This is a genomic window from Faecalicatena contorta (assembly GCF_003149105.1).
GTDB lineage: Bacteria > Bacillota > Clostridia > Lachnospirales > Lachnospiraceae > Muricomes > Muricomes contortus_C.
Genome location: NZ_QGDS01000023.1, coordinates 1 through 51,101, shown reverse-complemented (window position 1 = coordinate 51,101; position 51,101 = coordinate 1). Strand labels below are relative to the sequence as shown.

At 42.2% G+C, this 51,101-nt stretch carries 41 protein-coding genes, 2 tRNA genes, 1 rRNA gene and 1 pseudogene; 8 read left to right on the top strand and 37 right to left on the bottom strand.

The window, feature by feature from the left end:
• Window positions 1-191: pseudogene (locus A8805_RS20655) on the top strand (IS256 family transposase); the annotation flags it as partial.
• A 249-nt stretch (window positions 192-440) separates the two neighbouring features.
• On the opposite strand, the gene A8805_RS20650 reads toward A8805_RS20655, so the two are convergent.
• The 5 genes from A8805_RS20650 to A8805_RS20630 form a co-directional block, all read right to left on the bottom strand.
• Complete coding sequence (locus A8805_RS20650) at window positions 441-881, bottom strand: VOC family protein (protein WP_109714600.1); 441 nt, start codon at window positions 879-881, stop codon at window positions 441-443.
• A 30-nt stretch (window positions 882-911) separates the two neighbouring features.
• Window positions 912-1,835, bottom strand: coding sequence for a hypothetical protein (locus A8805_RS20645; protein ID WP_242992531.1), 924 nt, complete (start codon window positions 1,833-1,835; stop codon window positions 912-914).
• Between the two features lie 212 nt (window positions 1,836-2,047).
• On the bottom strand, window positions 2,048-3,262 hold the full coding sequence (locus tag A8805_RS20640) for a MalY/PatB family protein (RefSeq protein ID WP_109714599.1): 1,215 nt from the start codon (window positions 3,260-3,262) through the stop codon (window positions 2,048-2,050).
• 61 nt (window positions 3,263-3,323) lie between these two features.
• A complete protein-coding gene (locus A8805_RS20635) occupies window positions 3,324-4,625 on the bottom strand; it encodes an amidohydrolase family protein (protein WP_242992529.1) in 1,302 nt (433 codons plus the stop codon).
• 29 nt (window positions 4,626-4,654) lie between these two features.
• The gene (locus A8805_RS20630; RefSeq protein WP_109714598.1) at window positions 4,655-5,824 is read right to left on the bottom strand and encodes a DUF4317 domain-containing protein; all 1,170 of its coding nucleotides are present in this window, start codon (window positions 5,822-5,824) and stop codon (window positions 4,655-4,657) included.
• Window positions 5,825-6,163: 339 nt separating this feature from the next.
• Here A8805_RS20630 and A8805_RS20625 point away from each other — a divergent pair, with 339 nt between their 5' ends.
• Window positions 6,164-7,483, top strand: coding sequence for an MATE family efflux transporter (locus A8805_RS20625; protein ID WP_109714597.1), 1,320 nt, complete (start codon window positions 6,164-6,166; stop codon window positions 7,481-7,483).
• 56 nt (window positions 7,484-7,539) lie between these two features.
• Here A8805_RS20625 and A8805_RS20620 read toward each other — a convergent pair whose 3' ends face one another.
• The 10 genes from A8805_RS20620 to A8805_RS20575 all read right to left on the bottom strand — a co-directional run bounded on the left by A8805_RS20620 (window position 7,540) and on the right by A8805_RS20575 (window position 20,164).
• Window positions 7,540-8,832, bottom strand: coding sequence for an HD-GYP domain-containing protein (locus A8805_RS20620; RefSeq protein WP_109714596.1), 1,293 nt, complete (start codon window positions 8,830-8,832; stop codon window positions 7,540-7,542).
• A gap of 58 nt (window positions 8,833-8,890) precedes the next feature.
• Window positions 8,891-10,447 carry an ABC-F family ATP-binding cassette domain-containing protein gene (locus tag A8805_RS20615; protein WP_109714604.1) on the bottom strand — a complete coding sequence of 519 codons (1,557 nt, stop codon included), beginning with the start codon at window positions 10,445-10,447 and terminating at the stop codon, window positions 8,891-8,893.
• A 125-nt stretch (window positions 10,448-10,572) separates the two neighbouring features.
• Window positions 10,573-11,478 carry a tocopherol cyclase family protein gene (locus A8805_RS20610; RefSeq protein ID WP_109714595.1) on the bottom strand — a complete coding sequence of 302 codons (906 nt, stop codon included), beginning with the start codon at window positions 11,476-11,478 and terminating at the stop codon, window positions 10,573-10,575.
• Between the two features lies 1 nt (window position 11,479).
• The gene (locus tag A8805_RS20605; RefSeq protein ID WP_242992528.1) at window positions 11,480-12,988 is read right to left on the bottom strand and encodes an FAD-dependent oxidoreductase; all 1,509 of its coding nucleotides are present in this window, start codon (window positions 12,986-12,988) and stop codon (window positions 11,480-11,482) included.
• On the bottom strand, window positions 12,988-14,166 hold the full coding sequence (locus A8805_RS20600; RefSeq protein ID WP_109714594.1) for an MFS transporter: 1,179 nt from the start codon (window positions 14,164-14,166) through the stop codon (window positions 12,988-12,990). The genes A8805_RS20605 and A8805_RS20600 overlap by 1 nt, the downstream gene beginning before the upstream one ends.
• A gap of 29 nt (window positions 14,167-14,195) precedes the next feature.
• Window positions 14,196-14,642: a MarR family winged helix-turn-helix transcriptional regulator gene (locus tag A8805_RS20595; protein ID WP_242992526.1), complete on the bottom strand. Its 447-nt coding sequence runs from the start codon at window positions 14,640-14,642 to the stop codon at window positions 14,196-14,198.
• Between the two features lie 334 nt (window positions 14,643-14,976).
• Window positions 14,977-15,357 carry a VOC family protein gene (locus A8805_RS20590; RefSeq protein WP_109714593.1) on the bottom strand — a complete coding sequence of 127 codons (381 nt, stop codon included), beginning with the start codon at window positions 15,355-15,357 and terminating at the stop codon, window positions 14,977-14,979.
• Window positions 15,358-15,380: 23 nt separating this feature from the next.
• Window positions 15,381-16,145: a pyruvate formate-lyase-activating protein gene (pflA, locus tag A8805_RS20585; RefSeq protein ID WP_109714592.1), complete on the bottom strand. Its 765-nt coding sequence runs from the start codon at window positions 16,143-16,145 to the stop codon at window positions 15,381-15,383.
• A 72-nt stretch (window positions 16,146-16,217) separates the two neighbouring features.
• Entirely contained in the window at window positions 16,218-18,470 is a 2,253-nt protein-coding gene (pflB, locus tag A8805_RS20580) for a formate C-acetyltransferase (RefSeq protein ID WP_109714591.1), read from the bottom strand.
• Window positions 18,471-18,766: 296 nt separating this feature from the next.
• Entirely contained in the window at window positions 18,767-20,164 is a 1,398-nt protein-coding gene (locus tag A8805_RS20575) for a L,D-transpeptidase family protein (RefSeq protein ID WP_109714590.1), read from the bottom strand.
• A gap of 255 nt (window positions 20,165-20,419) precedes the next feature.
• On the opposite strand from A8805_RS20575, the gene A8805_RS20570 reads away from it, so the two are divergent.
• The gene (locus A8805_RS20570) at window positions 20,420-20,905 is read left to right on the top strand and encodes a GNAT family N-acetyltransferase (RefSeq protein ID WP_109714589.1); all 486 of its coding nucleotides are present in this window, start codon (window positions 20,420-20,422) and stop codon (window positions 20,903-20,905) included.
• Here the strand turns inward: A8805_RS20570 and A8805_RS20565 are convergent.
• From A8805_RS20565 to A8805_RS20495, 15 genes are all read right to left on the bottom strand, one after another.
• Window positions 20,900-23,188 carry a xanthine dehydrogenase family protein molybdopterin-binding subunit gene (locus tag A8805_RS20565; protein WP_109714588.1) on the bottom strand — a complete coding sequence of 763 codons (2,289 nt, stop codon included), beginning with the start codon at window positions 23,186-23,188 and terminating at the stop codon, window positions 20,900-20,902. The two genes, A8805_RS20570 and A8805_RS20565, sit on opposite strands and share 6 nt — an antisense overlap.
• The gene (locus A8805_RS20560; RefSeq protein ID WP_109714587.1) at window positions 23,185-23,652 is read right to left on the bottom strand and encodes a (2Fe-2S)-binding protein; all 468 of its coding nucleotides are present in this window, start codon (window positions 23,650-23,652) and stop codon (window positions 23,185-23,187) included. Before A8805_RS20560 ends, A8805_RS20565 begins: the two co-directional genes overlap by 4 nt.
• A gap of 2 nt (window positions 23,653-23,654) precedes the next feature.
• On the bottom strand, window positions 23,655-24,455 hold the full coding sequence (locus tag A8805_RS20555; protein WP_109714586.1) for an FAD binding domain-containing protein: 801 nt from the start codon (window positions 24,453-24,455) through the stop codon (window positions 23,655-23,657).
• A 192-nt stretch (window positions 24,456-24,647) separates the two neighbouring features.
• Window positions 24,648-27,332, bottom strand: coding sequence for a translation factor GTPase family protein (locus A8805_RS20550; protein WP_242992524.1), 2,685 nt, complete (start codon window positions 27,330-27,332; stop codon window positions 24,648-24,650).
• Between the two features lie 103 nt (window positions 27,333-27,435).
• Window positions 27,436-27,981: a YcxB family protein gene (locus tag A8805_RS20545; RefSeq protein ID WP_109714585.1), complete on the bottom strand. Its 546-nt coding sequence runs from the start codon at window positions 27,979-27,981 to the stop codon at window positions 27,436-27,438.
• A gap of 316 nt (window positions 27,982-28,297) precedes the next feature.
• A complete protein-coding gene (locus tag A8805_RS20540) occupies window positions 28,298-29,824 on the bottom strand; it encodes a response regulator transcription factor (protein ID WP_109714584.1) in 1,527 nt (508 codons plus the stop codon).
• Window positions 29,817-31,604 carry a sensor histidine kinase gene (locus A8805_RS20535; protein WP_109714583.1) on the bottom strand — a complete coding sequence of 596 codons (1,788 nt, stop codon included), beginning with the start codon at window positions 31,602-31,604 and terminating at the stop codon, window positions 29,817-29,819. The genes A8805_RS20540 and A8805_RS20535 overlap by 8 nt, the downstream gene beginning before the upstream one ends.
• A 224-nt stretch (window positions 31,605-31,828) precedes the next feature.
• Entirely contained in the window at window positions 31,829-32,659 is an 831-nt protein-coding gene (locus tag A8805_RS20530) for a carbohydrate ABC transporter permease (RefSeq protein ID WP_109714582.1), read from the bottom strand.
• A gap of 2 nt (window positions 32,660-32,661) precedes the next feature.
• On the bottom strand, window positions 32,662-33,519 hold the full coding sequence (locus A8805_RS20525) for a carbohydrate ABC transporter permease (RefSeq protein WP_109714581.1): 858 nt from the start codon (window positions 33,517-33,519) through the stop codon (window positions 32,662-32,664).
• 7 nt (window positions 33,520-33,526) lie between these two features.
• A complete protein-coding gene (locus A8805_RS20520; RefSeq protein ID WP_109714580.1) occupies window positions 33,527-34,831 on the bottom strand; it encodes an ABC transporter substrate-binding protein in 1,305 nt (434 codons plus the stop codon).
• 92 nt (window positions 34,832-34,923) lie between these two features.
• Window positions 34,924-37,572, bottom strand: a complete 2,649-nt coding sequence (locus tag A8805_RS20515) for a glycoside hydrolase family 78 protein (RefSeq protein ID WP_109714579.1) — start codon at window positions 37,570-37,572, stop codon at window positions 34,924-34,926.
• Between the two features lie 129 nt (window positions 37,573-37,701).
• On the bottom strand, window positions 37,702-39,372 hold the full coding sequence (locus A8805_RS20510) for a PucR family transcriptional regulator (RefSeq protein WP_109714578.1): 1,671 nt from the start codon (window positions 39,370-39,372) through the stop codon (window positions 37,702-37,704).
• Between the two features lie 191 nt (window positions 39,373-39,563).
• Window positions 39,564-40,793, bottom strand: coding sequence for a pyridoxal-phosphate-dependent aminotransferase family protein (locus tag A8805_RS20505; protein WP_109714577.1), 1,230 nt, complete (start codon window positions 40,791-40,793; stop codon window positions 39,564-39,566).
• A 266-nt stretch (window positions 40,794-41,059) separates the two neighbouring features.
• Window positions 41,060-42,565 carry a catalase gene (locus A8805_RS20500; RefSeq protein WP_109714576.1) on the bottom strand — a complete coding sequence of 502 codons (1,506 nt, stop codon included), beginning with the start codon at window positions 42,563-42,565 and terminating at the stop codon, window positions 41,060-41,062.
• Between the two features lie 100 nt (window positions 42,566-42,665).
• Window positions 42,666-43,316 carry a hypothetical protein gene (locus A8805_RS20495; protein WP_109714601.1) on the bottom strand — a complete coding sequence of 217 codons (651 nt, stop codon included), beginning with the start codon at window positions 43,314-43,316 and terminating at the stop codon, window positions 42,666-42,668.
• A 223-nt stretch (window positions 43,317-43,539) separates the two neighbouring features.
• Here A8805_RS20495 and A8805_RS20490 point away from each other — a divergent pair.
• Window positions 43,540-43,625: transfer RNA gene (locus A8805_RS20490), tRNA-Ser, on the top strand.
• Window positions 43,626-43,651: 26 nt separating this feature from the next.
• Here the strand turns inward: A8805_RS20490 and A8805_RS20485 are convergent.
• Window positions 43,652-44,413 (bottom strand): SseB family protein, encoded by a 762-nt coding sequence (locus tag A8805_RS20485; RefSeq protein ID WP_242992522.1) that lies wholly within the window; start codon window positions 44,411-44,413, stop codon window positions 43,652-43,654.
• Window positions 44,414-44,603: 190 nt separating this feature from the next.
• Between A8805_RS20485 and tsaA the strand changes: the two genes are divergently transcribed.
• Together tsaA and A8805_RS20475 are read left to right on the top strand one after the other, a co-directional pair.
• Complete coding sequence (tsaA, locus tag A8805_RS20480) at window positions 44,604-45,290, top strand: tRNA (N6-threonylcarbamoyladenosine(37)-N6)-methyltransferase TrmO (protein WP_109714574.1); 687 nt, start codon at window positions 44,604-44,606, stop codon at window positions 45,288-45,290.
• A gap of 151 nt (window positions 45,291-45,441) precedes the next feature.
• Window positions 45,442-45,512, top strand: a tRNA-Trp gene (locus A8805_RS20475).
• A 131-nt stretch (window positions 45,513-45,643) separates the two neighbouring features.
• Here A8805_RS20475 and A8805_RS22700 read toward each other — a convergent pair.
• Complete coding sequence (locus A8805_RS22700) at window positions 45,644-46,204, bottom strand: hypothetical protein (RefSeq protein ID WP_242992521.1); 561 nt, start codon at window positions 46,202-46,204, stop codon at window positions 45,644-45,646.
• A 502-nt stretch (window positions 46,205-46,706) separates the two neighbouring features.
• Here A8805_RS22700 and A8805_RS20465 point away from each other — a divergent pair.
• Window positions 46,707-47,111, top strand: a complete 405-nt coding sequence (locus tag A8805_RS20465; RefSeq protein ID WP_109714573.1) for a VOC family protein — start codon at window positions 46,707-46,709, stop codon at window positions 47,109-47,111.
• A gap of 196 nt (window positions 47,112-47,307) precedes the next feature.
• Here A8805_RS20465 and A8805_RS20460 read toward each other — a convergent pair whose 3' ends face one another.
• The 3 genes from A8805_RS20460 to A8805_RS20455 form a co-directional block, all read right to left on the bottom strand.
• Window positions 47,308-48,471, bottom strand: a complete 1,164-nt coding sequence (locus A8805_RS20460; RefSeq protein ID WP_109714572.1) for an amidohydrolase — start codon at window positions 48,469-48,471, stop codon at window positions 47,308-47,310.
• Between the two features lie 236 nt (window positions 48,472-48,707).
• Entirely contained in the window at window positions 48,708-48,854 is a 147-nt protein-coding gene (locus tag A8805_RS22250) for a hypothetical protein (RefSeq protein ID WP_181392942.1), read from the bottom strand.
• A gap of 76 nt (window positions 48,855-48,930) precedes the next feature.
• On the bottom strand, window positions 48,931-49,434 hold the full coding sequence (locus tag A8805_RS20455) for a GNAT family N-acetyltransferase (RefSeq protein WP_109714571.1): 504 nt from the start codon (window positions 49,432-49,434) through the stop codon (window positions 48,931-48,933).
• Window positions 49,435-49,589: 155 nt separating this feature from the next.
• Between A8805_RS20455 and A8805_RS22245 the strand changes: the two genes are divergently transcribed.
• Window positions 49,590-49,754: a hypothetical protein gene (locus tag A8805_RS22245; RefSeq protein ID WP_181392941.1), complete on the top strand. Its 165-nt coding sequence runs from the start codon at window positions 49,590-49,592 to the stop codon at window positions 49,752-49,754.
• 48 nt (window positions 49,755-49,802) lie between these two features.
• On the opposite strand, the gene A8805_RS20450 is transcribed toward A8805_RS22245, so the two are convergent.
• Together A8805_RS20450 and A8805_RS20445 are read right to left on the bottom strand one after the other, a co-directional pair.
• On the bottom strand, window positions 49,803-50,462 hold the full coding sequence (locus tag A8805_RS20450; RefSeq protein ID WP_109714570.1) for a hypothetical protein: 660 nt from the start codon (window positions 50,460-50,462) through the stop codon (window positions 49,803-49,805).
• A 332-nt stretch (window positions 50,463-50,794) separates the two neighbouring features.
• Window positions 50,795-51,101: ribosomal RNA gene (locus tag A8805_RS20445) — 23S ribosomal RNA — on the bottom strand; the annotation flags it as partial.

Here is a 51,101-nt window from a genome sequence, read left to right as displayed (position 1 = left end):
GTTTCCGCAAGGTAACAAAACAGGGAGCATTTCCGAACGAGAACGCATTGCTAAAACTGCTGTATCTGCGAATAACAGAGCTATATAAGAAATGGGAAGGAGGTCATGTACATAGCTGGGCACTGGTGAGAAACCAGTTGGATGTAGATCCGAAAATCCAGCCAAGAATTCGAAAATATGAAAGAGTCTAAGAATCTAACAACCACCATCATATACGGATGGTCTGATTGTGGTACCCTAAAATGGGCCGCCCCCGTTGACGGGGAGAAAGCAAGGCTGAACTCATGAAAATACCGGTGCATGAACACCGGTATTATAAAAAATCAAAATTTACACATTTTACTTGACAAACCCCATTTTGAACTTACACACTCTATCTTACACTCCCCACATTTTACTTGACAAACCCTAAATATTTTTCTGTGTTCTCACGAAACTTTTTACTCTTTTCCCTCCTGCCTGTCTTCCCACATCTGTACCCGTTCTTCAAAGCTGACTTCCCTATGGATTTGGTGAAGCATCCACACATAGCCAAAAGAATCTTTGAACATAGCATTGCTGGCTCCGTAACTTTCCATTTCCGTAACAGGCTGTATTTCAGTACAGCCTGCCCCCAAAGCAGCTTCATACACCTGTTTAATATCGGGAACCAATATATTGAACCAAAATGATTGAGACGCATCCGCCTGCGGAGCTACCAGCCCGAATTCAGCGGTTTCATCCAACATATGGAAACGTGCTCCATAGATGCTAAATACAGCTTCATTTTGTCCTTTTGGAAAACTGGTAACTTCTATTCGTTCCACCTCAAAAATACGTTCATACAAATCCAGCGCCGCAAGACTATCCGTTACAATAAAATCAATTTCCACACCTGTCATTTTAGTCACCTCTTTATCCTCAATTTAAAATTAATGTTCCTGCTCTTCTATTAACTTTCTAATAACCTCTTCACTTTCCTCAAGTTCAGCGGCAATCGTCCCTATAGATTTCCCTTTTCCAAGTTTTTTATTAACTAGTTCCAGCATCTTACTTTTCGCACCTTCGGCCCGCCCTTCTTCTCTTCCTTCTTCTTTTACCTGCCGCATATGTTTTTCTTCATCATATTCATAAATGCTCACACTTTTCGCCTCCGCTCTGTTCTTTCTAAGAAACTCCGCCAATATGTCATCTTTGATACATTCTCCAATCGCCAATTCTACTGCTGCCTCTAAAGTCATTGTTTTCGCATATTCCCGCACTCTTGCAGTATACTCAGAGTAGTCCTTCAAAGTCTTACAGGAATCCAGCAATTTCTTATTATGTCCGGGATTAATATTAAGCATGATCGTTGTCAGCTCAAGAGAATATCCCTCTTCCTTCACCGTAAATGCATCAGATAGTCTCAACAATTCCATATCCTTTAATTCGCCTGCACCATTATAAAAAATCACAAACCTTGGTGTAGGAATTTCAACTATTTTTGTTCCGTATAAATTCCTGGATTGCATCATTGCAGAGTATAGGTCTGCCGTATACAGCAAACAGCGCAGAGGAAGGTTTGGATTATACGTGGACTGGTGTTCATATAATGTCAGGCGTGAATCAATAATAAACGATATATCATTATGCATTGACATAAATATGGCATTTTCCAAGGTATTGATCTCCAGAAGTTCAGGATTTTCATAATTAATTTCATTCATTGCATTATACAACTCCAATAACTCTGTCTTCTCGCTAAATATCATTTCAAACAGCCTGGATTTGTAAGTACGTTGTACATTCGTTCCATTCGTTTTTTCACATATTGTTTGATTTACCAGTGTCTCTTTGTTCTGTGTGCTATTCTGCATATAACTACCTCCTTTGTAAAAATGCAGGAGGTCCAAACGTCCTTATCCATATCTGAAACCTCTCTGCTGTTAAATGGGATACAAAGCATTGAGATTTCTCATATTGATATCTGTCATAAGAAATGAAATTAGATACGGGCATACCGTTCAGAAGTTTTTGGAAATATAATGCTTTTGAAGTATTTTATCATGTGGTAATTGCTAATACTAGTCTATTTTTGTATAGTCTCTTCAGCAAATACATACTTATCCAGTCTTTCCATTGCCTCTTTTACTAATTCATAAGAAAGTGCCAGATTGAGCCGGATAGAATATTCTCCATGAAATGGTCTGCCATCCTGCCAGATAACCCCAACCTCAATTCCGGCTCTAAGAAGTTCTTCTAGAGTCTTCTGATGTTCCACGCACCACTGCCGGCAATCTAAAAACAACATATAAGTTCCCTCCGGTTTTGCCAGAGATACACCTTCAAAATGGCTGGTAATGTAATTGTAGGCATATTCTATATTTTCATTGAGGACTTCCCTGAGTTCATCCACCCATTCCCTGCCCTCCGGCTTGTAGGCTCCAACCAGTGCATGCATGGAAAGAACGTTGCAGGAATTATAATGTGAAGCCCCGGACAATTTCTCAACCCGGTCGCGCAGATATGAATTATAAATTACATGGTAGGCCCCGGTCAGTCCCGCCAAATTGAATGTCTTGGATGGTGCGTACACACCGATTGTTCTGTTCCTTGCCTCTTCAGATATGGTCTGCAAAGGAATATGTGTATGTCCCGGCATAGTAAGGTCCGCCCATATCTCATCGGATATCACCACACAGTCATACTTCTTATACAATTCCATTGCTTTTTCAAGTTCTCCCCTTTTCCACACTCTTCCGGCAGGATTGTGGGGGGAGCAGAAAATGACGCAATGAATATGGTGCTTTCTAAGCTTTCTCTCCATATCTTCATAATCCATTCTCCATACACCGTCTGCATCCCGTTTCAAATCACTCAACACAATTTTTCTGCCGATATTCTCTATTGTCTTTGTGAATCCTATGTAAGTAGGGGAATGCAGCAGCACTGCTTCTCCTGGTGCGGTAAAAGCCTGAACAGATGATGAAACACAGCCAAGAACTCCATTTTCATAACCAATATCAGCGCGTCCCATTCCTGTTACATCAAACCGGTCCTTATGCCAGTTTATAATACTTTCATAATATTGATTTGACAGTCTGAAATAGCCAAAGTGTGGATGTTTCAGCCTGTCCTCTATTGCCTCCAAAATAGACGGCAATGTGGGAAAATTCATATCGGCAACCCACATGGGAATTCTGGAAAATCCATCCTTTACCTGCGCCCCCTTCATCGGAATATGTTCCACAGCCTCTGCATCATGCCCGGCCCGGTCCATAATTGTTGTAAAATCGTATTTCATACTGTTTCTCCTCCTTTGTCTGATTCGCGAAAGGCAGAGCTGTTAAACTCTGCCTTTCGGTTTACTTCCCTTGATTCGTATATACTAATTCACCGCTCATGTAAACATCCACCAAGTGATTCACCGCCTTGATATCTTCAGCCACATTTCCTTTTACTACAATCATATCAGCCTTCAGGCCTGGTTTCAACTGTCCCATCATATTCTCCAGTCCAAGCACCTTAGCTGGATTAGAGGTTGCAGTCTCAACGGCTTGAATCGGAGTGATTCCATATTCCACCATCAATTCCAGCTCACGGTTGATTGGAAGGGGCGGAGCCTCATACAATACCATGTCACTTCCGGTACAAACTGTTACGCCTGTATCATAAAACTTTTTAAAATTATTTTTATATGCATAATAAGCAGGCTCAAAAAAAGCCATATCCTTCAATGCTTTTGCTGCAATTCTGTCTCCTTTGTCAAATCCTGCTTCTAATTTTTCTTTACAAAATTCATAAAGCACTGTGTATGCCGTCATTGTGGGAACCCATGCCTGCCCATTTTCTGCCATTTGTTTTACCTGCTCATAAGTAAGAAAGGTTCCGTGCTCAATGGTATCGAATCCTGCATCTATAGACATTTGAAGAGCCGGCTGAAGTCCTGCATGTACCGCACACTTTACTCCTACACGGTGGGATTCATCCACTGCAGCATTTAATTCTTCTTGTGTAAACTCAGGTGTGCTGGTTCTTCCGCTTGTCAGTATCTTCACCCAATCCGCACCGTCACGTAATTGTTTTCGGATTTCCTTACGGATTTCCCACTCTCCGTCCACCTCTTCAATTCCATCATCATGCCCGTGTCCCCCGGTCATACACATCCCGGCGTCAGAATGAATAATCCTGGGCACTTTTACATACCCCTTTTCCCCTGCCAGACGCAATTGTTTGCATAAATTATGAGGGGAAGACAAATCACGTACCGTTGTAATCCCAAGACTCAGTGCAGTTTTCGCCTGTTCCTGTGCATAATAGGCAATCATATAGTCATCAAAGTTATACTGGTCCGGCTGACTGTAATAATAGCCGAAATGTACATGCATGTCACAAAGTCCCGGAAGAAGTGTCACGTCCCCATAGTCTTTCACTTCATCTTCGGGATATTTGCCTGCCATCTCATCTCTGTTCCCCACATCCTGAATGTTCCCGCTTTCATCTATTACCACTGCTGCGTCCATAAGATGTGTTTTTCCGTCTCCTGTAATCAAATGTTTCCCACAATAAATCATTAAAAATACCAACCTTTCCGGACATTCCTCATCTGACATTTCCCCATGTCCGCAGAACAGATACCGTGTCCTGCCGCCTTTCTTTGTCCACATTTTAACAATAACAGATTCTATGCAGATTTTCAATCTTCATCAGATAACAATGGTGCTTCCGTGCTCCCTGGTTTCTTCATGGTCCTTACATTCACTCCATTTACCTCTATATGGTCATCCACTGCAATTACCAGACACTGACGGCCGTCAACCAGGCGGGTCTCTATTAAATCCATTCTTTCCGGATTCACCTTAATGGTAATGTCCGGTGTCTCAATGTTAAACTTCTTTGTCTCAGTAATATTTGCCGCAAGAAGGGATGTTTTTTCTCCTGCTACCTCCTCAAAGTTCTTATCAAACTCTTCCATTTTATCTACCGGCACACCGCTTTTTTCAAAAACCTTCTTCACATCGGTCCGGTCCAGTGCCAAAGGTTCCGGTTCTTCCTTATGCTCCTCTATCAGCTCATTCAGCGTTTCATGTATATTGCGGACCGTCTCATAATCACCGTCCTCACCCAATGTATCTTCAATCAGCATCTGGAATGTCTCTTTCTGAGTATCCGCAGACATGGGCATCTTCGCTCCCAGAACCTGGTCAATCATATCCTCCTGCAAATCTTCCGACTTCTTGGTATAGTACAGTACACCGTGAATATCCATATTTCTGTCTGTAAATGCAGGGAACAAAAATCCTCTGTCAGGCCTGTCTACAATCCAGTCACGGATTCTGTCCTGAATCCGGTTATCTTCCGCATTATAACAAAGTCCGGGCTTGGATAATCCGACAGGGCAGATGCTGCACAATAAATACTCATACACGTTATCAGATGCGTCAAACATCTCAATACCGTCAGAAGATTTTCCCGGAATGTCATACATTGCGTGAATCAAAACAATGTAATAGTTCTCTTCATATATGTAGCTGTCTATAATTTTGTCATAAAACTCTTCCAGCAGCATGTCATCTTCCAACTTACTGTCTCTCAGCTTCAGCAGGAATTCCTGAGTCCCCCCCGGCATCTCTGAATCTAAAGGGAACTCCATATTCAGCAGATTTCTCCCCATTGTACCTGACAGCGTTTTTTTGAAAATATCAAAGTACTTAAACGCCTCCTCTTCTGGCAGAGAAAGAAATTCATCCTTTGATTCCACCTTTTTATTCTTCTCATAATCCACATAGCACCCACAAATACGGGTGATGGCACAGTTGGCCGGAGTGAATTGTTTTCTTATTTCCAATACTTCTTTCTTGTTCATACATCTTACCTCTTTCTTATCTGGTTTAAAGTCATTGATTTCTTTTTTTATTTATGTTAAACTACCATCAGATTTTAAATTAACAGCTTATTCCTGCCGCCGGGTAGGAATTCTTAAAGCATTCGTACGCCATACCGATAGGCCTTTGAAGGTATGGAAACGTATGCTTTTTTATATATTAGGAAACATAATTTCCTAATATATAAAACCAATCCGGGGGATGAGCACTACGCGCATAAGTAAAATGGCCGCTAAAGCGACCGCGCTTCGGCGCGAGAGTCTGGTTTGCCAGACTTTTTGTTTTGCAACAGTACAAAAACACTACGGAGGAACATTTTTATGAAAACAGATTCGATTCTTCATACCTTTATCAAATATGTCTCAACAAACATCCTGGGTATGATCGGACTTTCCTGCTATATTCTGGCAGACACCTTTTTTATCGCCCGGGGAGTCGGTCCTGACGGACTGACTGCTCTGAATCTTGCCATTCCAGTCTACAGCTTTATCAATGGACTGGGGCTCATGATTGGAATGGGGGGCGCCACACGTTATTCTATTTCAGAAGGAAACGGAGAAAAGAAGACCCGGAAAACCATCTTCACTCAGGCCCTTTTCTTTGTGCTGATTCTTGCAGCAGCCTTTTTCTTCATCGGACTCCTGCTGCCTTATCAGCTTGCGGCACTTTTGGGGGCAGATGCGGCAATCCTCCCTCTTTCAGGAGTTTACCTTCGTATCCTGCTTTTGTTTGCTCCGATGTTTATGCTAAACAATCTGCTTCTTTGTTTTGTACGGAATGATGGAAAACCACAGCTCTCCATGACGGCCATGCTGCTTGGCAGCCTTTCCAATGTCATACTGGATTATGTGTTCGTCTTCCCTCTGGGGCTTGGAATGGCTGGTGCCGCAGTTGCTACAGGCATTGCACCTATTGTTAGTATTCTGATTCTCTCCCGTCATTTCATTCGTAAGGAGAATCAATTCCATTTGCATCGTACACGAATAAGTTTCAAAAGAATGCTGGATATTTCTGCACTTGGTGTATCCTCTTTGATTGTAGAAGTATCCTCAGGTGTGGTAATAATTGTCTTTAATATACTGATTTTAAAAGACAGCGGAAACTTGGGCGTAGCTGCTTATGGTATTCTTGCTAATATTGCACTTGTACTGATATCCATTTTTACAGGCATCTCACAGGGTATTCAGCCGGTGCTGAGCAGTTGTTTCGGAAAAAGAGAAACTCAGAACATCAAAACGGTACTGCGTTATGCGCTGACCGCTTCCGTTCTATTTGCTCTTGTTTCCTATGGGGTTACATATATATTCTCCGACGGTATTGTAGAACTGTTCAACAAAGAGCATAATACTGAGCTTCGTGAAATAGCAGTAAAAGGAATGCATATTTATTTCACTGGATTTTTATTCATTGGAATTAATATTATTTCCGCCGTCTATTTCAGCTCCATCGACAAACCAAGACAGGCCTTCCTTATTTCCTGCCTGCGCGGATTTTTACTTGTGATTCCGCTTGCCTTTCTTTTGTCCTCTCTTTTGGGACTTACTGGCATCTGGCTGACAGTACCTGCGGCAGAAGGGCTTGTTATGCTGCTGTCTGTCGCGATGCTGCTTCGCTTCAGGAACTTTACGAAAGGCAGATAATCCTATCTGCTGGTGTGGTATGCCTTCCTGGAGATTAGCAGTTCAAGAAGTATGTATTACAGTATGCCCTTTGGACTTTGATACTTTACAAGCAGTTTCAGATACTCAGACTGTATCCCATAATAATTGTTCAAAATAGGCACACAGTTATCCTCAACCTCCACAATCATTTTATCAAAGTTTTCTCTAAGGGCCAATACAACATCAGAATTTATTTTTCCTTCATCCGCCATATTCTGTATGATAGACAGCGTCTTGTCTTTGGAATAAGCTTCTTTGTAGCTGCGTTTTCCAAGCAGGGCGCTGACAATATCCGCAACAGCAACAATCTGTTCCTCCAGCGTCATCTCCTCTCCTTTTAACCCCAGGGGATAACCACTCCCATCTATTTTTTCGTGATGTCTGAGTGCAATCTTTGTAATGTCAGGAGCAACAGCATTATCTAATATCCGCTCTGTAATCCTTACATGCGTCCGCATAATATCCATCTCATGGGCATCCAGCTTCCCGGGCGATTCCAATATTTCTACAGGAATCCCTATCTTCCCCAAATCGTGCAGTTTCGCTCCATAGTAAATACGCTGTATCCGCTCTTTGGAAATGCCCATATAGCGTGCCAGACAGCAGCTAATACTCGTTGTCTTAATCGTATGAGTCACGGTATGCTGGCTGCGGAAATCAATAGCATAAGCTAGGAGCTTTAAAAACCGGGCACACGCATCCTCTGTAAGTACAATCCCGGAAAACTTGTCTGCAAACCCGGCCCCCTCTTTTTGCAGCTCTTCAAATAAGGAAAACCTTTTTTCCGCTTCCTTGAATATGTCAATAATCCGTCCCTGAAACCGGCTGTCCCGCTGCTTTTCCAGAGAAGCAAATGTCTTGCTCCTTATGTCTTCTATCGTCTTGTCCTTGCTGAAATTTCTGCTTAACGTTTCCAGCCGGTCTGCCAAATTCAGAAACTGCGTTCCTTTCTCAATTTGGGGTGCCAGTTCAGGCAGCTCCTTAGCCGGAACATGATGGAATAAAATGATTTCGGCCCATTCTTTGAGAGGTGACAGGTAACTTAGGAAGAGATAACCATATATAGAATGTTCCCATATATCACCTGTCTCAAATTCAATCATGCGCTCAATTTCCTCGGTCTTATATGCTCCAATATCATGAAGCACCGAAAGTATATAGATATCTTGTTTATCTTTTTCAGAGTACCCACCCTCCACTTCCAGCATGCAGGATACGATATAAGCTACACGCACTCCATGCTCCACCAGTCTTGGGTCTACCTCATTTAATGTACGCTGGATCAAGCCTATGATGTTCTCACTGCTTATTAAAAAACCTGATTCCATCTCTGTTCCTCCCTGAGTGAAAAGTTTATTCAAAACTTCATCACTTTTATCCTATGTATTACACAACTTTCGTTGTCCACTTTGAACAGTCCCATACCTGCTGAACAACATCCTGATAGAATTCGGGTTCATGGCAAATCAAAAGAACTGCTCCCCGATATTCTAAAAGCGCCTGTTTCAAAGCCTCTTTTGCTTCTACATCCAGGTGATTGGTGGGCTCGTCCAGCATCAATACATTCGTTTCCCGGTTAATCAGCTTACACAGGCGTACTTTGGCTTGCTCTCCGCCGCTTAATACGCGGACCTGGCTCTCAATATGCTTTGTAGTCAGACCACATTTCGCCAATGCAGAGCGGACTTCATACTGGGTAAAGGAGGGGAACTCACCCCAGATTTCTTCGATGCAGGTTGTTTTATTATTGCCGTCTCCCTCCTGTTCGAAATATCCAATTGAAAGGTTTTCTCCCAGCTCACATGTCCCCCGGACTGGTTTTACCAGGCCCATAATACTTTTAATCAGAGTGGTCTTTCCGATTCCATTCGCTCCTGTCAGTGCAACCTTCTGACCTCTCTCCAAAAAGAGATTTAGAGGCTTGGACAGGGGTTCCTCATAACCAATCACAAAATCCTTTGTCTCAAATATATATTTTCCCGGTGTACGCCCCTGCTTAAAATGAAACTCCGGTTTGGGACGTTCTGCCGCCAGTTCAATAACCTCCATTTTATCCAGCTTCTTCTGACGGGACATTGCCATATTCCGTGTAGAAACCCTCGCTTTATTGCGCGCCACAAAATCCTTTAACTGACTGATTTCCTGCTGCTGCCTTTTGTATGCAGCTTCCTGCTGTGCCTTTTTCACCTCATAGATTCTGCGGAAATCTTCATAATTCCCAACATAACGGTCTAACTGCTGATTTTCCATATGGTAAATAATGTTTACAACTTCATCCAAAAACGGTATATCATGAGAAATCAGGATAAAGGCATTTTCATATTCTGTCAGATACCGTTTCAGCCAGGTTATATGCTCCTCATCCAGATAATTAGTAGGCTCATCAAGCAGCAGGATGTCCGGCTTTTCCAGCAGCAGTTTTCCCAGCAGAATACGGGTACGCTGCCCTCCGCTCAAATCTGTAACATCCCGCTCAAGGCCCAGATCCAATAATCCCAGCGCCCGGGCTACCTCTTCCACCTTTGCATCTATAATATAGAAGTCGTGAAGAGTCAGAGTATCCTGAATTGTCCCCAGCTCCTCCATCAACCGTTCCATCTCATCAGAATCCGCATCCCCCAGACCGTCACAGATTTCGTTCATCTTTTCTTCCAGCTCAAACAAATAGGAGAAGGCCGATTTCAGGACATCCTGCACTGTCATCCCTTTTTCCAGAACAGTGTGCTGGTCCAAATAGCCGACACGGACTCCTTTTGCCCACTCAACCTTCCCTTCATCGGGCATCAGCTTACCCGTCACTATATTTAAAAATGTGGATTTCCCCTCCCCATTGGCTCCTACTAAGCCAATATGCTCTCCGCGCAGGAGACGGAAAGAAACATCCCGAAAAATTCCGCGGTCCCCAAATCCATGAGAAAGGCGTTCGACATTTAAAATACTCATATAAAAATCCCCTTTTGTACTTTTCCTTTTCTGTTGCATAAAAAACCCATTTCTCCATTATATACGGAAAAACGGGTCAACTCAATACTATTTTTTAAACACGCTCTAGTTCAGCTATGCAAATTTTATTCTAATACCTGTTCAAATGATGCCTGCCCTGATATCAGATTAAATACCTGGTTTTTTCCTACCCGGAATTGATATTGAACACGGCATACCGGACTTTCTTTAATAATCCTCTCCATATTTCCCTTCTCAGGCCCCCGGAGTTTAAATGGTTTCTCTTTCAATCTTTTGACTTTCAGCATCATATTTCCCTGCCTGAGCGCCACGCACCCATCTCTATATTCTAAAATCCTGGCACCATAATAAGTTCCCATCCGGTATTCTTGTCCTTCATAATGAACGGCACAGATACAGCCTCTGAAACTAGTCCCCATGATTGGAATATCCGCAGCCGCCACCATAATACTATTTCTGCCTTTCATACCAAATCCGCATTGTGTCCAGAGATAATGCTTCGGAAAAGACTGTCCCCAGTCTGTTTCCGCATAGCCGTTCCCGTTTGTAAACTCAATCGTTTTTCCATTCACATTTAAGTTTCCCTCTAATCTGTGAGTCATGCTTAGAACACCATGATTGCACTGTAAAAATGGTAGAAACCTGAAGAACCCCATGACATCTCCCTTAACTTTCTGAAAACCGGAATAACCAATCTTTCCTTTTATAGTAAGTTTCTCCGTTTTTATATCCACAGATATTCCTTTTTCTGAAAATAAGTTCTCTCCTATTTTTACCCTGAATCTATCTTTTGATATTTTACAGGCTTCTATCGGCCAGGTAAAATACCAGGATCCGTCATTCACTCCGTCACTGACTACTACCTGCAGGGAAGCACTCCACTGCCCCTTTTTATCTGCATGTACCGCAGGAATAAATGCAATCGTTTTTCCCCTATTTTGGTGTTTCAGATACCAGCCTTCAAAATATGGATACCATTTGTCCTCTCCATGAAAATATTCGCTCTTCATCTCAATTCCCCTTCCCGATATGACATTCTATATCTTCCTGGGCAGGTTCGTCCAACCTCTTGCCTCTGTAGTCGAACCGGGAACCATGGCATGGGCAGTCCCAGCTTTTTTCGACCTTATTCCACTGGAGCTGACAGCCCATATGAGGGCACCGGGCAGATACTGCATAGGTGACTCCCAGCTCATCCTTGTATACTCCATATTTGCTGCCTTCGTATTCTACAATACCTCCATGTCCCGGACGCAGACCTTCCAGTTTTTCCTTTGGTATTCCCACCAACTGTTTTAGCAGGCCGGTTACCGCATGACCGCTCTCATTCAGAAGAGGCGCCATGGAGGTCTGCATACGGAATCTCTGAGGAGAAAATACCTCAGCATACTCACTTTTCCGCTTACAGATCAGGTCTGATAAAATCATTGCGGATACCATAGAACTAGTCATCCCCCATTTTCTAAATCCCGTTGCCACGTACCAGTTAGGGGTGCTGCTGCTATATTGTCCAATATAGGGAATTCCATCCAGCGTCATGCAGTCCTGGGCAGACCAGCGGGCAACCTCCGGACAGCCGGGCCAGTATGAATCTGCTATATGGGTTAAATAGTCATAAGGGCTTCCTGCCCCCAGTTTGCCTGTACGGTGGCTTCCTCCGCCAATCAGCAGATTATCCCCCCACTGCCTGAGAGAGATTCCATCTTTATCAATCCCATAATACATTCCTTCCAGTGTAGTTCCCACGGCTAATGCCGAAACATAACTCCGCTCCTGATGCATCCTCATAAAATAATATCCCGGCCTGTTCTGAAAAGGATAATGACAGGCAAATACAATGTGTTCTGCATGCACCTGGCCCTGGTCCGTTTTCACCACCTGGTCCTCCACGTACTTTACTTTTGTCTTTTCGTATACCGTAAGTTTCTCTGCAATGCTATATAGAAATTTCAAAGGATGAAATTGTCCCTGTCCTTCAAATTTTAATGCCTGCTTCACTTCAAAGGGCAGATTTATATTTTCTACAAGTTCAGCCGGGATTCCCAGCTTTTTCGCTGCTTCATATTCTCTCTTCAGCTCTTTCGTATCCCGATTTGTATATAAATAAGACGGACAGTCCTGCCAGTCTACATTGTTTTTATATTTCCGGGCAAGGATCCGGTATCTCTCGATCGCCTCCTGATTTGCCCGGGCATACTGCTGTGCCTTCTCCGCACCCACATCTTGCAGCAGCTTCTCATATATCAGACTGTGCTGCGAAGTTACTTTGGCTGTTGTATTTTTCGTCTGTCCGCTTCCAATTCTGTCCGCTTCCAATACAACACACTGCACTCCTGCCTGTTCCAGAAAATGAGCGGTCAGAATTCCTGCCATTCCTGCACCAATAACTACTGCATCTGTACGGATATCTCCCTGCAAAGCAGGACGCATTCTTCCAGATGCAGACATACTCCAAATAGATTTTTCAAACATTCTCTTCACCTCGGAAATAGAATGTGCCGGATTTGGAAAAATATACATTATTTCAAAGAGTTTCCAGTATTGTCGAGCTTCCTCTTCTTCGTAAAAAGGAGGTAATAAAGAATGCCTGCAAAAATAACAAACAGAGATAAATACAGGTACATCCCGCTGTACCCCGCAAGGGATGCAATCATTCCCCCAATCACCGAACCAAATCCGATGCCTCCGTCAAAACCGGTAAAAAAGGTTGCATTTGCCGCTCCACGCCTTTCCTTGGGTGCACGGACAATTGCCATTGCCTGAAGACTGGATTGAACGGAGCCCAGTCCCAGACCATATACAGCGGCGCAGACCAAAAATGCTGGAAGGGATGCAGCTCTGGATAAAAGGACCATAGCCCCGGCAAGGAACAGCAGCCCCGGATAAATCACACTGCTAAACCCAAAGCGGTCCGTCAGTTTTCCTGATAAAGGTCTGGACACCAGCAAGGTTACTGCATAAACAGAGAAAAACACCCCTATATTCTGAATCCCTGCTTCCGCAGCATATATAGAAAGAAAGCCAGTAATAGATCCATAAGTAACACAGACAAGAAACATAATAACAGACGGCAATATAGATGTCTTCTCGTAGATTGCAGCTTTCATTTTTGTCTCTTCCAGCTCTGGTTTCTGCGTATTTCTAATAAAAAAGGATAATAGCAGTACAGCGGCAGAAAGACCGGCTGACCAGAATGTAAGGGTTTTAAAACCATGAGCTGCAAATATCCCAAGGGCTATACCCGGGGCCAGGGCCATTGCCAGACTGCTGGACAGACTGAAATAACCCATTCCCTCTCCAAAGCGGCTCTTGGGAATTTTATCAGATGCTATCGTACTGCTGGCCGTACTGGCCATTCCCCATCCAATACCATGCATAAAGCGTACAGCAATAATTGCGCCTACAGAAGGAAGCCATCCAAAAACTAAAGTAACCAGTATCATGATAAACACTCCTGCCGTAAGGATACCTTTTCTTCCTATCTTATCAAGAATCACCCCTGCAACCGGCCGGATTATGAGAGAGGCTATCGTGGCCGAGCCAACAATCCATCCCAAGGCAGTGTCCGAACCACCCAATGACTTCGCAAAAAGAGGCAGAGTCGGCAGCAGCATCTGAAAACCACAAAATAAAAGTAAGTTAATCACTGTAATGGCAATAAAATCTTTCGTCCACAAGGACTGTTTTTTGTTTTCCATCTTTTCCTCCTTCATTACATATCTTTCATTTATTCATCTTTTTTTAACTGGCACAGTTTCTCTTCTATCAGACCGTCAAGAATTACTTTCAACAGGCGGACTGCTTCTTCGGCTTCCTTAGCTGACAAACTTTTTGTTGCAATCTCTACAATCTCTAAAAAGGTATTTTGAATGTGCGCTTTTATCTCTTGTCCCTTCTCGGTAAGATACAACTTTTCAAAACGCTTGTCATCAGGTGAAGGCTCTTTTCTTATATATCCAAGAGAAACCAGACTTTTGACGGCTTTAGCCGTTGTGGATTTATCCACATATAATTCCTGGCTAAGCTCCTTCTGTGTAATTCCCTCACGCTTGGAAATCACATACAGGAAATCATGCTGTCCTCCGCGAATTGGAATGTCCCGTAATTTGTAATTTAAAATGCTTTGTAAGTTTCTATACACAGCAGCATTTAATTTTCCTATGTTATCTATCATTTTCGAAAATCTCCATTCTTAATTTTTAGATAACTATTCAGGAGGGCAGGAATATTCACAAACTGACTGTGCAAGTTTACTTGCTAAGGGCAATTTGCGAATATTCCTATCCGGCGTTTAGCCGAAGCGGAATTGAGCTTGCCCTCCTGAACAGCTACATTTTTAGCATGCAAATATATTATAGTGCAAATTAGTTGGCTTTGCAACTATTTTGAGATATTAGCTCTTCTGCCCTACAATAAAATGGGGATATCGCTCCATCACTTTAGTGATTTTACGATATCCCCATCTCTGCGCCATATCATTACTTCGTTTTTTATTTTTCTTAAGGAGCTTATAGAAATTGACTGAACTCAACTCTCTCTTTATTTGGCCCTTCAATGGTAAAGAATTTCACTCCATTTTCCCAGAATGGCAAAAAGTGTATTTCATCGTTCAGAGTATTCAGTCCCTGGGAACAGACCTCTGCATACGCCTTCTCAACATCCGTTACATCAATCGCCACATGATCAATCGCTCCGTATTCCATTCTTGCACACCCGTTCTCATAAGCCTCCATTACCAGGTTGTGCAGTTTAAGAAAGACAACTTTCACTCCGTCATTCACTGTCTCATATGCAGTCTCAAACCCAAGACTCTGATAAAACTCCACCGTTTTCTTCATGTCATTTGTGGGTATCCCAATATGCTGAATACCCGTTGCCAGTTCCTTCATGCTATGCAGCCTCCTTCACATTTTTATTCTGTCTTTTCTCCTCCGTCAGCTGCATGAAGCAGGCGTCTTGCATTTTCCACACGCTCTTTGGACGGAGACTCTACACCTTCCAGCGGATAGTCAAGCCCCAGCTCCTTCCACTTATACGTTCCCAGTGTATGATAAGGCAGCACTTCCACTTTCTCTACATTATGCAGCTTTTGAAGGAAGTTGTCCAGCTTTTTTAAATACGTATCTTCATCGCTTCGTCCGGGTATCAGGACATGCCGAATCCAGACAGGCTGGCTGACCTCCGAAAGATATTCTGCCAGATCCAGAATATTGCCATTTGTGCACCCCGTTAACTCCTGATGCTTCTCTTCATCTATATGCTTAATATCCAGTAATATTAAATCTGTATATTTCAAAAGCTCCTGGAATTTTCCAAAAAACGGTTCTTTTCTTGTAAAAGGATTTCCGCTTGTATCCAAAGTAGTATGAATTCCCTCTGCCTTTGCTTTTTTGAAAAGTTCCGTTAAAAAGTCAAGCTGCAGAAGGGGCTCCCCTCCGCTTACAGTAATGCCGCCTTCACTTCCCCAGTAGGAGCGGTACTTTCTTGCTTTGTTAAGAAGCTGGTCCGCGGTGTACTGTGTACCGGAATGCATATTCCAGGTGTCCGGGTTATGGCAGAACTGACAGCGCATTGCACAGCCGCTCATAAAAATCACATACCGGACTCCCGGTCCGTCTACGGAACCGAAACTCTCCAACGAATGAATATATCCTGTCAGTTCTCTTTGTTCTTTCATAACTATCACCTTCCGTTCTGTTGTTCCTGCTAAGGGAAGATATCCCCCGCCTTAAGGCGGGGGATATTAAGGTTACATATCTTCATGGCAGGTTCTGGAAATAACATCCATCTGCTGCTCTCTGGTCAAATCAATGAACTTCACCGCATATCCGGATACCCGGATTGTAAAGTTCGCATATTCTTCTTTCTCCGGATGTTCCATGGCGTCAATCAGCTTCTCTCTTCCAAATACATTCACGTTCAGGTGATGTGCACCCTGGTTAAAATATCCGTCCAGCACATGAGTCAGGTTTTCAACCCGCTCCTGTGCGTCGTGTCCCAATGCACCCGGATTGATTGTCTGAGTATTAGAAATACCATCCAGCGCCTCTTCATATGGAAGCTTTGCAACAGAATTCAAGGATGCCAAAAGTCCATTCTGCTCCGCACCATAAGAAGGATTCGCTCCCGGTGCAAGAGGTTCGCCGGCTTTTCTTCCGTCTGGAAGGGCGCCTGTTGCTTTACCGTATACCACGTTAGATGTAATCGTTAAAATAGAAGTTGTAGGCTCTGAATTTCTGTAAGTGTGGCATTTTCTCAATTTGCCCATGAACGTTTTCAGCAGCCATACTGCAATATCATCTGCACGGTCATCATCATTTCCATACTTCGGAAAACTGCCTTCTGTCTCATAGTCTACCGCAAGCCCTGTTTCATCCCGGATGACCTTGACCTTTGCATATTTGATAGCACTCAGAGAGTCAACCACATGAGAGAAACCTGCAATTCCTGTAGCAAATGTCCTTCTCACATCTGTATCAATCAAAGCCATCTCTGCTGCTTCATAGTAATATTTATCATGCATATAGTGAATCATGTTTAAAGTATCCACATAAAGTTTGGATAACCAATCCAGCATCTTGTCATATTTATCCATTACATCATCATAGTCTAGATATTCTGAAGTAACTGGTTTATATGCAGGTGCCACTTGTTCCCTTGACTTCGTATCTACTCCGCCGTTGATTGCATAGAGCAGACATTTAGCCAGATTGGCACGTGCACCAAAGAACTGGATTTCTTTCCCCGTCTGAGTTGCAGATACACAGCAGCAGATTGCATAGTCATCTCCCCATACCGGACGCATAACATCATCATTTTCATATTGAACGGAACTTGTAGTAATAGAAATATGAGAAGCATATTTCTTAAAGTTCTCTTGCAGCCGTGAGGAATATAAGACTGTCAGGTTCGGCTCCGGTGACGGTCCCATATTTTCCAGTGTGTGCAGAAAACGGTAGTCATTCTTGGTAACCATAGAGCGTCCATCCTGCCCGATTCCTGCCACTTCCAGCGTTGCCCATACCGGGTCACCGGAGAACAGCTCATTATAAGAAGGAACTCTTGCAAACTTCACCATTCTGCATTTCATAACTATGTGGTCAATCAGTTCTTGTGCCTGAGCCTCTGTCAGAATGCCCTTCTCCATGTCTCTTTGAATATAAATATCTAAAAATGTAGAGATGCGGCCCACACTCATGGCTGCCCCATTCTGGGTCTTAATTGCCGCCAGATATCCGAAATACAGCCACTGCACCGCCTCTTTTGCATCTTTCGCCGGTTGGGAAATGTCATAGCCGTAAACTGCTGCCATTTCCTTCATTTCTTTCAGCGCCTTCAACTGGTCTGCAACCTCTTCCCGAATACGGAAATCCGTCCCTTTCATGCCGTGTCTCTCGGTCTCATTAAAGTCTTCCATCTTTTTCTCAATCAGATAGTCGATTCCATAAAGGGCAACCCGACGGTAATCTCCTACAATACGTCCTCTTCCATATGTGTCAGGAAGTCCGGTAATTATCTTATTGTGACGTGCCTTTAGCATTTCCGGAGTATAAATGTCAAATACACCTTGATTATGTGTCTTGTGATATTTTGTAAAAATCTCATGCAGTTTTTCACTTGGCTTATATCCATAAGTTGTACATGCCTGCTCTGCCAATTTGATGCCGCCGTAAGGCATAAATGCCCTTTTCAGGGGTTTATCTGTCTGCAGCCCGACTACCTGCTCCAAATCCCTCATCTCTTCATCAATATAACCAGGGCCATAAGCAGTCAGTCCGGAAACCACCTCTGTCTCCATATCCAGAACGCCGCCTCTGGCACGTTCTTCCTTCTGCAGTTCCTGAAGTTTTCCCCACAATTTATTTGTTGCCTCTGTGGGCCCTGCCAGGAAACCCTCATCTCCGTCATATGGTGTGTAGTTATTCTGGATAAAATCGCGAACGTTAATATCGTCCTTCCAAAGCCTTCCATTAAATCCGTTCCATTGCTCATACTGTGTCATTTATAAAATCCTCCTTTACTCAAGACGCCTTGGAAGGAGATGACTCCTTTCAAGATGCAAACAGGTTATCTTTTACTTTTCACGCACAGTATAGCATCACATTAAATAAATGGCAATAGCTAAATGATAACTATTTTCATTTACGGCCCTTGTATCTAATTTTATACAATATATAGTACTTCTCTTCCAATTTATACACTATTTTTAATCATTATTAATAATGCTTCCTTATAAATAAGTAATTCTTTATAAGTATCTTTATCCTATAGACAAGACTTCCGTAACAGTAGAAACATCTAATAATGCATCACTGCCGGAGTTCCCGGTGAAATCATACTATACAGTGTTCCAGCACCGTCCAGCGGCATATTGATACACCCATGAGAGCCATTACTCCAGTACAATCCACCGCCAAAAGCCGGCTGCCACGTAGCATCGTGAAATCCAATGCCGCTGTAAGTTATCGGCATCCAATAGTTTACCGGGGTCCGGTACTCAGGCTCACCCGTCTCTGGCACGATATTACCTACCAAAACTGTATTTGTTGTCTTCCATAAGAGGTCATATACCCCCGGAGGAGTAGAGTGCTCATAAGGTTTTCCCGTTACAACGGCTGTTTCGAATACCACATTTCCGTCTACGATATACCACATATACTGTTCACTCAAATCTACCTCAATAAATGTCTTCCCCCAGTCCTGTGCCTCATGAACAGCAGCCCTTTGTATATACGGAGGTTCCTTTGTAACTATATCTCCATTTTTAATACTGGCTATTAGGACTTCAGCTTCGGCAGCCTCATCGATTGCCCAGCCATAGGTTCCTCCGCTCACTTCAGTTGCTTTTCCCCAGGGCGTTGTCAAAGGCCTTGTTCCATAAAGAGTTTCATATTTCGCTGCAAACTGATTCATATATTCTCTAACCTGATCTTCATGGAATGTGACATTCATATTTTCGTCCCAGGACAGCCATGTTGAAATCAACTGCTTATCCACAACTTCCTGCTGGGGAGGCATATCATAAATAATACTTGCCCTGCAATAATCATTCAGCGCATCACGTGCGGCAGCCACCTCCTTAGATTCAGAAGTATATTTAGGTTTTAGATAACATTCTTCCTTATCCATGTCCAGTGTATCCTTCAGCCCATCAATGGCGCCGATTATCTTCTCCTGCATCACTTCCTGATCTACCTTTGTCCCAAGCACCTCTGGTTTTATCACAAATTTGTTACCGTCAAACTCCGGTTTTGCGCCTACCGGATCAGACTTGTCTTCATTCTGGAAACTCTTGAGACTCTGTATCCTGTCCACAAGCTGTTTTTGATCATAATCAAACTCCATCTTCATCTGAATATCCTGTTTCTTCCAGAACATGGAAGGCCAAAGAAAAGCACTCTGATCCTTCAGTGCTTTCTTCAGTCCTCCGGTCTTCTTATACTTCATGGATATTTCTGAGCCGGTTATTTTTTCCTTAGCTCCTTCTTTTGGACTCACAGCCAAGGAATATGTATCTATTTGTTTTGCAAAATATGCATCGGCTTCATCCGCCGTTTTCATGGAAAAATCAACATCAACGATTTTAGTGCCGTGATAGAAATGATTTATGAAATAAATAGAAACTCCGCAGTAAATACAGACCAGAATTCCGGCTGTGATTCCCAAAGCAAGCAGCAACTTCTTTCTGCCGTTCATTGTATGTCCCCTTCCTCGTAAGTATTTCCCATTGAACCGTAGAAATTCAATAGGTCTGTCCTATTATCATTACATTAAACAGACGGATTTTCAAGGTAAAAAAATACACTTTTTCAGTATTTTTGTCATTGCCTAATTTAGGGGTTCGCTTTAGAATGAATTTATAGTAAAATATTTATAAGACATTTTACATAACTCACATAGTATGCAATATATTTTTCCCCAATTTAATAATATTGAAAGGTTGTTTTGATTATGAAAATTAGAAAAGCAAACATAGCAGACCTAGATATTCTGCTGAAAATGTATGAAAACGCAAGAAAGTTTATGACAAGTCATGGAAATCCCACACAATGGGGAAATTCCTATCCCTCTAAAACATTGGTGGCACAGGATATTGAAGAAGGAAACAGCTATGCCTGCGAGGAACACGGTAAAATTATTGCCGCATTTTATTACAAAGAGGGCAAAGATGATACTTACGCCAAAATATACAATGGACAGTGGCTGTCGGAGCTGCCTTACGGTGTTGTGCATAGAATCATCTCCGACGGAACTATCCGCGGGGCCGCCTCTTTCTGCCTGAACTGGGCATTTGAGCAGTGCGGGAACCTGCGGATAGATACTCACCGGGACAATATCGTCATGCAGCACATAATGGATAAAAACGGGTTTAAATACTGTGGAATCATCTATATGGAAGACGGAAGTGAAAGGCTGGCATACCAAAAGGTATTATAAGCCCTGTTTCTTTTCCTGTATCCCCCAATAGATTTTTTCAGCTGTAACAGGCAGTTCTCTTATCAGCACTCCGGTTGCATTTTGTACCGCATTCGCAATGGCCGGAGGCGGGGTGTTAATTACAATCTCTCCAATGGATTTTGCTCCAAACGGCCCGGTTGGCTCATAACTGCTTTCAAATTCAACGCGGATTTCACCTACATCCAGGCGGCTTGGTATCTTATACTGCATAAAGGAGTTACTGTAATTCTTTCCTTTTTCGCTATATACAACATCTTCGTAGAGTGCCATGCCGATTCCCTGGGCAACCCCCCCTTCAGCCTGAACTCTTGCCAGATTCGGGTTTACTACAGTTCCGCAGTCCACAACTGCGGCATAATCAATCAGTTCGAGCTGGCCTGTTTCTTTATCTATCTCCACCTCTGCCATTCCAACCATAAACGGCGGCGGAGATACTGGAGATGTAAAGGCTTCACTGGCGTACAAGGCTTCTTCATTATTACACATAACCCGGTTGCCAATTTCTTGTCTGGATATGCTTTCACCTGTTTTCAGGTTTAAAACCCTTTCTCCGTCAAACTCCACATCCTCAGGTGAACAGCCTAAGTATACAGCGCCTTTCGCACAAATCTTTTCCCGCAGGGTCTCACAGGTTTTCACCACTGCTGTTCCGGTTACATAAGTGGTGCTGGATGCATAGGAACCACAATCGTAAGGGGAGGAGTCTGTATCCACACCATGTACGATGATGTCCTCCATTTCACAGTCCAGACACTCTGCGGCCATCTGCGCCAGTATTGTATCACTTCCGGTTCCCATGTCGGTAGCACCCACCATCAGACTGTAAAAACCATCATCATTAATTTTTATGCCCACGGCAGCAGTATCAAGAGCAGAAATACCAGAACCCTGCATCGCCATAGCTACACCCACACTGCGGACTTTTCCGTTCCCCATATCACGGAAGGGATATTTATTGTCCCAGTCTATCATCTTCTTTGCACGTTCCAGACAGCGGTCCAGAGCGCAGCTATTTGCTGTTTCCCCATAATAAGCAGGCATTGCCTGGCCTTCTTTTACCATATTGATTTCACGCAGGACAACCGGATCTATGCCAAGCTGGTCTGCCAGTTCATTTACAGCAGATTCCACCGCAAAAATCCCCTGGGTGGCTCCGTAACCACGGTAAGCCCCTGCCGACATCACATTTGTGTAAACCACATCATAAATAAAACGGAATGCTTCTACTTTCCCATACAGAGGGATAGACTTGTGCCCTGACAACCCAACTGTAGTAGGACCATGCTCTCCAAATGCCCCTGTATTGGACAGAGTGTAGACATCAATGCCTTTTATAATCCCATCCTTATCTGCACCGACACGGACATGGACCTCCATCTCATGACGGGGAGAAGAGGCAATAAACGATTCCTCACGGGTATAGATAATTTTTGCTGGTTTTCCGGTTTTCCAAGTGACCAGTGCCGGATACACTTCGGAAACCACAGTCTGTTTCGCCCCGAATCCACCGCCGATTCTAGGCTTAATAACGCGGATTTTAGACTTTGGCACATCCAGCGCATTTGCCAGAATCCGGCGTACATGGAAGGGTACCTGGGTAGAAGATACAATATTTAATCTTCCGTAGGTATCTAAATGAGTATAGGTACGAAAAGTCTCCATCATAGCCTGCTGGTTTGCTTTTGTATGGTAGGTCCTGTCAACCACATACTCACAGGATGCCAGCACTGCCTCGATATCCCCTGAGGCATCTTCATCATGGGCACAAAGGTTTCTCTTATTATCAGCGCCGACCGGGCAAAGACTCTTCCAGTTTTCTTCCGGATGGATCAAAATAGCATTGTCCTTCGCCCTGCGGAAATCCAGCAAGGGTTCCAGTACTTCATATTTTACTTTGATCAGCTTCATTGCTTTGTCCACAGCTTCCTTGCTGTTTCCCGCCACAATTGCCACCGCATCCCCAACATACCTGACACGCTGGTCTAAAATTAGTCTGTCATACGGACTCGGCTCCGGGTAGGACTGGCCTGCCATTGTAAACCTTTTATCCGGGCAGTCCTCATATGTCAGAATACACTCAATCCCCGGAACAGCCAGTGCTCTGGTCAGATTGATATCCTGAATCAGTGCATGGGCATGAGGGCTTCTCAATACTTTTACAATCAGGCAGTCTGCCGGCGCCAGATCATCTGTATACACTGCTTTTCCTGCCACCAGTGCCTGACTGTCCACCTTCGGCACAGACTGGTTTACCACTCTCATGAAAGCACCTCCTCTTTCTTCCGCTCCAGATATTTTTGGATAGCCCGAAGCTGACCCATATAACCGGTACACCTGCATAGGTTTCCTGCAAGATATTCTTTGATTTCTTCCACACTTGGGTTGTCCAGCTCACGCATCATGGCAAGTACATTCATAATAAAGCCGGGGGAACAAAAACCGCACTGCTCCGCACCCTCGTTTGCCAGAAATTTACCAAATTCATCTGCTTCTTCCTTTACACCTTCCAGAGTCGTAATTTCCTGCCCCTCCACGCTCAATGCCAGTACAGAGCAGGAAAGACGTGATTTTCCATTAATCCAGACAGTGCACAGTCCACAGTTGGTCGTCTCGCAGCCACATTTCACACTATGACATCCTAAGCCTCTCAAGGCATCGAGAAGCAGCGTATCCCCTGCGGCCTCTGCAGCCGCCTTTTTCCCATTTAATATAAATTCCACTGTCATAATTATTCCTCCGTCAAGATTGAGCGTATCCCGCGCAGAATCAGAACTTCCGCCAAGTGCCTTCGGTATTCGGCACTTCCCCGCATATTTGACCCGTAAGTAAAATCTGCCGCCGCTTCTTTCGCATAAGCTTCTAACTGTTCACTGGAAATATCCCTCGGAATCTGCCATTCCTTTTCCAGAACCGCCGCCTTCATCGGCCTTGCTCCAACTGAAAAGTACCATGTCTCTTTTCCATGAACCAGCCCGGTTACAACCGCACATGCCAGCACCGGAAAATCCGTCTTTGTCTGGCGGATGGAGTCATATCTGAGTTTTCTGCTGCTCTTTCTTATAACTATCGATATGAGAATATCCTTGTCCCGTTTCCTGTTTATAAATTCGGACAGGCGGATTGTACCGCCATTATATAATTCTACAAATGTATCCAGAGCCAAGAGACAGGTCAGCACATCAGAGAATCCAAACCTGCCGTAGACACTACCTCCTACGGTTGCCTGGTTCCTGAACTGCACCCCCACGATGTGACGGACAGATTCTGCAATAGCATCCCCATACATCTCCTTAAGTCCTTCATGAAGTTCTAATTGCCGCAGCGTGCACATAGCTCCGATGCGGAACACATGATTCGTTTCTTCAATCTGGTCTAATCCCAGATCTGATAAATCTATCACCGTCTGTACCTTCGCATTCCCCAGCCTCATCCACATCATACCGCCCATAACGCGGGCATTTCTGGCCTGATTCAGCTTGTAAGCCTCCTCCAGGGATTTTGCTTTCACATAATTGTTAATCGTCAGCAAAGTGGTTCTCCTTTCTCCTTCAGCACATTATAACCTTTGTTTTACATCTTGCGCCAAAAAAGGTGTAAATGCTGATTGTCATTCACACCTGTGGTCCACTTATTTTAACATACCTGTCGGTATTTGTCAAAAAAGGGGACTGTCCCTTTTGAAAAGGGACTGACCCCTTTGCTCTTCGTTTTCAGAATATTCTCAAAATTTCTTTTTTCCCCCCAGCCTCACGCTCTCCATCTCTTTCGCCAGGTCCTCAGTCAGATAGTCAAACAGATAATTCCTGTCTTCAGCTGGTCTGCCCAAATATTCACTCCGTATTTCTTTCAGCATCAGCTCTACCTCTTCTTTCAGCCCTGCCGCAGAAAGGCGCTGTGCTCCCTGACCCATGATGATAATTTGTTCCAGTGCGTCGGAGGTGGCTACCGTAACGTCGTATTTTCTGCCCATATTGCGGACTGTTTTTTCAATATACTGGTCTGCCGTCTCTGCTTCTTTTGTGTACACTACAATAATGTTGTGGTATTTCTGGATCTCTCCTAAATTCCCTTCCACTTTATAGGCATCAAATACAAGAATTACGGTACATTTCCGATATCCCTGATAATTGCATAGTATATCCATTAGCTTGTCTCTGGCACCTTCAATATTCACTTCCGCCAGCTCTTTCAACTCTTCCCAGGCAAAAATAATGTTATACCCATCTACCAGCAGATATTCTTCCCTGGTTTTCTTCTCTTTCTCCCGTTCTTCCCACTTACCGTCAGGCTTTCCCTTTTCCGCCCCCTTTATGGTCACGGGACCGTTGGATTGTTTTCTTCGCACCGGATCCGGAGTCCTTCTATAAATGGCATCCAGCTCTTCCTGGGTCAACTCTATACGTGAAACAGATACAGGCGGCTCATATAATTGTTCCTCCTGTTTTGATACCTGCAGTCTGAGAGGGCTTTCCACATGCATATACTCCTCCACCTTGTTCCATCTCACAACAAATCCTGCACCATGTGCACAAAAGACGGAACCTGTGGGATTCTCAGCATCTGCTTCTGAATCGTATCCTATTTGTTCTATCACTTCCTCTGCATTATGACACGGCATGTACCCTTTCAGGCTGCAGAACATCCTGCCTCGTCCTCCTGTATAGGAAAGCAGTTCTGTCTGATACCCTCTCATGGTAGATACCGGCACCGTCCCTGTAAGGATAGATAGCTCTCCGTCCATTTCAGGCTGTTCAAAGCTTCCGTACATTTTCTGAATATCCGACATGGCGCGGCCTATATTCTCTGAAGGGACTTCTAAACGGAACTCATAATAGGGCTCTAACAGGACACTTTTCGCTTTTTTCAGGCCCTGGCGTACTGCCCGGTAAGTCGCCTGACGGAAATCTCCGCCTTCGGTGTGCTTAAGGTGGGCTCGTCCCGCAATCAACGTGATTTTCATATCTGTAATTCCAGAACCTGTCAGCACTCCTCTGTGTTCTTTTTCTTCCAAATGGGTGAGAATCAGCCGCTGCCAGTTCCGGTCCAGCATATCCTCGCTGCAGTCTGCCGCAAACTGAAGTCCCTGCCCCTGCTCCCCCTCCTCCAGCAAAAGATGTACTTCTGCATAGTGGCGCAGAGGTTCAAAATGCCCCACACCCTCTGCGGAGCCTTCTATAGTTTCTTTGTATACAATATTCCCTGTTCCAAATTCCACACAAACTCCAAACCGCTCCAAAATGATACTTTTTAATATCTCCGTCTGCACCTCACCCATCAACTGTGCATGGATTTCCCCCAGCTGCTCTTCCCAGACAATGTGCAGCTGAGGCTCTTCTTCCTCCAGTTGTCTCAGATTTTGCAGCATGCGGTGCACATCACATTCCGGGGGAAGCTGTACCTGATAGGTAAGAACCGGCTCCAAAATAAACATATCCAGTCCCTCTTCCCCACCGATTCCCTGTCCCGGATAAGTATTGTTAAGCCCAGCGGCGGCACAGACTCTGCCTGCTGCCACTTCCTGCACCGTTTCATATTTTGAACCGGAATAAATGCGGATCTGATTTACTTTTTCCTCTATATCCGGAAGTATGTCCTTTACTTTAAGGGTTCCCCCGGTCACTTTCAAATAAGTCAGCCTGTTTCCCTGCTCATCCCGGGCGATCTTATAAACCTTTGCACCAAAACCGGACGGGTATGTTCTGCTTCTTGTATACTCCCGCAGACCTTCCATCAATTCCTCTACACCCTCCGCATAAAGAGCTGAGCCAAAATAACAGGGAAATACTTTTCTGGCCTTGATTGCTTCTCCCACAGAATTCATCTTTATCTGTCCTGTCCCAAGATACTCCTCCAGTAATTCGTCCTGGCACATGGCAAGTTCTTCAAACCATTCTTCATCACCCTGCCCCGAAGTAGAAATTCTGATAAAATCAACACAGCCGTTTCCCAGACGTTTCTTCAGCTCTTCCAAAATAACTTCCCGATTGGTTCCCTCCTGATCCATTTTGTTTATAAACACAAAAACAGGAATCTGATACCGTTTCAGAAGACGCCAAAGTGTAGCGGTATGCCCCTGCACACCATCCGCTCCGCTTATCACAAGAATGGCATAATCCAACACCTGGAGAGTGCGCTCCATCTCTGCGGAAAAGTCTACGTGCCCAGGCGTATCAAGCAGTGTAATGTCCATGTCCTTCCAGGAAAATACTGCCTGCTTGGAAAATATTGTAATCCCTCTGGCACGCTCCAGCTCATACGTGTCCAAAAATGCATTCTGGTGATCTACCCGCCCCTGCTTCCGGATACTTCCGCTGACATACAGCATACTCTCTGATAAAGTTGTTTTTCCTGCGTCTACATGAGCCAGGATTCCCACTATCAACTGTTTTTTTCCGTTTGCTTCCAAAAATAATTCTCCCCTGGTATTTCTTCAATCTTTTTTATCATAACATAAGAATTCAAAAAACGTATCATAATATGACATTATGGTACAATGTTTTAATTTTAGATTACTTATCAATTGGCTCTTTTAAAACTTCTTTTATCAAATTTTCATACTCAGATTGACTATTACCTACAAACCCCATCTTATCAATTACAATATATTTGCTATTAGCCACATAGATATAATAATGGTCCTCCTCATAATTCTTTTCTATTGAAGACCATTTATAAAAAGCCGTATTTCCAGAATCCTCAATATTTATCCCTTCCTTAGTAAAAGTATAATTATACACTTTCTCTTTTTCTCCATTTTTAAAGTATTGCTTTACAATGGCGTAAGTCCCCTGCTTTTCCATTCCCCCAGCTACATACCACAAACATATTGCCCCTAATATTACTGCAAAAATTATAAAGCTTGTATTCCCACTCAGGTCAAAGCTACTCGTAAAAAACTGTATTGTCAAAAAAGGAATGCCAATCAAAAAAAGAAGAACACCGCAAATCAGCAATACTATCTTAAGTTTGCGTATATATTCCGTATTTCTATAATAATATTTACTTATTATAGAAAGCGAATTTTTATTCATTATAGTTTTACATTCTATCATCATTTCTTACCTCCCTTTAAAATTCCGCACTGGTATAACTCTTCTTCAAATTTTCTGCCCATAAGTATTTTATCCTCATTTTGGCACACAAACACTCCAGAATACAAAATACCCAGCTTTCATATAATCTTACTAAATATTATAATCCAATCAGTGACTTACGGCAATCTCCATTTAATAAACATCTCTCAACATGCATTCTTTATAGTAATATATTTCATCATCTTCCCTGCTGAATTGTTTTTTACAAAAATATTTCTTCTTTGATTTATCTCAATCGCCTTAAAATAGAGTTTGAAAAGACTTTAACTCTTTTATATCAGATTTGCAATATGGCTTTCTCCATGTATTCTTTTGGGCAGATACCGGTCACTGAACGAAATATCCTGCTAAAATAGAACTGATCACTGTATCCTACACGTTCGGCTATATCTCTGATATAGGCTTCTGGATCCTGCTGCATCATCTGCTTTGCTTTTTCAATTCTTATTCTGGTAAGATAATTGCTAAAGGAGGTGCCTTCATAAGTACGGAACATTCTGCTTAAAGATGTCTGAGATATTCCAAACCTTTTACAGATACTTCCCAGGGTTATGGCCTCCTCCATATGTCCGTTCAAATAATATATAATAGATTGGAAAAACTGTTCCTTATTATCGATTTTCTCTTTCCCCAGCTCCGGGACACACTGCTTTACAATGGTGAGAATACTCTCTGTCAGCTCCTGCATATTCGAAGCATAGTAAAACGCATCATCCAGCATGAATTCCAGGTCTATAACATTCTTTACAGAAGGACAGGTGTTATATATCAGTTGGAAAATATATTTCACAGCCGATTCAACGCATATCTGACTATATTTTTGTTTGCAATATATATTAAATAGTTTCTTTATCTCTTCTGCAAACTCCCCATTTTCTTTATACCGGATTAAATATTCTATATGTTCTAATTTTTCTTTTTCCTCTATGTTCCATTCCCCCGCGCACTGACTTCTTGCCGCTGGAAAACCGCCTTCTTCTACCTTTTCACAAGAAAGCTTCTGCATCTGGTTTTCTCCAATTACAATAGACTCATCCAACTTCCGGTACATCCTTTTTACAATTCGGGGGAATTCTTCTAAAGTAAGGGATTCTTCGTACATTACCGCCGTCAGGTATGTATATGCATTTCTTTCTTTTTCAAAAATACACTCTGCCATCTCTCCGAAATCCTCCAAAAACAACAGTTTTTCCGGGAAAAGATATAGGGATTCCATTTCATCCCTCCCGTAAATATAAACCTTCTCTTCCTCCATTGAAAATATCTCTACGCCTGTCTTCCGGGAAAACCTTTTTGGAAGTCCGTTTTTTCTGTAGATTGCCGCATAATACCGCCCTTTCGGAAAGTAACGGTACAGAGAATCCCGGGAATCAGATTCCGCTCCGCTGCACAATGCTTTCAACAATTTGTTCCGCTTTTCGTAGTACAGTGCGTCTAACCGAGGTTCCAGCCTGTCCATCAGCTCCTTTATATCTGACGGGGCAAGGGGCTTCAGAAGATAATCGCAGACTCCTGATCGAAGTGCTCCTTTCGCATATTCAAATTCCGAATATCCGCTGACAATGATAGAAAGGATCTCTGGATATTCTTCCTTTACTTTTGATATCAGCCGTATCCCATCCATTACTGGCATTCTCACATCAGAAATCAATACGTCTGGCTGCTCCCTTCGGATGAGGCACAAAGCTTCCAGTCCATTTCCTGCCGTTCCTATAATCTGGTACTGGGGGCATTTCTTTTCCAGAATCATACAAACATGGCCCAAAGCCGCTGGTTCATCTTCTGCCACAACAATTCTATACATCCTTTTCTCCTCTCTTCTCCTTTACCCCTATTATCACATCCGTTCCTCCCCCTTCTGCAGGCAATATTTCAAAAATCAAATCCTCATTATACAGAAGATAGAGGCGGGCATATGTATTCACCAGACCCATTCCCCCTATTTCCAATTCCACATCACTTCTGTGTATAGTAAACTTATTTTTTGTATAGGAAATATTTTTGTTTATTTTTACCAATTTTTCTTCCCCTATCCCCTGACCATCATCGTGAACTTTCAGATACCATCCATCCTCATTTTGGCCTCCGCTTACCTTCACCCGGATGACATCGGTACTGCCTCTATACCCATGATTCACTGCATTTTCCACAATCTGCTGCAGGACAATCTTAGGGAGTGGCCGGGTGTATATCCTGCTGTCAACTTCGATGGTATAGGAGAATTTATAATCATATCTGTACTTCAGTAACCCAAGGTAAAGTTCAAGATATTCAATTTCCTGCCTTACCACAGCATACTTATCCTTTGTATTCGTAGAATACCGGAGCATTCCTGCAAGCTGGCTGCACATATCACAGATCACTTCATCATCAGATACCATCCCCCTGCTGGATATTACATTCAGTACATTATATATAAAGTGAGGGTTCACCTGGGCCTGCAGCAAATCAAACTGGGCCTGCAAGGATAAAAGTGACATGCGCTTTTCTTTCAGCATGGAATCATTCAGCCGGTTCATTACATCTTTGTAAGATACATAAAGTGCTTCAATTTCATCATTGGAGATTTTCTCCGGTATTTCTGCCTCCATATTATCCAGCCTGGTGGTGTCCATGAAATGCTGTAGCTGCTGGATGGGTTTTGTAAGCTGCCTTGAGGTAAGATAAATATACCCCAGTGACAGAACTAAAGCTCCAAAAAGCAGGAGAAGACTCACTGGCAGCACAGCCAGAACTGCACTCCTGCTAATATCTACCCGGGTGACAGTCAAAAGCACAACATCCTGAAACGCAGATTGCTGCATCAGGCATAATGCTTCCTCTCCACTTTCGGTCTCAATTTTGCGTATGTCTGTAGGGTTTTCCTGCATTACCTTCCAGTAATAATCTGCGTCTGCGGTATCCGTATCGGAATAAATAAACCTGCCATCCTTCGTATAAAAGATGTATGTAATCCGTGAGTCTGAGTTTTCCATCATAATATCAAGAGATTTTTTATCTTTCTGCACTTCAATATATCCCATATCCATCCCCTGTATTTCCTTTACTACGGAAATAACCTGGGGCCTGATCCGGTTTCCCCAATCATCCTGATGAAGACCCAGAATAACGTCCCTGCCTCCGTGGCTGCTCACTTTCTCCACCCAGGGATAGCTTTGATAGTCTGCTTCGGAATCCAATGCTGTAGCTGCATAATTATTATTTGCAATTGTAACCCCCATTTTATTAAAAAATATGGTCCTGTAAAATTTTTCTGTCAGATAATAAGAATTCATTTTTGAGCGTACTGTGGCAGTGGATTCGCTGAAATACATATCTTCATAAGAATTTGTCTCCATAGTAGCCAGTCTTTTCAGTGCTTCCAGCACCTCTATATCAGACAGCACCCACGTAATGGCCGACTCCATCCCTTCCAGGGTGTCTTCCATCTGCTGCAATTTTACATGAGATACAGTTTTGATATTTCCATACTCTCTTTCCTTATATTGGCGCACGTTCAAATTGTAGTATGCGGCTGCAAAAATTCCTGTTATTAATACTGAAAATGCGGCATATACAAGAATAATTTTCTTTTGAAACTTCATGCCCTTTCCCCCTTCTAAGTCAAAGCCCCCGCAGCAAGCTACTGGGCATCAAATTTGCAGCGCGGTGAGTTACAGGGTATTTGACCCCACCGGCAGTCGCCAAATGTACATGCAAGCATGTCCACTTGGCTCGTTGCCTTCGCGAGAATAAAAGCATTATACCATAAAAAGGCTGGAGACAGAATTGATCTGACTCAGCCCTGTTTCCTGCCTTTTAGTTTTTTCTAACCTTTCACTGCGCCTGCCACCATGCCGTCTACAATTCTCTTATTAAAGAATATAAAGAGCAGGAGCATGGGGACTGTAATCAAAATAACATCTGCAAACAGCATATTGTAAGAACTGGAATACTGCCCCATGAAATTATAAAGCGTTAACTGTACTGTTGCATTTTCCGAGCCCGGAAGAAAGTACAGCGGATTTGTAAAATCGTTAAATATTGTTACCGCGTTCAAAATAATTACGGTAGATGTCACTGGCTTCAGCAGTGGAAAAATAATAGTAGTAAAAATTTTCCAGCGTGAACATCCATCCATATATCCCGCCTCTTCCAATTCAATCGGAATAGAACTCATAAATCCTCTAAACAGCATAATTGTGAACGGTATCTGCAGCGCAACCTCTACCATTATCATTCCCCCTATTGTTTTATAGAGATGAAGTTTCTGCAGCACCCAGATTGTCGGGAGAATCGCTGCCGGTACCATCAGGCCGGCCATAATCAGCGAATTCATTACACCCATGACAGAATCTTTTCTTCTCTGCAAAACATATCCGCCCATAGAGCCAACTACAATTAGTATCAATACAGAGCCAACTACAAGCAGACCGCTGTTTTTGAAAGCTGTCAGAATTTGATAATCATTTGCCTTAAATACTTCAATAAAGTTTTCCCAATGGGTTTCTTTTGGCAGCCCTATACTTAACAAGTTGGCTTCACGCCGTTCTTTCAGAGCATTGACCAGCATAAATACAAATGGAACAATAAATACTACGATTGCGCCCAGAATTCCCAAAACATCTCCCAGAAGATATAATCTCTTTTTTCTTTTCACAGCTAATCTACCTCCCTGCTAAGCAGAAATTTCTGAAGCGGAAATGCCAGAATGGCAATCAGAATAAACATAATTACATTTCCTGCAGTAGATAATCCATAAAACCCTGCCGCATATTGTTTATACACTGTAGATGCCATTACCTCCGTCACATACCCCGGGCCTCCGCCTGTCATAGCCCAGATTAAATCAAATGTACGCATACCGCTGATAAATGCCAGGATAATTACGGAATTCATAGCAGGTCTGCTAAGAGGCACAGTAATTGCCTTCAGCTGCTCCCACCCGGTGGCACCGTCTATGGATGCTGCCTCATAATAAGTCTTGTCAATTGACTGCATTCCTGCAATAAAAATCACCGTTGCCACACCGACACCCTTCCATACATCCGTTAATATAACCGCATAGAGCGCCGTCTTCGTATTTCCAAGCCAGTCCATCCCTGTCCCGCTCAGCATCGTAATTACCTGGTTGATCAGCCCCTTTGACGGGTGCATCAGAGCACAAAATGTAATTCCTACTGCTATGGTACTAATCAGGTTTGGGAAAAACACTACAGATCTGAGGAAATTCTTCGTTTTAATTTTACTTGTCAGAAACACTGCCAGGAAAAATGCAAGAATCACTTTCAGTCCACAGGTAAGAATTGCATAAATCAAAGTATTTTTAATCGAACTTGACAAGGAGGTGTCTGAAAAGAAAGTCTTAAAATTGTCAAATCCGCAAAATGTGAAACTGTTAAAATCCCACACCGTCATACTGAAAAAAAAGGATATCACCATCGGCAGAAGAAAAAACACAGTAAAAATCACCATTGCCGGTACGATGAACCAATTCGAATATATCTTTTTCCTTTCCATATCTGTACTACCAGTTCAGCCCAAGCTGTGTTGCCTGCTTTTCACAATCTTTATCATATTTTTGTGCTGCTTCCTGTGCTGTTGTCTGGCCGGAGCCTAATTCCTGGCAGATAGCAGGACAATCGGCACCTTTCACCTGGCTGATATATTCCAGGGCCGGTGCATTTTTACCAGATTCAAAGTAAGCCTGGATATCATTTGCCACCGCATCATAGGCATTGTCTGGCATTTCATAATCTTTCACGCAATATGGGCCGTCTGGCAGTACTGCCTCTGAATATGCATCCAGGGCTTCATCAGACAAGTAAAATTCCATAAACTTTAGAATGGCATCTGTCTTATCACTGTTTTTGTTTCCATAAAGTGCTGCCGGATACCAAAGGGTAATTCCATTATCATCTGCGCTGTCACCAGGCACTGCGAATACACCAAGATCATTAACCTGATCACCATACAGTTCATAAATATTGGACAATGCCTGTGACAGGATAAACCAATGTCCTGCTTCCCCATTTGCCATAATATCGCATCCGTCATCATATGTAGTGGCAAGATAATCTTCGTTGTAATATTGTGTTGTATCCGCTAACTTCTCAAAACTCCTGAGAGCTGCAGGTGTGGTTGCCCATTTTGCTTCTCCTGCGTCAAATTTCTCTGCAAACTCAGGATCACTTTGCTGCAGGTTATAAGCATCACCCAAAAACGGGACCTGTGCAGTCCAGGAGTCAGCAAACGTACCTAAAATTGCTGTTTCTTTGTTTTCTTTCAGCACATCACAGTTTGCAAGAAATTCATCCCATGTCTTAGGAACTTCCAGATTGTATTTTTCATACAAAGTTTTGCTGTAAACAATTCCTTCCGCCTGTGAGGACTGATAGGGAACACCGAATACCTTGTCTCCCACGGAAACTGCCGACTTGTAATTATCATCTATTCTTGATACAAAATCTTCTCCTGAAATATCAAGGAAATATTCTTCCGGATTCAATGCATTTAACAATGCTCCTGAATTATACAGGCAAAGATCCGCCATGTCACCGGATGCTAATCTGGTTTTTACAATGTTGTCTCCGTCTGCCCCTCCAGGCCTTGTCTCAATTTTGACCTTGATGCCAATCTCCTCCTCAGCCTTTGCCGCCACTGCCTCAAAACCTGCGATCGTCACATCCGTGTCAATCAGAAGGGTCAATTCTGTTGTTTCACTCCCGTCTGCGGAAGTCTCTGACTTCTTATCAGAGGATGACCCACATCCTGCTGCCATGCCAGTAACCATAGCTGCACATAAAAATACTGCAACAATTTTCTTTTTCATATCTTTTTCTCCTTACTTTTGATGACTCTATGCTACCATGTGTTTTTTCTATTGCACATGGATAATCCGACAATCCCACATCGAAAATCCAATCAAATTTCATATACAATGGTATACTGTCCAGACCCTGCTTCTGCCTGGTATTCATTTTCTTTCATCACAAATTCCAATCCTCCCTGCTCCAGAATCTTTTTTGCCCCTGCCGGACAAATAGACGCAGATGTATTACATGGAACTTCTACAGTTAAAGTAACTCTCCTGCCGTCCAGCTTCCAGTTGGAAATGATTTTTCCGTAAATGCTCTTATAAGAAGCTCTTATAAACTCAAGTCCTCCCCCCGGATGAGGCGCGATTATAATATGTTTGTATCCAGGGCGGGATTCCTCACATTCGATCCCTGCCGCCACTCGGTACATCCACTCTCCAATTGCGCCATACGCGTAATGATTAAAAGAATTCATATCGGGACTCCACATACTTCCATCAGGCTTCATGCCATCCCAGTGCTCCCAGATTGTCGTAGCGCCCATCTTAACCTGATACAGCCAGGACGGGAAATCATCCTTTAACAATAACTCATAAGCTTCCTTCGTATGCCCGTTTTGACTTAATGCATGGCAAAAATAAGGGGTTCCCACAAACCCCGTCACCAGGTGTCCGTTCTCTTTTTCCAAAAGCTTCAGCAAATCCGCTACCACATTCTGCCGATATTCTTCCGGCACCAGATCAAAATATAATGAGACAATCTGTGCTGTCTGTGTCTGCACATTTAAATGCCCCGATTCATCAAAGAATGTTTTCTGATAAGTATCCAATATTTCCTGATACAGTCTGGTATACTCCCCGGCATCCTCATCTCTTCCTACAATCTTTGCCATTTTTGCAAAAAGCTTTGTTGAATATGCATAATATGCTGTACAGGTCAAATCATTGGGGGTTGCCCCAAAATAACTTCCTTCCTCTGCATCCAGCGCTACCCAGTCACCAAACTGCAGCTTATAATTCCATATATTCCCTCTGGAATGTTCCTTCATAAAATTAATCCATGCTTTCATACTGTCATACTGGCGCTCAATAACCGTAACATCGCCATATGCCAGATAAAGGGTCCATGGCATAATCACTGCCACATCTGCCCATGCAGCAGCCGAATGGTCTCCATCCTTCATCAGACGGTCCGCAGAGGATTTTCCAATCAGAATGTCCGGCACAACATGAGGAACCCCTCCTTCCTCCGTCTGGTCTGCTTCCACATCCTTCAGCCATTTTGTGTAGAACGTATAGGTATCATATAAAAATGTAGCGGTACGGCAGAATATTTGTGCATCTCCCGTCCACCCCAGACGTTCATCTCTCTGAGGGCAGTCTGTTGGCACATCCAGAAAATTCCCTTTCATTCCCCAAACAATATTATGCTGTAACTGGTTAATGTCCGGATTAGAGCACTCAAACTCTCCAGTGACCTCCATGTCAGAATGCAGTGCATAGGCTGTAAAATAGTCAGTGCTCAGCTCTCCCGGATAGGAAGAAACTTTTGCAAACTGAAATCCCTGGAAAGAGAAATGGGGGTGGAATGTAACTTCCTCCTCATCCTTACATATGTATATAATTGTTTCTTTTGCAGAGCGAAGATTGTCTAAATAAACATTTCCCTTTGCATCAAGTACTTCAAAGCAGTTTAATTCCACTTTATCTCCCGCCTGCCCTTTCACCTTAAATTTAATCCAGCCGGTCATGTTTTGTCCGAAATCAATAACCGTATCACCCTGAGGCGTCGTAAAGATTCTCTTTGCGGGAACCTCTGTAACTTTCTTAACCTTACTGCCGCTCTGGGCCGACAATACTGATGTATCAAAATTGACGGCTTCTGCCTGCTGCCAGGAGCCTATAGGGCTCCCGGGCTCATTCCACCCTTCTATCTCCCTGCGTGCATCATAAGTCTCCCCGTCATATAGCTCAGAGAATAAAACAGGGCTGTAAGTTCCCATCCATGAAGTATCTGTCTGGAAAGATTCTCTGCTTCCATCCTCATACTCAACAATAATCTGGCAGGCAAATGCAGCTCTCGTCCCATAATGACCGCGCATTCTAACAAATCCCACTGTCCCCTTATACCATCCCGGACCTATATGCCCTGCTGCCGCATTCGCTCCCTCTTGCAGATAGTCCGTAACATCATAGGTCTGATATAACAGATGCTTATTGTAGGAGGTCCAGCCTGGAGCAAATTCATCCTCCCCTGCCTTCTTTCCATTGATATAAAGATGATAAATCCCCAGTGCTGTAGCATGTGCATAGGCAGCCTTTACCTTTTTCCCAATTACAAACTCTTTCCGTAGATAAGAACCCTTACTCTCATCTTTATCTTCTTCTGTCTCTATCGTAATAAATTCCGCTTTCCAGTCCTTCTCTGACAAAAGCGCTGTTACGAAAAATCCCTCCTTCCAGTCACTTATCGCCCCATCTTTCCCAGTAATCCGCACACGGATAAAGTATTTTCTGGAAGATACCAGATTCAGTATATTTTTCTCAATTGCAATATGAGCAGATTCTTCACTCCTGACTACTCCGCTGTCATAAACAAGCATGCCAAAGGTCTCATCTTCTCCTATTTGAAACTCATAACTTTCCTGGAATACATTCTTTTTATCAGAAATAATACTCCAACCAATTTGGTCAACTGTTTCAATTCCAACAGGATTTTCCTGATAATTTATTAAGATCCTGGATAAACCTATCATTCTACTTCCTCCTTTTTAGTTATTGAAATAAACGTAACATGATTCTCATAAAAAGTGGATAGAATATCAAGTCAACTCATATAGAAAATCCAAAAAAACAGACTCCTAAGAGCCTGCTTTTATGGGATTTTACATAACCTTTTTATTATAATTTTCTATCATACGATGTACTACAAGGCCAATTCTTACTGCAAGTACTTCATTCGCATTATCAAAATCAATTCCTGTTATCTTTGCAATCTTTTCAATCCGGTAAGCTGCAGTCTTATAATGTATATATAAGTCCTGCGCCGTCTTGGAAAGATTCTGGTTTTTGTCCAGATATGTTTTCAGCGTCATGATAAAATCATCTCTCTGAGGTTTTTTATAGTCATATAGTTTCTCGAGTGTCTCAGGCACATACTCCATCAGCATTGCCGGGTCATCCAACTGGCACAGCAGTTTAAAAATCCCAAGGTCAGAAAAGAGCATCATCTGTGTTGCGCCTTCTCCCATAATATCCCCTGCAATATCTACAAACAAAAATGCATCGTTTGCCTCTTTATAAGTTTCCGGCAGATGAATAATACCTTTTACAATTCTTCCGACTCCAGCCTTTACCTTCAGATATTTATTCTGAGCAGTCATGAATGTCTGTACCTGCTTCAAAACATCCTTCAATTCTTCTCTGTACTCTATCTGGGAAGAATCAGAATTGACTTCCATCGCAACAACAATTTTATCCAGATCTCTGTGCACTTTGCTGTTCGGAATCCGCTGGATAACGGTTTTTTCCAGTAAATCAACATGGTGAATTTTTTCATTAATATCCTTCCGGGAGCTTCCTTCATTCGTCACACCAAAAACAATCACCCTATAATATCCATCAATATTGACATCCAAAAGAGTAGAGCTTTTCTTTAGTTCGTCTATAGACTCTATATTCCCGCTTAAAATATTATGCAGAATATCGTTTTGAAATTTCTTTTCCAGCTCCGACACCGCAAATGTTCTTGCAAACTCATATTGAAGTGCAATAATGGCATTTTCTACCGCAATACAATCCATCAGACTAAATTTTGATATCGTCTCCGTAATAGCCAAATACATCTTAATTCCCACATTTAGATTGATTTCTACAATATATCTGATATATTCGTCTTCCTGCCTTAAATACTTATAGTTCGTCAGAATTCCAGGATCATATTTTTTTGCATTTTCTGAAATCTGTAATCTTTCCGTTCCATTTCCCGTGGAAGCATAACAGCACATATATTGATCGTAAAGCGCCACCGGATTACAAATCATTTTATCCAGCAGCCCCAGGATATCTCCGATTTTATTCTCTTTTGAGCTGTGTGACAGCATCAATGCTAAAAAATTATCATGGGTTGTCTTATAATATTTTAGCTGGGTAACTTCTTCGTTGAACAATCGCTCCATAACCAGACCCACAATCACCTGGAAAGACATCTCAAACGGAACTTCAATAAGCGGTATATTATTGTCCCCCGCAAATTCTTTCAACAATGCAATCTTGACATCTGCCTCTTCCACAGTTCTTCCCCGCTTCAATACAAGACCGCTGACTTTCTTTCCCCTCAGCTCCTGAAGGTGATTTTTATATTCTTCCACACTACAGGATTTAAAAGCAAATAATCCAGTCAGCAGCAATTCCCCGCCATTGATAAACCTAACAATATCAGGGGCCTCGATAATGGTAACACCTTTTATTTCATTTTTAAGTCCTTTTTCTCCGCAGATCACAGATAGCTTTTTTGCTTCCCCGACCTGCAGAAGATCTTCTACTGTAAATCCCATATCTCACCTACAATTAAAAATTTTTTTGATAATAAAATTATTAGCGGTATCATTTTTATATTATACCATAAGAAACAAAAAACTGTACCATAACATTAACAGATATCTACGGGAGACGCAGTTTCCTGTTACATAAAAAGAGAGACTCCCCCCTGTTTACAGGAGCTCGTCTCTGAACTAATAAAAATATTCTATTTTTCTTCCTTTTCATAAACAGCAAGTGCTGCTGCAACTGCCTCTCCTGACGGAACCTTTACACCATTTGCAAGCATTACCGCTTCCAGCGCTCCAAGCAGAATTAAAATATTTCTCTTCTGGCTGGAGTATCCCATATTTCCAATTCGAAGAATTTTTCCATCTAACGGTCCAAAAGAAGTTGCAATTTCGATTCCAAATTCATTTAAAAGCATTCCTCTGATTACTTTTCCATCTGCACCCTCAGGAATGTTAATCGCTGTGACAACCGGCATCTTATGTGCCAGATCTCCAAAGATTGTTAATCCCATTGCCCTGAGACCTGCTACAAGGGCCTTATCATTCAGGTTATGCCGTGCAAACCGAACTTCCAAACTCTCCTCTAAAATACAGCGAAGAGCTTCATGTACCGCATACTGCATGCTGGTCGCTTCTGTATGATGATTTAAACGGCGGGAGCTCCAATAATCCTCCAATTGTCCAAGATCCAGGTAATTGCTTGGAATTCCCGGAAGTTTCCCGGCAATATCATCTGCTGTGCGAATCCCCTTTTCCACACGTTTTCTTGCTTTTACAATATCTTCAACCTGCTGGTTGTAGGTAATCAGTGCAGAACCAGACGGTGCAGAAATACATTTCTGAGTTCCAGCAATACATGCGGAAAGCTTCCACTCGTCCACTTTTACTTCGGCTCCTCCAAGTGTGGCTACAGAATCTACAATCAGCAGTGCTTCATATTTCTCACAGATTTCCCCAAGCTCGTCCAATGGCTGCATCATGGAAGTGGATGTCTCACCATGAATACAGGCAACCACCTTATAGCTGTCCTTTTTCAATGCATCTTCAATTTCCTGGGGATCAAATACAGTCCCCCACTCTCTTTCCAGAAGTGTAATTTTAGCTCCGCAACGTTCAAGAATCTCCGCCAGAAGATATCCAAAACGGCCGAATGCAGGAATGAGAACTTTATCTCCCGGACAAACCGCACCAGTCAGTACTGTCTCAAGACCGCCTCTGGATGTAGTATCTACAACATAAGTCTGGCGATTGTTTGTCTGAAACACCTGACGTTCCATTTCCATAGTTTCATTCATCAACGCCGTAAATTCCGGATCAAACTGGCCAAGGATATGAGAACTCATTGCACGAAGCACTCTCGGATCTGCTTCTACTGGGCCAGGTGTCATTAGGGTACGAGGTGATGGATTAATTTCTCTAAATTGCATGAATTTTCCTTCCTTTCCTCTTAAAAACAAAAAATTCCTCAGGATATTCCTCCCTTGGAATTTCTTAAATACATACTTATTATAAAGTACGCATTTTCATTTCACAATACTCTATTTTAGGCAAATATGCTACTGAAACTTTATCCACTTCTCCCAACTTTTCTTGCAATAGATTACGGCATACCTTTCATTTCCGCTCCCAAAACAGGATATGCCTTTTAGCATACCCTGTTCCTTGCCATGAACTCTTGTTCAATTGGTATAATTTAAGATGTCGTAACTCTGTTTAATTCATTGTTATCCAGTTTTGAAAGTTCAATTACTTTATCCACATCAAGCCCTGCGGCTTTAGCAAAACGCTCTCCATACTCAACATCAGCCAGATAACAGTGAGCAGCATGACGGTATTTAATATTCTCAGTAACGCTTGCCATATCATTAGCAGTATTCTCAATCAGAATCTGCTTCTTGTCCTCGGTCATTACACGCCACAGATTACCTCCTGCACGGAAACAATCATCGGTAGGATCATCTTTAGGATCATATCTCCACATTGCCCCCTCAATATCCAAAGGCGGTTCCATAACATCAGGCTGTGCGGCCCAAACCCCTGCACTGTTTGGAGTATAAGCCGGAGCTCCGCCATAGTTGCCGTCCACGCGCATAGCACCGTCACGATGATACTGGTTTACCTCTACTTTGGCACGGTTAACAGGAATCAGATTGTGATTCACACCCAAACGGTAACGCTGTGCATCACCATAAGAGAATAGACGTCCCTGGAGGAATTTATCCGGTGAAAAACCAATTCCTGGCACAACGTGGGCAGGTGTAAAGGCAGCCTGCTCCACCTCTGCATAGAAGTTCTCAGGATTACGGTTTAGCTCCAATACTCCTACTTCAATCAGGGGATATTCCTTGTGAGGCCAAATCTTTGTAATATCAAATGGATTCTCATAATGATTGTTTGCCTGTTCTTCCGTCATAATCTGTACATACATTGTCCACTTTGGATAATCACCGCTTTCAATAGCTTCAAACAAATCCTTGCCGTGATGTTCTCTGTCCATACCGTTGATTTCAGCAGCTTCCTCATTAGAAAGATTCTTAATTCCCTGCTGGGTCTTGAAATGGAATTTGCACCAGAAACGCTCATTTTTCTCATTGTAGAAAGAAAAAGTATGCTCACCAAAGAAATGCATATTCCGGAAACTTGCAGGAATTCCCCTGTCACTCATTACAACCGTAATCTGATGGAAACACTCAGGCAGCAATGTCCAGAAATCCCAGTTATTTTGCGGGCTCCGGCGCCCCGTACGTGGGTCCCTTTTAACAGCACGGTTTAAGTCAGAAAAGTTATGTACATCACGGATAAAGAAAGTAGGGGTGTTATTTCCAACCAAATCCCAGTTTCCTTCTTCCGTATAAAACTTCACTGCTACGCCGCGAATATCCCGTTCGCAGTCAGCAGCTCCTCTCTCACCAGCTACTGTAGAAAAGCGGAGAAACAACTCCGTTTCTGCCCCTGGCTGAAGCACCTTCGCCTTTGTATACATGGAAATATCATGGGTTACAGTAAGCTTACCGTATGCGCCCCAGCCTTTAGCATGCATACGCCTCTCGGGAATTACCTCACGGTTGAAATGAGCCATCTTCTCCATAAGCCATACATCCTGCATTACTACAGGACCACGGGGACCTGCAGTAATCGCATTCTCATTATCTGCAACCGGCGCCCCAACCTCGTTTGTCAACTTTTTGTAATCATCCATTCTAAATACTCCTTTCTTTTATTCTTATTTTTTAACACCGCAAAGATGTTTTGCGCATTAGAAACCCACATTCCCCTATATCCTGGATTTTCATGTCTTATCAAAGGGAAAGGCACATATATAATATCCACAAGTAAGCACAGGTTTTCGGAAGCATAAACATGCCAACTTTCGGATTTTGGTTCGCCCAAAGAACAACCGGAAGGTAAAATGCAAAACTAAGCAAAATAGCAAGCCATAATAAATCAACTCCCGGCATCTGGCTCCTATACAAAAAGAAAAATGCAGCAGTAATTACCCCCAGCATAAAAAAGGGAATGTTGCGCCATATGCCCCACTTAACCGGAGGATAACGGTCGCTCCACCTGTTTTGGGGAAAAAGACAAATCAGGATACGCACCGCTGCTAATATATATACAATTATTGTCCAAACGCTATTTCCTCCCTGGGAACTGAGCATAAGGCCAAGCTGCCATAGAAACAAATAGAATATGGTCATCGTGATGGAGGTAATCTGCTTTCCTCTTCCCAATGCAGAACGCAGGCTTTCTTCATTTCCGCTCATAATCACCCTGATACGCGGCACTAAATGAAAAGCATCACCGAATATTAGGATAAATGTCATAATGCCGGCCAACAACCTGGCATCCCCTGAACCAGTCCCTATTAGAAGCATTACCCCGGCCAGGAATCCCACACTGAGATAAAACATATCAAAAATAGCTTCAAATAATCCAAATACTCTTTTCACATTTATTCCCAACCTTATGTAAAATATATTTCCCAGTTTTTGTATTTTCACAAAAAACCTGCCCACAAGACAATATCAATAATAGTATCTATTACTATTATATGCAGTGTACCATAATTTGTCAAGACATACTTGAGATTTTGCAAAAAGCCCATAAGACACTTCAATTTTATCGCAAAAATGCTGGTCTTTATTAGCAAAGTTTGTTACAATACCTTGGTATGCAGCAGTGGTCGAGCTGGCTAATGGCATCTGCCTCGAAAGCAGAAGAGCGGAAACGCTCCGGGGGTTCAAATCCCTCCTGCTGCGTTTACCAGGATTACAATTCTTTTATGTCAATCCTGGGCAAACCGCTGTAAAAGGCCCGGAATCTTCTCTTTTGAAATCACAATATTCATACTCTGAGGATTTATCACAATTCCTTCTACACCTTGTCCCAATACTTTTTCAATATTCCTAAATTCAACTACATTCGCCTGGAACTTGCCTCCCGTATTGAATTTTCTCAGCTCATTATGATCCGTGAAAATAGGCTGAAATGTCTTTCCATCTTTGTTTTTTACGCATGGAATTTTTACATTGGAACTATCAGGCATACGTTTTTCTCCTTGTATGTCCAAAGCCATGAGAAATCTTGACCGTACCAGGTTAACCACCATTTCCTCCTCCAATTCACGAAGTTCCGGTTTTTCATTACTTGGCTTACTACGATATACCTCCTGCATAAAATAAAGTCCCGTTAATTGCATCTGCGGATTTACAACAGGCCGCTTTTCCTCAGGAAGTTTTGAATAATCTGGCTGCATAACCAATTTATCCAGAGGAACTTTACTCATTTGCTCCGCTTCCACAAATACCACTTCATTTACCCCCAGCAGATGCAGGCTGCTGTAAAATCCCAAAAGCTGGTTATTTTCTATACGTACAATCATCATAAAGTCCTGGTTTTCATCCTTAAACTCCTGTGTAACCTCCTTTGCTTTCTCCTCAGTTGCAAACACCCATATCTGATCGTTAAATGTATCTTTGTCACATGTAATAAAAGGCATTTTCGTTCCCTGACCAAAAGCTACATATGTAGTTTTCATTTTCTGCATCTTCTTTACTTGCATTAGAAATTTATTTTCCATGACAGACCTCGATTCATTTATTTACTAAAATTATACTACAGGCTGTATTTTATAGCAAACAAATGCTGTGATTGACTCTCACTGCTTTTCTGTGGTACATTTTTAAATGACAGATAAAATAAACTGCCTGTTTATATTTTGGAGGATACGCATAACTATGGACTCTTATACCTTAAAAACAATTGCACATATTCACAGTAATTTCCCCGAAAAATTTGGAATTCCAAGACAAAGCGGACTGGTGGAAGAACTCCATGCAGACATTATATTTGAACCTGAATTCCGAAATCCCGATACTTTGAGAGGGCTGGAAGATTATTCTCATATCTGGCTGATCTGGGGATTTTCAGAATCTATAAGGGAAGACTGGTCTCCTACGGTACGTCCCCCAAGACTGGGCGGTAACCGCCGGATGGGTGTATTTTCCACACGTTCCCCTTTCCGTCCCAATGCCCTCGGCCTCTCCTGTGTCCGACTCACGGGAATTGAAATAACTTCAGAACTTGGTCCCGTCCTTCATGTGTCAGGTGCAGATTTGATGCACGGCACGCCAATCTTCGATATTAAACCGTACCTCCCTTTCGTAGATAGTCATCCGGAGGCCTCCGAAGGTTTCGGCGGCTCTTTCAAAGATTATATATTGAAAGTGGACTGTCCTCAGAAATGGCTGGAGCTTATACCAGAATGCCACAAATCAGCATTACTGGCAGTTCTTGCACAGGACCCCCGCCCCTCTTACCAACATGACCCTGATCGTATCTATGGAATGAAATATGCCGGAATAGAAGTAAAATTTCATGTTAACGGAAATACATTATATGTAGATAAAATAGAACCTGCCTGACTGTAAATTTAGCAAACGCTAAATAAATATCAGGAATAACTGCATGGCTGGACTGTAACAAAAATCCTACAAGATTCGTAAGCTTTTTCTTGACAAATACTGCATCTCTTAGTATACTAATCTAGTGACTGGCAATTATGCCGCACGATACAGGGGATTGGTCAAATGGTATGATAGGGGTCTCCAAAACCTTTGGTGGGAGTTCGATTCTCTCATCCCCTGCTTTGATTATTTATAGAGGATGTCTGAAAAGCTTACAAATACTGGGCTTTTGGACATCCTCTATTTTTCAAAAAGTTGCTGTAAAAATCTTGGTCATAGATTAATCGCCTTGGATATATGTAATATCAATTTCACCAACAGTTGCTGCATCTTCCATACCCACTTGCTTCAGCAGATGATTTTGTTGTTTGTCTGGCTTTATTGGGATTCATATTGCCACAGTCAGGTATGCTATGATACTTAGAGCCTGTGGCTGACAACCACACCGTTTCATCACTACTGCTCTCTGGCACAGCCGAAGATTCTACTGTAGGCGAAGAAGTGTCTGTTTGTTGTGATGATAATTGAGCTTTCAATGACTCATTTTCAGCTTTTACTGAATCATATTGAGATTGCAAATCTGCAAACTGCTTAGTTAATTCAACAATTTGGGTCTTCTGATCTTTATATTTTGTAAGTTCTGACTTAACTGATTCTAAGTCTCTAAGATTATCATTATACTTATCTTGCAACTCTTCATTGTCTTTACTAATTTTTTCATAATCAGTTTTTAATTCCGTATAATTCGAATTTGCCTCGTCAAGTTGCTTCTGCAACTTGTTAGCATTGCCTGAAAATCCAGCAGCAAGTACTGCAACTAAAAATAAACATAGGACAGATATACTTATTATCTTTGCTCTTCTACTCTTCATGTGTTTTCACCCCAACATTCATTTGACTAAGATAGGATATCATTTATAAAAATATTTTATTTAATTTAAAACAGTTACTCCCATTAACCTATTATTCGAAATATTCGGTATTATCATCTAATATAGTCACTTGCCCATATGTAATGCATACATACTGTCCTTTTCCGGGCTTCTCTCCTGTGCTTGCCATAGTACTCCTTTCTCCGTAATAAAGAAAACACCATATTTATATTATATCGAGATATGTAAATAAATGGAAGAAGTTTAAAACAAAATCCATTAGAATTTTCAGTAAATAATCTAATATAAATTGGATTGTTATTTTAAATACACCATTTGCAGATATTCCTCAAAACCCTTGATATAAGTTCGATTCTCTCAGCTTCTGCTTTTAAGATTGAGAAGGGCTCACTAGAAAAAAATGACTTTGTAAAAAGAGCATGGTATAATTTATCCGTAAAGTCGAATGCTTTTACTAAATTAAGTTCTAGGAGGAAAACAAATGCTCGGACATTATCTTATGTATAATCGTAACTGCGCAGAAGCTTTGGACATATATTCCCGTGCCTTTGACGCTGAAATCGTTGAAAAGCAAACCTATGGCGATATGCCGCCAAATCCTGCATTCCCAATCGGGGAAGAAGATAAAGAGTTGGTTCTGCATGCTAGAATTTCTATTGATAATATGGAATTACAATGTGCTGATGCTTCGGGCGGCATTGAAGCGGGCAGTAATATGTATGTGTCTTTCACTACAACGGATGCTGACAAAGCTAAAAAAGCATGGAATATTTTAAAAGAGAATGGTCATGTATACATGGAACTTGCGCCCTCTTTCTTTGCTGCTCTCCACGGTAGTTTGAAAGATAAGTTTGGTGTAAATTGGATGTTCACTTTGATGGAATAATAATTAAGATGAAAAATGACAAGAACTGAATAAAATAATACAATAAGTTTAAGGGTAACCGAAAGGTTGCTCTTTTTTATTAGCTTCTAAAGAAATAGATAAAAGGCTGCTAAATACGGAATTACAAACCGGCCGTAAGTTTCCTGGAATGGAAAATCAATGGGAAGGTATATGCTCACATGTGATTTTCCACGATTTAACCCAAATCTTTCATCTTATAGATAATTTGACCGTCTATAATGGTATAGACCGTTTGCGTAAAGGTTTCCATAGGATTTCCAGTGAAAATTGCAATGTCTGCGTCTTTTCCTACTTCAATGCTCCCCACGCGATTTGCTACGCCACAAATGATTGCAGGATTAATTGTTATAGCTTTTAAACCTTCCATCATTTCAAGGCCCTTTTTTACAGCCAGGCCTGCACATATGGGCAGGTACTGGATTAACGTAACAGGATGATCGGTAGTGATTGCGACAGTAACCCCTTTTTTACTTAACACGCCAGAAGTTTTAAAATCTGCATTCTCAATTTCCAATTTATTTCTGGATGCCATATCCGGACCGAGAATAACATGATACCCGCTCATTTTAATTTCTTCTGCAATGTTATGACCTTCTGTACAATGGTCAAGTGTCATGTTACAAGAAAATTCTTTAGCAATACGTATTGCAGTTAAAATGTCATCCGCCCGATGAACATGAGCTTTCAACGGAATTTCGCGGTTAAGAACAGGCAGCCATGGCTCCAGGCGAAAATCAATTGTAAAATCAGTCTTTTCTTCAAAAGCTTTTTCTTTCTTCTGCTTATACTGCACTGCATGAAAAAGTTCTTCACGCAACATCGATGCAATAGTCATTCTGGAGGTTGGGCCCTTTGACCCGTTTGATTTTGGATTCTCTCCAAAAGAAACCTTCATTGCAGCAGGAGCAAGAATCAGCATATCGTCAATTACTCTTCCATGTGTTTTTAGGAAGGCAAATTGTCCGCCCACAACATTAGCACTGCCTGGCCCCACCATGACAGAGGTAATGCCTGCCTGTATTGCATTATGAAAAGCAGGATCCAAAGGATTTATGGCATCAATTGCACGTAAATAGGGAACAACTACTTCAGTGGTTTCGTTGCAATCCTCACCTTCTGCGCCCTTTTTTTCTTCAGTAATACCTATGTGACAGTGTGCTTCAATAATTCCCGGCATCACCCACAGGCCAGTAGCATCAATGACCTTATCCTCTTTATTAGGTAGAAGATTAATCTGTGCTTCAACCGCCTTAATTGTTTTATTTTCAATTAATATATCGCCTTGTTCTAAAATTTCGCCAGTCATTGTAATGATTTTCCCGTTTTTTATCAAGAGCATTAAAGACCTCCTAGTAAACCAATTAATAAAATATTGTATACCATATAATAACAATTATTTATTTATTTAAAATTCTGCGTAAGTTTTTCTTTACATGATTGTTTACTTCATAGAAGGAACTAATTCTCCTCACCATTTATTAGTTCCTTTCCCACCACAAAGCCCGGAATCCTCACCAGATTCCGGGCTGTTCCTTTTTATTACGCAGAAAAAGATATCCAAACAAAATGGATATCTTAAATCTGTCGCATTTTTACATCCGCTGCTGCTTTTTTGGCATTGTGTCCCTGATTCTGGTTTTCCGGCTTTACTTTCTCGGTAACACTGTTGTATTTGTCCAGGTTCTTCTGCCTGTTTTGCTGTTCACTCTGCTTTTTATCCATATTATCACCTCAGGCATAGTATGCGGCAGAATATAGCTTTTATACATAGAGAAAATGTAGATATGATATTTTGATTTTATATTTTAATTCGTGTATAGTGCTTCGTATCGTCAGAATGATGAATATATGCACCATTCTTTTTCTGTACTTCTAAAGATGCAAGATTATCACAGTTTACAGACATGTAAATTTCATCCTCTCTGATGATTTCCTTGGCCTTTTCTATTGCAAGAGCCAGTCCTTTCGTTGCCAGTCCTCTGCCCCGATGTTCCTTCTTGATTCCGTATCCAATATGACCGGCATCATTTCGCAGAAATTCATTTAAATAATGTCTTATCCTAAACAAACCAACAATAGTATCCTCTTCCCATAAGAAAAATTCAGTTCCGGGCACAAATCCATCTGGCAAATCAATTCCCTTTGAATGATTTATCATTCGGGGCAAAACTGTATTTAGAAATTCCGCTTTTTCTATCCCACAATCATTATTTGTAAAACCATTTTCATCTGCAGGCAGATCTTTAATAAAAGCGTACTCCTCTTCCACATCTTCTACATTAGCTTCTTTTAAATGCAGCATGCTCATCCCTCCTGTGACTTCCAATTCATTTATCAAACAAGTTTCAATCTCCTATATACAAAATACATGAGTTACTATCCAGTGTCAATATTTCGTGTTCCAATGCATATTTTATCTATTGCTGCAAACACTAAACCTGAAAGGAGTGTATGAACATGGCTAAAAAAACAACATCTTCTTCTACCAAGGAAAAAGCTTTAAATAGTTTAAAGGACTATTCTCAAAGTAAAGATGCTTATGACGGTAATCTAAATTCTGGAGAATCTACAGATCCCTCACCTGACAAACGCCCACGGAGAGACGGACCTGGCGGTGAATAGGAGGCTTATGCCTTCTATTTTTCAATTGATTCTCTAAGGGGCCGCCTGCTAAAGAACATCCTGGGATATCATTTTTTCGTCCAGTGTCACCATATCCTCTTTGAGAATTTCATAGACATTTCCATCGCCTTTATTTACATGTACTGTAACGACCTCGGCTTCACCATATTTAATGCCTTGATCTACTGTACTTTTCAAGATATTATAATAAATCTCATATACATTGTTCTGCATATCCTCATCAGAAGGTACCTCGGCACCATTCATTACATCATTTGCTACCTTTGTGGCGTACTCCTGCGCCTGCTTCTGAAACTCTTCATATGTATCATTAAAAATTGTAATCGGTTCAATGGACACGTCAACTGTAAAATTACCGTTCTTATCCTCTACAGCCTCGCCCACTGTATATTTTACGTTTTTGGCCAACACCTCAAACAACTCCCTGAATTGACTTTCCAAATCCTCAGGAAAATTCATCGATTGAAATGCCTCCATAGTAACATCCATATTCTCTGTAAAAATTTTCTCTGCCTCTTCTTTAGTTTCTCCGGTTAGCTGGATATATTCTTCTGTCTCATTCTTATAAGAAACATCCAATACTGCCTTTGTATAGCCACTTGCATCAAAGGTCCTCCCACATCCTCCAAGCAATGTAAGTACCATCACTATCAGCAAAACTGCTGACAATCCTTTTTTTCCGTTCATAAAATTCCTCCTCATAAGATTTTTAAGACCTACTTTATTATATTTGGACAAAACACCATGACCATTATATCATCTTAAATTAATAAAAAAAGGCGAAATATGGAAACTAATCATAGTTTTTTAAAGGGAAGTTTTTAAAAAGGGACTGACCCTTTTGCCCGCCATTTTCAGAATATTCTCAAAATATAAAGAGCCGGCAGCTCTTTTTCTGCCGGCTCTTTCCATTAACATAAAAAACGATACCTCTCGGTATCGTCCACTCTCATTCTTTCTATCTGAATGTACCTTCAAAACCGCATACAAAGAATCATCCTTCTCTCCTATTGCCCTGCCTGGTTATGCCCTCGACCTATTAGTAACGGTCAGCTCCATGCATTGCTGCACTTCCACCTCCGCCCTATCTACCTCGTCGTCTTCAAGGGGTCTTACTAACTTGACGTTATGGGATATCTCATCTTGAGGGGGGCTTCACGCTTAGATGCCTTCAGCGTTTATCCCGTCCCGGCTTGGCTACTCTGCTATGCTCTTGGCAGAACAACAGATACACCAGCGGCCAGTCCATCCCGGTCCTCTCGTACTAAGGACAGCTCCTCTCAAATATCCTACGCCCACGCCGGATAGGGACCGAACTGTCTCACG

What these genes read in the sequence shown, in the direction of transcription:
- A8805_RS20650 (WP_109714600.1), bottom strand. Translation starts at nt 881, where the DNA reads ATGACAGGTGTGGAAATTGATTTTATTGTAACGGATAGTCTTGCGGCG.
- A8805_RS20620 (WP_109714596.1), bottom strand. Translation starts at nt 8,832, where the DNA reads ATGGAATCAGGTTTTTTAATAAGCAGTGAGAACATCATAGGCTTGATC.
- A8805_RS20595 (WP_242992526.1), bottom strand. Translation starts at nt 14,642, where the DNA reads ATGATAGATAACATAGGAAAATTAAATGCTGCTGTGTATAGAAACTTA.
- A8805_RS20500 (WP_109714576.1), bottom strand. Translation starts at nt 42,565, where the DNA reads ATGGATGATTACAAAAAGTTGACAAACGAGGTTGGGGCGCCGGTTGCA.
- A8805_RS20605 (WP_242992528.1), bottom strand. Translation starts at nt 12,988, where the DNA reads ATGTATATTTTTCCAAATCCGGCACATTCTATTTCCGAGGTGAAGAGA.
- A8805_RS20460 (WP_109714572.1), bottom strand. Translation starts at nt 48,471, where the DNA reads ATGCTCTTGATAAAAAACGGGAAAATCATTACAATGACTGGCGAAATT.
- pflB (WP_109714591.1), bottom strand. Translation starts at nt 18,470, where the DNA reads ATGACACAGTATGAGCAATGGAACGGATTTAATGGAAGGCTTTGGAAG.
- A8805_RS20640 (WP_109714599.1), bottom strand. Translation starts at nt 3,262, where the DNA reads ATGAAATACGATTTTACAACAATTATGGACCGGGCCGGGCATGATGCA.
- A8805_RS20565 (WP_109714588.1), bottom strand. Translation starts at nt 23,188, where the DNA reads ATGAGAGTGGTAAACCAGTCTGTGCCGAAGGTGGACAGTCAGGCACTG.
- A8805_RS20610 (WP_109714595.1), bottom strand. Translation starts at nt 11,478, where the DNA reads ATGAAGAGCGAATATTTTCATGGAGAGGACAAATGGTATCCATATTTT.
- A8805_RS20515 (WP_109714579.1), bottom strand. Translation starts at nt 37,572, where the DNA reads ATGATAGGTTTATCCAGGATCTTAATAAATTATCAGGAAAATCCTGTT.
- A8805_RS20615 (WP_109714604.1), bottom strand. Translation starts at nt 10,447, where the DNA reads ATGAGTATTTTAAATGTCGAACGCCTTTCTCATGGATTTGGGGACCGC.
- A8805_RS20560 (WP_109714587.1), bottom strand. Translation starts at nt 23,652, where the DNA reads ATGACAGTGGAATTTATATTAAATGGGAAAAAGGCGGCTGCAGAGGCC.
- pflA (WP_109714592.1), bottom strand. Translation starts at nt 16,145, where the DNA reads ATGAAAGAACAAAGAGAACTGACAGGATATATTCATTCGTTGGAGAGT.
- A8805_RS20570 (WP_109714589.1), top strand. Translation starts at nt 20,420, where the DNA reads ATGAAAATTAGAAAAGCAAACATAGCAGACCTAGATATTCTGCTGAAA.
- A8805_RS20630 (WP_109714598.1), bottom strand. Translation starts at nt 5,824, where the DNA reads ATGAACAAGAAAGAAGTATTGGAAATAAGAAAACAATTCACTCCGGCC.
- A8805_RS20465 (WP_109714573.1), top strand. Translation starts at nt 46,707, where the DNA reads ATGCTCGGACATTATCTTATGTATAATCGTAACTGCGCAGAAGCTTTG.
- A8805_RS20520 (WP_109714580.1), bottom strand. Translation starts at nt 34,831, where the DNA reads ATGAAAAAGAAAATTGTTGCAGTATTTTTATGTGCAGCTATGGTTACT.
- A8805_RS20625 (WP_109714597.1), top strand. Translation starts at nt 6,164, where the DNA reads ATGAAAACAGATTCGATTCTTCATACCTTTATCAAATATGTCTCAACA.
- A8805_RS20590 (WP_109714593.1), bottom strand. Translation starts at nt 15,357, where the DNA reads ATGAAGGAACTGGCAACGGGTATTCAGCATATTGGGATACCCACAAAT.
- A8805_RS20635 (WP_242992529.1), bottom strand. Translation starts at nt 4,625, where the DNA reads ATGTGGACAAAGAAAGGCGGCAGGACACGGTATCTGTTCTGCGGACAT.
- A8805_RS20575 (WP_109714590.1), bottom strand. Translation starts at nt 20,164, where the DNA reads ATGAACGGCAGAAAGAAGTTGCTGCTTGCTTTGGGAATCACAGCCGGA.
- A8805_RS20455 (WP_109714571.1), bottom strand. Translation starts at nt 49,434, where the DNA reads ATGCTGCATTTAAAAGAAGCTAATGTAGAAGATGTGGAAGAGGAGTAC.
- A8805_RS20600 (WP_109714594.1), bottom strand. Translation starts at nt 14,166, where the DNA reads ATGGAAAACAAAAAACAGTCCTTGTGGACGAAAGATTTTATTGCCATT.
- A8805_RS20485 (WP_242992522.1), bottom strand. Translation starts at nt 44,413, where the DNA reads ATGCAGAAAATGAAAACTACATATGTAGCTTTTGGTCAGGGAACGAAA.
- A8805_RS20645 (WP_242992531.1), bottom strand. Translation starts at nt 1,835, where the DNA reads ATGCAGAATAGCACACAGAACAAAGAGACACTGGTAAATCAAACAATA.
- A8805_RS20505 (WP_109714577.1), bottom strand. Translation starts at nt 40,793, where the DNA reads ATGCAATTTAGAGAAATTAATCCATCACCTCGTACCCTAATGACACCT.
- A8805_RS20510 (WP_109714578.1), bottom strand. Translation starts at nt 39,372, where the DNA reads ATGGGATTTACAGTAGAAGATCTTCTGCAGGTCGGGGAAGCAAAAAAG.
- A8805_RS20545 (WP_109714585.1), bottom strand. Translation starts at nt 27,981, where the DNA reads ATGATGATAGAATGTAAAACTATAATGAATAAAAATTCGCTTTCTATA.
- A8805_RS22245 (WP_181392941.1), top strand. Translation starts at nt 49,590, where the DNA reads ATGGCTAAAAAAACAACATCTTCTTCTACCAAGGAAAAAGCTTTAAAT.
- A8805_RS20540 (WP_109714584.1), bottom strand. Translation starts at nt 29,824, where the DNA reads ATGTATAGAATTGTTGTGGCAGAAGATGAACCAGCGGCTTTGGGCCAT.
- A8805_RS22250 (WP_181392942.1), bottom strand. Translation starts at nt 48,854, where the DNA reads ATGGATAAAAAGCAGAGTGAACAGCAAAACAGGCAGAAGAACCTGGAC.
- A8805_RS20525 (WP_109714581.1), bottom strand. Translation starts at nt 33,519, where the DNA reads ATGGAAAGGAAAAAGATATATTCGAATTGGTTCATCGTACCGGCAATG.
- tsaA (WP_109714574.1), top strand. Translation starts at nt 44,604, where the DNA reads ATGGACTCTTATACCTTAAAAACAATTGCACATATTCACAGTAATTTC.
- A8805_RS20535 (WP_109714583.1), bottom strand. Translation starts at nt 31,604, where the DNA reads ATGAAGTTTCAAAAGAAAATTATTCTTGTATATGCCGCATTTTCAGTA.
- A8805_RS22700 (WP_242992521.1), bottom strand. Translation starts at nt 46,204, where the DNA reads ATGAAGAGTAGAAGAGCAAAGATAATAAGTATATCTGTCCTATGTTTA.
- A8805_RS20450 (WP_109714570.1), bottom strand. Translation starts at nt 50,462, where the DNA reads ATGAACGGAAAAAAAGGATTGTCAGCAGTTTTGCTGATAGTGATGGTA.